We start from the raw sequence: 51,117 nt of genomic DNA, 5'->3' as shown, positions 1-51,117 counted from the left end.
CCGCGCTGGACGGCGGTGATGGCATGCATCTCAATGACAGAGGCGCCCAGGCCATGGCCGATTCCGTGGACCTCGAAACCCTCGCGCTCTAGAGCTCTGATCGTCAGCCCGCCGCAGCCCCCTGGGCCGCGGCGGGCCGGGCTTGAGCCTGGGCCGGCCGGTAGCAGCCGGTCGCGAACGGCAGCGGCCGGCTGCTACCGGCCGGACAAGCCCGGGCTTCTGGCCGGTCGGCGGCGGTCAGAGGGGAAACGACCGGGGAGGCAGGGGCGGCACGGGGAGCCGGGGGCGGGCGGCGGGGTTGGGCGTGTGGGGCGGGTGCGTGAGCAGGCGCTCCAGGGCGACCTCGATCGCCTTGTCGAGCTGGGTGTCGACGCCCCTGGCATAGTCCTCAGGGGTGATGTCAACTTCGATGTCCGGGTCGGTGCCGTAGTTCTCCACCCGCCAGCCCACGTCGTCGAAGGCGAAGGAGAACTCCGGCTGGGTGGTGACCGTGCCGTCGGCCAGCTGGTGCCGGGGCCAGATGCCGATCACGCCGCCCCAGGTGCGCTTGCCGATCAGCGGGCCCAGGCCGAGCACCTTGAAGGTGTGGCTGAAGATGTCGCCGTCCGAGCCCGCCCACTCGTTAGTGATCGCGACCATCGGGCCGCGCGGCGACTCGTCGGGGTAGGGCTCGGGCACGCCCCAGCGAGGGAAGTCGTAGCCGAGGCGTCGCCGGGAGAGCTTCTCCAGCAGCAGGGCGGACACGTGGCCGCCGCCGTTGAAGCGAACGTCGACCACCAGGCCCTCACGGTCATACTCGGTGAGGAAGCCGCGGTGGAACTCGGCGTAGCCCTCCGGGCCCATGTCGGGGATGTGCAGGTAGCCGATCCGGCCGCCGCTGAGCTCGTGGCAGCGGGCCCGGTTGGCCTCCACCCAGTCGCGGTAGCGGCCCGGCTGCTCGTCGCCGATGGCCCTCACGGTGACGGTCCGCTTGTCCTGCCCGCGCCTGATCGTGAGCTGGACCTCCTGGTCGGCCTGGTTGACCAGCCGCTCGTCGGGGCCGGTGTCCGGGCCGACGGGCTGGCCGTTGATGGCCAGCACCACGTCGCCCGGCCGTACGTCCACCCCGAGACGGTTGAGCGGTGAGGTCGCCTCGGGATCCCAGCGGTCGCCGTTGACGATCCCGGCGATCCGGTAGAGGCCGTCCTCGAAGGACCAGTCGACGCCGAGCTTGCCCTGCCGGTAGTGCGGCCGGGATCGGTAGGCGCCGCCGCTTTCGTAGGCATGGGAGGTGCCGAGCTCGCCGAGGAGCTCCCAGAGCAGATCGGAGAACTCCCCGCGGGTGGTGACCCGATCCACCAGCGGCAGATAGCGCCGGTAGACGCCCTCCCAGTCGATCCCGGCCATGTCCTCGCTCCAGAAGTTCTCCCGCTGCAGCCGCCAGGCCTCACGGAACATCTGCCGCCACTCGGCCTCTGGGCGGATGGACACCTTGACCCGGTGCATGTCGATCCATCCGCTCGTACGGCCAGGCGAGTCGTCCTCCTCGGGCGTCTCACCCGCCTTGATCATCCGCAGACGCTTGCCCGCCTGGTAGAGCAGGGTGGCGCCGTCGCGGCCGAGCTGGAACTCCGACACGTCCCCGACCAGGGTCTCCTGCTTCTGCTTGGCGAAGTCGTAGACGTGCAGCGTGCCGTCGGAGGAGTCGGCGTAGTCGTCGCCGAGGCTGCCCTCGACGGGGAAGGCGAGGTAGACGGCCTTGCCCTTGATCCCGGCGATGCGGTCGTAGCGGCCCTCGGAGACGGGGAAGGCGACGATCCGGTTCTCGATGCCCTCCAGGTCGATGACGATCTCGGTCTCCTCGTCGCCGTCGTCATCGCCGTCGTCGTCATCGTCGTCGTCCTTGAGCGGCCGGGGTTCGGGGACGAAGGGGGAGCCGACGTCGGCGCGGAGCGCGATGGCGTAGGGGCGGGAACCGAGGGGGAAGCCCAGATCGAACTGGAGCTCGTCGTAGACCGGGTTGAAGACGCGCTGGCCGATGAAATAAAGGTAGTCGCCGCCGGGGTCGAAGACGGGGTGGGCGTCCCACAGCACCGGGCGGGTGGCGAAGAACGTCTCGCCGGTCTCGACCCGGCACAGTTTGATGGCCGTGGTCTGCGCGGTGTCACGGCAGGTGTAGGCGAGCCAGCGGCCGTCGGGGGACCAGGCGAGATCCTCGATGGCGCCGAACCTGCTGGAGTCGATCACCGTGCTCCTGCTGCGATCGGCGTCCTGCGTGGGGCCGGCGTTCTCTGCGGGGTCGGTGTCCCGCGCGGGACCGGCATCCTGGGCGGAATCGGCGTTTCGCATGGGGCCGGTGTCCTGAGCGGGGTCGGCGTTCTGTGTGAGGCCGGCGTTCTGAGCGGGGTCGGCGTTCTGAGCGGGGTCGGCGTTCTGAGCGGGGCCGATGTGCTGTACGGAGCCGTTGCTCTGCGTGGGGCCGGTGCCGTTCGCGGGGGCGGTGTCTCGCGGGGGATCGACGCTCTTCGTGGAGGCGTCCTCGGTGAGGCCGCCTTCCCCTGTGAGGTCGACCATGATCAACTCATTGCGGTGGTTGGCGATCGCGACCCTGTCGGCCTTGGGGGAGACCTCCAGCGCGGTGACGCGCCCGGTGTTGAGGTGGCCGAGCCGGACGGGCTCGGCGCTGCCGTCGGCGGTGAGCACGACCAGCACCTCGCGATCGCCGTCGTCGCTGGCCGCCGCGATGAGTCGTTCGCCGTCGTTCAGCCAGTTCAGCAGGCGGTAGCGGACGCCGTACAGCGCGCCGTGCTGGCGCACCGGACCCTCCCAGGCGGCGAAGGAGAACGCCTTGCCCCGGGTGGTGATGGCCAGGCCGCTGCCGTCGGGGTTGAGCGTGGCGCTGTCGAGGAAGTCCTCGGCCGGGGCGAAGCGGCGGTTACGCTGGGTGCGCGAGCTGCGCAGCCGCACCTCGATCGGGCGGGACTCGCCGTCCTCCACCAGATGGAGCTCGGCTCCGGCGTGGTAGACCAGCCTGTTGCCGTCGCCGGACAGGTTGCGGGCGTAGTAGTCGGCGTGATCGGAGTGCCTGCGCAGATCGCGGCCGTCAGCGGTGCAGGAGTAGATGTTGCCGACGCCCTCGTGGTCGGAGACGAAGTAGACGCGATCCCCGCACCAGCAGGGCGAGGCGAGATTTCCGGGCAGGGTGATCAGCCGCTGGAACCGTTCGGTGCCGTCGAGCTGGATCCACAGATCGCCCACGGTGCCACCCCGGTAGCGCTTCCAGCGTGCGGGATCGGCGGTGTTGCGGCCGAGCACGATCTGCGGGCCGTAGGAGATGGTGTTGGCCGGGCCGTACGGCAGGCGCTCGGGGAAGCCGTCCGGCTGGACTCGGTGCAACCATTTCTGCCCGTCGATGGGCTGGCACTCGTCGCTGGCGTACACGATGGCGCCGTCGGGGTCCCAGCCCGTGACGGTGGAGCGCGCCCCGTGGTAGGTGACCCGCCGGGCCGCGCCACCGTCGGCGGGCATCACATAGACCTCTTCCGGTCCCTCCTCGCGGCCGACGAAGGCGAGTTGGTCACCGCGTGGGGAAAACCGGGGGTATCCCGCCTCGGCCACCCCGGCGGTCAGCCTGAAGGCCCTTCCACCGGTGGTGGGCACCATCCATAGATCGTCTTCGGCGGCGAAGACGACCGCATCGCCGAAGATGGTGGGAAATCGAAGGTAGGCGGGCATCGTGTCGCTCCATGATCGGGCGGCCGGGATTCACTCCGGTCACCCGATCATGATTTCACGCCCGTGATGACCGGAAGCACCCGTCCTCCGAGGTAGCCCCGGCGGCGGACCTACCGCCGCAGGCCGGTCCTCGTGACGGGCCAGATCTCGGTCCGCCGACCGGCTCACCCCCTGCCGCCTACGGCGGGGGAGGGGCGGCGGCGCCGCACGGTCGCGGGTCGCGGGAGGGAGGAAACTTCCCATCCCCAAAAACCAACATTCCAGGTAGATAAAGTGGGTTTAATGGTTATCATGGGCCCATGGGAGCATTGCTCGACCTCGTGCAACTGCGAACTTTCGTCGCCATCGCCGAATGCGGGGGCTTCGGCCGGGCCGCGTCCGCGCTGCGGACCAGCCAGCCGACGGTGAGCCAGCACGTCCGGTCCCTGGAACGCGTCATCGGCCGCCCCCTGGTCGAGCGGACCGGCCGGGCGACCCGTTTCACGGCGGCGGGAGAGGTGCTGCTGGTGGAGGCTCGCCGGCTGCTGGCCGCGCACGACGAGGCGATGGGCCGGCTCGGAGCCGAGCGGGTCTCCTCGCTGACCGTCGGGGCCATCGAGCACGCCGCCGCGCACGCGCTGCCCGACCTGCTCACCGCGCTGCTGTCGGCGCTGCCGGGATACGACGTGGTGTTCCGCCTGGACCGCAGCACGATCCTGGCCGAGGAGACGCGCCGTGGGACGCTGGACCTGGCGCTGATCCTCGGCGCCGTGGCCAACGCGGGGGGAAGGGAGGTCGGTTCCCTTCCCCTGCGCTGGCTGGCCGCACCCGGCTGGTGCCCCCCGCCGAGGGGCAGGCCACTGCCACTGGTCGCCTTCCAGGAGCCGTGCGGTCTGCGCGGGCAGGCCGTCCGCACGCTGGAGGGGCTCGGCTGGAACGTGCGGATCGCGACCGAGGCCACCAACCTCGACGGCATCCTCACCGCGGCCCGCGCCCGGCTCGGGATCGCCCTGCTGCCCACCGCGTACGGCGTCCCGCCCGGCCTGGAGGAGCTGTACCAGTTTCCCCAGCAGGGGACGGTGGGGCTGCGGCTGCTCGGCAGGCAGGGCCTCAACCCCGCGATCGAGGCGAGCGCGGCGGAGACGCTGCGCAAGTTCTTCGCCTCGGTGACCCGTTCCCCCACCCGTGTCGCCGAACTTCCGGTCGCCGACGTCTGCCGTCACGACCACCTTCCGATCGGCCATTCGAATTGACATCCATTAACAAATCAAATTGCCCGGGAAATGCTCCGGAAAAGGCATTGTAAAAGCCTTTCTGTTATTGACCGCGACAGCCGTACATGATGCAATCTCATTGCGGTTTCGAATGTTCTCCAAAGCCGTGACATCGAAGCGACGAAAGCGGTAGCGCGTTCCCGCGGTCCGGCTCCCGGTCTCGCGCGGGCACCCCGCCGTGCGGGCACGCGCCCGCCCCGGCGAGCCCCGCCCGTCCCGTCCTCGCCATGCCCTGTCCTCGCCATGCCCATGCCCTGCCCATCCGCCCCGCCTCGCAACAGAGAAGGTCCCGCCGATGCCACCGAGCGATGACTCCGTCACCCGCGTCGAGGAGAGACCGGACACACCCGTCCGCAAACGCCGCCTGAGGTCGCGGCGCCCGGCGATCCTGCTGTCCCTGGCCGCGGTGATCGCCGTCGCCGTCGTCGCCGCGGTCGTCCTGACCGGCGGGGACGACGACGCCGCGCCCGTCGCGAAGGCCGCCGCCGGCGTGCCGGTGGCCGGGGGGACGCTCACCTACGCCGTCGCCGGCACCCAGGTCTCGCTCGACCCGGCGGTGGCGGCCACCGCCGTCACGGGCCTGATCGACCGCAACGTCTTCGACTCCCTGGTGGTGCAGACCGACGCCGACAGCTTCGGCCCCTGGCTGGCCAAGGAGTGGAAGATCTCCGGCGACGGCAGGACCTACACCTTCACCCTCCGCGAGGGCGTCACCTTCCACGACGGCACCCCGCTGAACGCGCAGGCGGTCAAGGCCACCCTCGACCACGTGGTGGACCCGGCGACCAAGTCGGCCTACGCCGCGTCGCTGATCGCCCCCTACAAGAGCGCGCGGGCCGTGAGCGACCTGGTCGTCGAGATCACCCTCTCCCGGCCGTTCACCCCCTTCCTGCAGGCCCTGTCGGTCCCCTACCTGGGCATCCAGAGCCCCGCCGCGCTGGCCAAGCCGGTCGCCGACTACAAGCCCGTCGGGACGGGCCCCTTCTCCTACGTCTCCTGGGAGAAGGACAAGAGGGTCACCCTCAAGGGCAACCCCGCCTACGCCTCGCCCCCCGGCAACGCCACCCACGCCGGCGCCCCCCGCCTGGAGGGCCTGGTCTTCGAGTTCGTCTCCGAGGACGCCACCCGGTACGGCGCGCTGACCAGCGGCCAGGTGCAGGCGATAGCGGGCGTCCCGCCCGTCAACGCCGAGCAGCTCAAGAAAACCCCCGGTTTCACACTGAACGCCAGGGAAACGCCGGGACTGAACTACAACCTTTATCTGAACCAGACGCGCGGCCCGCTCCGCGACGTCCGGGTGCGCCGCGCGCTGTCCTCCGCCGTCAATGTCGGCGAACTCATCAAGAATGTCTATTTCGGCCATTACAAGGCCGTCAGGAATCCGCTCAGCGCGATCACCGCCGCCTACGACGCCGCCGCCGAGGCCTCCCTGGCCGGCTACGACCCGGCCGAGGCCGGAAGGCTGCTGGACGAGGCCGGCTGGAAGAAGGGCGGCCCGGACGGCTACCGCGTCAAGGACGGCAAGGCGCTCACCCTCATCTGGCCCTTCTGGGCCGAGGGCAACAAGGAGCAGCGCGACGTTCTGGCCGAGGGAATCCAGGCCCAGGCCAAACTCGCCGGAATCAAGATCGACCGCCCCACCGTCGACACCGGCGCCTACGTCAGCGACTACCTCATCGGCGGTGGCTACGACCTGATCGACGTCAGCTTCGCCCGGCCCACCCCCGACGTGCTGCGCTTCGCCTTCGCCTCGGGCAACACCTACGCGAAGGCGGGCGGCAACGTCGCGCTCGTCGACTCACCCGAGATCGACAGGTGGGTGCAGGAGGCCGCCGAGACGGCCGACCCCGCGACGGCCGTCCGCGACTACGCCTCCGTGCAGGCGAAGGTCCTCAAGGAGGCCTACGTGCTGCCCCTCTACACGCCGGTCCAGCTCGTCGGGCTGTCGGACAAGGTGCGCGACGTCACCTTCGACGCGCAGACCTACCCCGTCTTCTACGGCGCCTGGCTGGGGGCCTGACCCGATGCCGCCGCTGGCGCGCTGGCTGGCGCGCAGGCTCACGCTGACCCTGTTCGTGCTGTGGGGGGCCGCGACGCTCGCCTTCGCCGCCATGCGGCTGGTGCCCGGAGACCCCGCCCGCATCATCGCGGGCGGGGTCCAGGCCAACGCCACCCCCGAGGTGCTGGAGGCGATCCGCACGCAGTACGGCCTGGCCGAGCCGGTCCCCGTCCAGTACGTGATCTTCCTCGGCCGGCTCGTCCGCGCCGACCTGGGCGACTCCTACCAGCTCGGCCGGGCCGTGAGCGGCGTGATCCTGGAACAGCTCGGCGCCACCGTGGCGCTCGCGGCGGGCGCGGCCGTCCTCGGCTTCACCCTGGCCCTCACCCTGGCTCTGCTCACCGCCGGACGGCCCAGGGCGCGGGCGCTGTCGCGCGCCCTGGAGTTCTGCGCCCTGTCCACCCCCGGCTTCTGGATCGGCATCCTGCTGCTCACCGCCTTCTCCTTCCGGCTCCACTGGTTCCCCGTGCTCGGCAACGACGGCGTCCGCGCCCTCGTGCTGCCCTGGATCACCCTGGCGCTGTCCATCGCGGGCGTGCTGGCGCAGGTCACCAGGGAGGGCCTGGAACGCGCCCTCGAACAGCCCTTCGCCCTCACCGCCCGATCCCGGGGCGCCACCGAGAACCGCATCCGGCTGCGCCACGCCCTGCGCCACGCCGCGCTGCCGGTGCTCACCCTGTCCGGCTGGGCGCTCGGCGAGCTGCTGGCCGGGGTCGTGGTCGTCGAGACGGTCTTCGCCCGCCAGGGCCTCGGGCAGGTCATCGTCTCGGCGGTCAATGGCAGGGACTTCCCCGTGGTGACGGGGGTGGTCGTGCTGGCCGCCCTCACCTTCTCCCTGATCAACACCGGTCTGGACCTGCTCTACCGGGCCGTCGACCCGCGGATGCGGCAGGTGGCGCTGTGACGACCCCGGTGACCGCGCCCGTCACGGCCCCGGCGACCGTGCCCGCCGCGCCGCCGCCCGGCCCGCCCCGGCCGCGACGGCGCGTCCCCCGGGCGGGACTCGTCCTGGCCGTCGCGTTCTTCGCCCTGGTCTGCGCGGCGGCGGCCTTCCCCGGCCTGTTCGCCGGCCCGCCGAACCTCGTGGACCCGGTCGTGGCGCTGCGCGGCCCCGGGGGCGGCCACCCGTTCGGCACCGACCAGCTCGGACGCGACGTGTTCGCCCGGGTCGTCCACGGCGCCCGCGCCTCCCTGCTCGTCGGGCTCGGCTCGACCCTGCTGGCCGGTGTGGCCGGATCGGCGTGGGGGCTGCTGGCCGCGCTGGGCGGCCGGGCCGTCCGGGAGGCGGCCATGCGGCTGGCCGACATCTTCCTGTCCTTCCCCAGCGTCCTGATGGCCCTGCTGGTGATCGCCGTGCTCGGTCCCGGCACCGGCAACGCGGTCGTGGCGATCACCATCTCCCTGGCGCCGGGCTTCGCCCGCGTCGTCCGGGTGCGGGCCCTCGTCGTGCGGGACTCGCCCTACGTCAGGGCCGCCGTCAACCTGGGGCTTCGGCCGGGGCGGATCCTGCGCCGCCACATCGTGCCGAACGTCCTGGCGCCCCTGCTGATCCTGGCGACGCTGAACGTCGGGACCGCCGTCATCGCCGGGGCCTCGCTCAGCTTCCTGGGGCTCGGCCCGCAGCCCCCCGACCCGGAATGGGGATCGATGCTCGCCCAGTCCCGCAACTACCTCGACGCGGGCTGGACCCTCGCGATCTTCCCGGGCGGCGCCATCACCCTCACCGTGATGTCGGTGACGATCATCGGCCGTGAGCTGCAGGCCCGCTACGAGGGACGGGAGTCCCGGTGACCGCCGCGCGCGCCGAACCGGACACCGGGCCGGGCGGCGAACCACACACCGGGCCGGGCGGCGGACCCGGCGCCGAACCGGCCGGGCACCTGGTCACCGTCGAAGGGCTGTCGGTCGACCTGCCCACCCGGCAGGGGGTCGTGCACGCCGTACGGGACGTCAGCCTGTCACTGCGCGCCGGGGAGTGTCTGGCGGTCGTGGGGGAGTCGGGGTCGGGCAAGAGTGTGACGGCGCGGGCGCTGCTCGGCCTCGCCGGGGACGGCGCCGACGTGCGCGCCCGGACCCTGACCTTCGCCGGGCGCGACCTGCGCCGCCTGACCCCCCGGCAGTGGCGGCTGCTGCGCGGCCGCCACATCGGCTACGTCCTGCAGGACGCGCTGACCTCGCTGGACCCGCTGCGCAGGGTCGGTGACGAGGTCGCGGAGCCACTGGAGGTGCACGGGCTGGCCTCCCGCGACGACCTCGACGAGCTGGTGGCCGGGCTGCTGGCGGAGGTCGGTGTCCCCGACCCCGGCGAGCGGCTGATGCAGTATCCGCACGAGCTGTCGGGCGGCCTGCGGCAGCGGGCGCTCATCGCCTCGGCCATCGCCGCCCGCCCGTCCCTGCTGATCGCCGACGAGCCGACCACCGCTCTCGACGTCACCGTCCAGGCGCAGGTCCTCGCCCTGCTGGAGGCCAGGAGGGAGGCCGGCACGGCGGTGCTGCTGATCAGCCACGACCTCGCCGTGGTCGCCCGGCTGGCCGACCACATCGCGATCCTCTACGCCGGGACGGTGGTCGAGCGGGGGCCGGCCGCCGACCTGCTGGCCGCCCCCGCGCACCCCTACACGGCCGAGCTGCTGGCCGCCGTCCCCACCGTGGACGGCCCGCGCCGCGAGGTCCCGGCGCCCCGGTCGGCGCCCCCCGCCGAGACCGGCTGCCCCTACGCCCCCCGCTGCCCGCTGGCCGACGACCGCTGCGCCGCGCAGGCGCCGCCCCCCGTGGCGCACGGGCCGGGCCGCGAGGTCCGCTGCTGGCACCCCGGGACCGTACGGCCCGGTCCGCCCGACCCCGATGTCCCACCGCTCCCGCTGGACCGACCCGCCGCTCCCGCCGGGGGCGCGCACGCCGTACGGCCCGCCTCCCCGAACGGCCGCGCCGCCGCTCCCGCCGCAGGTCCCGCGCCGGGCCGGGCGGTCGTCACGGTCCGGGGGATCACCAAGCGGTTCCGCTCGCCCGGCGGGTCGTGGCGCACCGCCGTCGACGACGTGTCGTTCGACCTCGTGGCGGGGGAGGCGCTCGGCATCGTCGGGGAGTCCGGCTCGGGCAAGAGCACCATCGCCCGGATCGTGCTCACCGAGTTCGACGCCGACGCCGGATCGGTGCTGCTGGACGGCCAGGCCTGGAGCGGCCTGCGCGAACGGGACCGCCGCGCCCGCCGCTCCCGTATCCAGCTTGTCGACCAGGACCCCCTCAGCTCCTTCGATCCCCGCTTCACCGTCGAGGACGTCGTCGCCGAGGCGCTGCCCCGTGCCCGCCACGGCGGCCGGGACCGCGTCGTCGCCCTCCTCGGCCAGGTGGGTCTCCAGCCCGGCCTGCTGAGGCGCCGGCCCGGCCAGCTGTCCGGCGGGCAGCGGCAGCGCGTCGCCATCGCGCGGGCCCTCGCCCCGGCCCCCGACGTGATCGTCTGCGACGAGCCGGTGTCCGCCCTCGACGTCACCGTCCAGGCGCAGATCCTCGCGCTGCTCACCCGGCTGCGGCGCGACGCCGGGGTGTCCCTGCTGTTCATCTCGCACGACCTGGGGGTCATCCGCCAGGTCTGCGACCGGGTGGCCGTCATGAAGGACGGCGCGATCGTCGAGATCGGCGACGTCGACACCGTCTTCCGTTCCCCGCGGGCCGTCTACACCACCGCACTGCTCGCCGCCGTCCCGCGCATCGACGCGGGCCCGCACGCGAGAAAACCCGTATCCGCCACGGACCTGAAGGGCCCGCCATGACCTCCACCACCCCTGATCCCGGCACCCGCCCCGGCGGGGCCGGAACACCGTCGGCCGTCATCGTGACGGGCGCCGCCTCGGGAATCGGCCGGGCCACCGCCGAGCTGTACGCGGAAAGGGGGGTCGGCGTCGTCGCGGTCGACCACGACGAACGCACCCTCAAGCAGCTCGCCTCCCTCGACGGGGTCGTGACGCTGGCCGGGGACGTGTCGGACGAGGACGACAACCGCGCCGCGGTGGCGCTGGCCCTGCGGGAGTTCGGCCGCCTCGACGCCGTCGTGCTCAACGCCGGCATCGGCGGCACACGTCCCTTCGAGGCACCCGGCGCCGTCGAGGCCGCCGACCGGATCTTCGCCGTCAACCTGCGCGGGCCCATCCTGGGCATCCGGGCGTCGGTGCCCGCCCTGCGGGCCTCGGGCGGCGGGTCCGTCGTCGTCACCGCGTCCGTCGCGGGGCTGCGCGGCGACCCGGGCAACTGGGCCTACAACGCCTCCAAGGGCGCCCTGATCAACCTGGTGCGGGCCGCCGCCATCGACTACGCCGTGCAGGGCATCCGCGTCAACGCCCTCGCCCCCGGCCTCACCCGGACCCGGATCAACGCCGGGGTGCGGCAGGACCCGATCCTGGCGGAGGAGATCGAGCGGCGTATCCCGCTGCAGCGCATCGCCGAGCCGCGCGAACAGGCCGAGGCCATCTGGTTCCTCACCTCACCCGCCGCCTCCTACATCACCGGGACGACGCTCGTCGTCGACGGAGGCCTCGACGCCAGCCTGGGGATCCTTCCCCTGCCCGGCACCCCCCGGTGAACCCGCCCCTGCCGAACACCCGACGAAGGAGTCGCCCATGAGCACGACCGAGACCAACCGCGCGGTGGCCAAGCGCTTCTACGAGGAGGTCGTCTCCCAGGGACACCTGGACGTCCTCGACGAGATCATCGCCGAGGACGGCCGGGACACCGCCGGACCGGCCGGGGGCGCCGCCGGGACCTCCGGGTTCGTTCAGCACGTCACCTGGCTGCGCTCGGCCGTCGAGGGCGTGACGGCCACCGTCACCGACACCGTCGCCGAGGGCGACCGGGTCGTCGTCTACTGGACGATCGAGGGGGTGCAGCGCGGCGAGGTGTTCGGCGCCCCGCCCAGCGGGCGGCGCTTCGTCGGCCAGAGCATCAGCACCATCACCTTCCGCGACGGCCGGATCGTCGAGTACGGCGTCCTGCCCGACCGCCTGGGCATCCTGCAGCAGCTCACGGGCTGACCCTGGCTGGTCCTCTGCCCGATCCGGGCTGACCCTTGCTGGTCCGGGCCTCACGGGCTCAGATCTCCGCTGACGATCAACCACGTGCGGAAAACGGGGCTGGGGCCTGTCGCGAAAGTCTCAAGCGGCGCCATAGTTGCGCGGGAGCCTTTCGCGATGTCCCCTATTGCGGTCGCATCAGGTCGAGGTCCTTGCCCCATGCGTCCAGCACCGCGCTGTGCCCGGCGCGCCGGGCCGCTGTCTCGACATGGGCGAAGAGATGCCGTTGTAGGGGCACGTCGCCCGTTCCTGAGATGCGGTCCGCGGCCTCCAGCAGCATGCCGGTGTCCCAGCCTGGCAGCGGGTATCGGGCGAGTTCCCATTTTAGGTACTTGTTGTAGGGGCGGGGGCGACGGTCGAGGGCGAAGAGCAACTCCAGCAGAAACCGGATGCTGTCGGCGGCGTCGAGGCGGGCGGCGAGCGGATGTCCGTCACGGTCGTTCTTGACGGAGCGGTAGAGGGAATTGGCATAGGCGTCGAGCCATTCACCGGAGTCCCGGAATGCTTCATCGGCGTCGAGCCGTGCCTTGGCGGACAGGATCTGGGCGATGCCTCCGTCGAGCCGGTCGAGCACGACCCGGGCGCGGGCGAGGGCGTAGCGCTCGAAGCCGGGCATTCCGGCCGCGCGGAACTCGGCGAGGGGAGCGATGACGAGGTCGAGTTCGGGAGTGCGGTGGCCGGTGAACCGGGTGAGGTCCGTTGTCGCGTTGTCGGTGAGGACGACGTACAGGTCGTGGTCGGAGTACTCGGTGGTCATGTCGTCGTGGGCGCGGGAGCCCTTGAGGACGAGGCCGACGACGGCGGGGTCGGTGGCGGCGAGTTCGACGAACGCGTGGTAGGTGAGGGGCTGCTGCGTGGGCATCGTGTGATCTCCGATGGGATGGTGGCGGGTATGCCTGTTGGGGCGGTCCTACCTGCCGGAGTCGCCCGCACCGTCCGCGGCGGCACTTGGCCGCCGCTCGGAAGATCAACGCACGTGCGGACTCTATGGCCCAGGCCGTCCAAGGGGTACCGCATTCGGGGCGGCCTCAAGCACCGCTAGTTTCGCAAGGCAGCGTTAAGCCCCGCGAAAGCCTTGGTCACAGCCGCTCATTCATGATCGCGATCTGAACGGTGGCCTCGTAGCGCACGGCGAGCTTGTCATATCTCGTGGCAACGGCGCGATTACGCTTGAGTCGATTGATGCCGCATTCGACCGCGTGACGCTTGCGGTAGTCGGTTTTGTCGAACTTCGGTGGCCGGCCGCCGCGGGAGCCGAGCTTGCGGCGGTTGCGGGCGCGGTCAGCAGGAACCGGGATCGTCGCCTTGATCCCGCGTCTGCGCAGGTAGACGCGGTTCTTATGGGAGTCGTACGCCTTGTCGGCTCGCACTCGGTCCGGTCGCCATCGCGTGGGTCGCCTCCCGTGGCGACGACATCGTTCCGCTGGTCGGTGCCCGCCGGCGCGAGCGGCTGGCCGAGTCCCTCGGCGCGGTCGAGGTCACGTTGGACGCGGACGACCTCGTCCGGATCGAGAAGGCGATCCCGGCCTGAGCCGCCTCCGGCGGCCGCTACGCCGATTTCCTGCTCCAGGGCATGGACAGCGAGAGGTAGTCCCCATGACGGCCTCGCCCTGGTCCAGACGGGCGCTTGCCGTGAGGCCGGCTGGTCAGCGGCCGGCCTGGGAGAGGAGCCACGGTCGCAGGATCGGCAGCACGTGGGTGGGCTGCATGGCCTGCGTGTGGTCGAGCCCGTCGAGGACGTGGACGTCCCAGCCGAGGGCCTCCAGTTCGGTGCGATGGTTGATGATCGGACCTGCCAGGCTGATGTGGACGTCGCCCCAGCGCTCGCCGTAGGAGATCTCGTCCGTCGAGCCGACGAAACAGAGGCGAGGGCAGGTGATCTGTGGTTGGGCGGTTCGGTCGTCGAAGTCCTGCAGCGACTGGTAGAGGGTGGCGAACTGGCGGGTCTGCGGTTCGGTCAGCGTCACCTCGACGGTCGACCAGTCGAAGTCGCCGGCCGCCTGGTCGCCCCACGCCTGGTCATCGGACGCCTGACCGCCCCACATCTGGTCGCTGGGCGCCTGCTGGGCCTTCGGGGTGCTCGCGGCCGCGGCCGCTGCCTCGTGGGTGGCCATGGTGACCTTCAGCATCCCCGCGTACGGTCCGTCCATGGGCGGAAAACCGCCCATGACCAGCGCCGACAGGCGGTCGGTGCGGAGGGCGAGCTGGAGCCCGCTGAGGGCCAGCCAGGAGTATCCGTAGTAGGCGAACCGGTCGGCGCCGACGGCGTCGGCGACCGCCAGCAGGTCGGCGGTGATGGTGGCGGGCGTCAGGGTTTCGGCTCTGGGCATGGCCATGAGGTGGCCCTCGTAGTCGAACGCGACGACCTGGAACGCGTCGCTGAGACCCTCGATGAGGGAACGGCCCAGTGCGGGGTCCATGCCCCACTTGCGCATCCCGTCGGCCTGCGCTCCTTCGGCCGGTCGCGGGTTGACCGGGAGCAGCACGGTGGGGCCGGTGCCGTGCACCTCGACTTCGATCGAACTTCCGTCGTGCAGTTTCGCTTCGAGCATCGGATCTCCGGTCTGGGTCGTCAGGAGTTCGGTAACTCCATATGCCATAAACTGATGTGAGAAAAGGATAACACCTTATGGCATAAGGAGTTCTATTTTGAGTGTCTTCGCAGGTCAGGGTGATGCGGCGCGGTCGATGGCCCTGTTGTGGAGTGGGCCGGACGCGCCGGGGCATCAGGCTGAGGGCCTGCGGAGGTCTCCGGGGCCCAAGCGCGCCCTGAGTGTCGACGTGATCGTGGAGGCGGCGATCGCGGCGGCCGACGCGGACCCCATGACCGGGGTCTCGCTGCGGGCGGTGGCCGAGCGGCTCGGCTGCACCTCCATGGCGCTGTACACCTACGTGCCCGGCAAGGGGGAACTCCTGGACCTGATGTACGACCGGGCGCACGCCGAACTATCCACCGGGCACGATCCGAGCCGGGGATGGCGGGCGGCGGCGACCTCGTGGGCCGGGGAGCTCAGGTCGTTCTACCTGCGGCATCCGTGGGTGCTGCAGGTGTCCTATGCCCGTCCCGTGCTGGGCCCCCACGAACAGGCCGTCATGGAGACGCTGGCGGGCATCGTCTTCCGTACGGGGCTGCCCGCGGCGACCCTGCGCGGCATCGTGTCCGCACTGTTCCACTTCGTACGCGGCAACGCCCAGACGGCCGCCGAGTCACGGCTCGCCGCGACCGCGACCGGCATGTCCGACCAGGAGTGGTGGACCAGCCGGTCTTCCCTGCTGGAGCGCCTCGCCCCCGACTTCGCCGAGCGTTTCCCCATGTCGATCCGGCTCTCGACACCGGAGCCGGTCCCCGCCCGCCGCGACGAGTCCACGCCTCATGGGGAACACCAGGCCGACGAGGCCACGCCGTATATGGAACACCAGACCGACGAGGCCTTCGCCGTCGGGCTGTCCGTCCTCCTCGAAGGAGTCGACGCCACCAGGAACAACCTGTCCCTCCCGCCCTCCGCGGCGGCCGACGCGTCCTGAACCCCGCCGCTGGGCGAATGGCGGATCAAGCGCCTCGGCCCGCGTCCGGCGGTCGCCGGTGTGCAGGCCGTCCATGGCGAGGCGGAGGACCCGGGCACCGTGGCGGCCATCGCCTTGGCCCTGATCACCGGTTCGCGGTCGAGCGTGCTGGCCGGGCAGCGTGACGGCCGCTCAGCCGTGGCCCTGCTCACCGCCCACCTCGACGGCCTGTTCTCCGGGCGTGCGGCCTGATGAGAGCTGCCGGGTCGGCTTCGAGCCTCGGGCAGGCTCGGTGACGGCAGCTGCCGGCAGATGAGTCGAGTCACGCCGCTCGCCGCATCACTCGCCCGCCGTCCCCGGCCATCGACCCCGGGCCTCCAGCCCCTCGATCCCTGTATTCCCAGTGGGGAAAGTCTTGATTTGCGATATAGATCACTCTTACAGTCGGAATACTGTCCTATTCACTGCGGTTTACTGGCCCTGTGAGGTTTTCCGTCCTGTATGTGTGGCTTGTTGAGCGGTTGCACATTGATCTCTGCCGCCTGACCGGCTCCCTCTGTAGCTGATCGCGCTCTGACGAGCGCTCGATCCCCTCGGCCCTCACCCACCCCCTTTTGCATGCCCTTTGAGGCATGCCGTCTTTCGGACCCGCCCCCCTTTCGCATGCCCCCTTAGGCATGCCGTCTTTCGGAGCCTTCCCCATCGTGAAGAGATTCTCTTTCTCCCTGCAACTGCTGTTGGGCCTGGTCGTGGGTGTGGCCCTCGGCTTCGCCGCCCGCATCTGGGACCTTGCCTGGCTGGCCACCACCCTCACCGAAGTCGGAAAGATCTTCGTCCAGCTGCTCAAGCTGGCAGTGCCGCCGCTGGTGTTCACCGCCATGGTGATCAGCGTCGCCAACCTCCGCAACGTCAACGGCGCGGCCAGGCTGGCGGGCAAGACGCTGTTCTGGTTCCTGTCCACCGCGCTGATCGCCGTCATCGTCGGCATCGGCCTCGGTCTGATCATCAACCCCGGCCAGGGCGTCACCCTGAGCACGGCGGGCGCGAAGGCGCCCGAGAACGTCGGCACCTGGGTCGACTTCCTCACCGGCATCATCCCGACGAACATCGTCACGGCGTTCACCGAGCTCAACGTCCTCCAGATCGTCTTCCTGGGGATCGTCCTCGGCGCGGCGGCCATCGCGCTCGGCGAGAAGGCCGAGCCGTTCCTCAACTTCAGCCGCTCGATCCTCGAACTGGTCCAGAAGGCGCTCTGGTGGGTCATCCGCCTGGCCCCCATCGGAACCGCCGGCCTGATCGGCAAGTCGGTCGCCACGTACGGATGGGACCTGCTCGCGCCGCTGGCCAAGTTCACCCTCGGCGTCTACGTCGGCTGCTTCATCGTCCTGCTGGCCGTCTACCCGGCGCTGCTCGCGCTGGTCGGCAAGGTCAACCCGATCACGTTCTTCCGCAACGCGTGGCCCGCGATCGAGCTGGCCTTCGTCTCCCGCTCCTCGGTCGGCACGCTGCCGCTGACGCAGAAGGTCACGATCGAGCGTCTGGGCGTCGACCGCGACTACGCCTCCTTCGCCGTGCCGTTCGGCGCGACCACCAAGATGGACGGCTGCGCCTCGATCTACCCGGCGCTGGCGGCGATCTTCGTGGCGCAGGTGTTCAACATCCCGCTGGGGGTCGGCGAGTACCTGCTGATCGCGTTCGTCTCCGTGGTCGGCTCGGCCGCGACGGCCGGCCTGACCGGCGCGACCGTCATGCTCACGCTGACGCTGAGCACGCTGGGTCTGCCGCTCGAGGGCGTCGGCCTGCTGCTGGCCATCGACCCGATCCTCGACATGATCCGCACCGCGACCAACGTCGCGGGACAGATCGTGGTGCCGGTCCTTGTCGCCCGCAGCGAGGGTCGTCTCGACGAGGCGGTGCTCAACGCTCCCCCGCAGCCGCTCGACGAGGCTCCGGTGAGCACGCCGCGCCCCTTGGGCGAACCGGTGCTCGCATAACGTTCTCACCCGAACGAGAAGAACGAGAAGACGGGGCGGCCTCCGCGCGGAGGCCGCCCCGTCTTCTCGTGTTCCAGGGGTAGGCCGCCCAGGCCGAACCGTCTGAGTTCCGGGAACCCCAGGCCTGCCGTGGGCGTGGTCGAGACGGCGGCGACCTTCCGCCCGTGTGCGGGTGGCCCCCGGTCGATATGGTCATTTACCCTATTAATTAGGTAGGTTTTATGTGGTAGAAAGATCCAATGGGATCTTCCTTGAGCGCGGCCGCGGAGGCCGGGCCCGCGAGTGTGGTTCTGCGGGGGGTCGGCCGGACGTTCGACGCCCGGGCGGGCGCCGCCGGCCACGTCGTTCTCCGTGATCTCGAACTCGAGATCGTCCCCGGTGAGATCGTGGCGATCCTCGGGCCCTCCGGGTGCGGCAAGTCGACCTTGCTCCGGCTCGTCGCGGGTCTCGACGAACCCACCCGCGGCGACGTGGTCGTCGACGGCAGGAAGGTACGCGGCATCGAGGAACGGTGCGCCGTCGTCTTCCAGGAGCCGAGACTGCTTCCCTGGCTGGATCTGGTGGGCAACGTCGCCCTCGGGCTGCCGAGGGGCACGCCCCGCGCGAGTGGCCGCGAAGCCGTACGCCGCTGGCTGGAGGTCGTGGGCCTCGACCGTTTCCATCGGCACCGGCCACGGCAGATCTCCGGAGGCATGGCCCAGCGAACCGCGCTGGCCCGTGCCCTCGCCCGGCGTCCGGGCGTGCTGCTGCTCGACGAGCCGTTCGCCGCGCTCGACGCCCTCACCCGGCTGCGGATGCAGGACCTCCTGGTCGACGTCCAGCGGCGCTCGAACACCACGGTCCTGCTCGTCACCCACGACGTCGACGAGGCGCTGCACCTCGCCGATCGTGTGCTCCTCCTCGGTGGGGAGGAGCCTCGCGAGGGCGCGACGGTCCTGACCGTGCTCGACGTCCCCTACCCCCGTCCCCGAGACCGCGGTCACCCCGAACTCGCCGCCCTGCGCGCCGACCTCCTGGACCGCCTCGGCGTTCCTCGTCCCACCCCCTTCAAGGAGACCCCGCGATGATTCGCCGCCGAGCCCTTCTCGTCTCCGTCCTGCTCACGACCCTGGCGACGGGATGTGCGTCCGGAGAGGGCGACAGCTCCCCGGCCGCCGCCGGGGCGCTGCGGCTCGACTACGCCTACTACAACCCGCTCAGCCTTGTCGTCCGCAAGCAGGGCTGGCTGGAACAGGAGCTTGCCGCCAAGGGGACCAAGGTCACCTGGGTTCTGTCGGCGGGGAGCAACAAGGCCAACGAGAACCTGCGCGCCGAGACGATCGACGTCGGCTCCACGGCCGGAGCGGCGGCACTCCAGGCCCGGGCCAACGGCACCGCCATCAAGGCGATCGAGGTGTACAGCCAGCCCGAGTGGGCGGCGCTCGTGGTGGCCAAGACGTCCTCCATCACCGGCATCGCCGGGATCAAGGGCAAGAAGGTGGCGGCCACCAAGGGGACCGACCCGTACTTCTTCCTGCTCCAGTCACTGCACGAGGCGAAGCTGACCGGGGCCGACGTCGAGGTCGTCAACCTGCAGCACGCGGACGGGAAGACCGCACTGGAACGGGGCGACGTGGATGCCTGGGCCGGGCTCGACCCGCTCATGGCGCAGAGCCAGATCGACGCCGGATCGAAGCTGATCTACCGGAATCCGGCGTTCACGTCGTACGGCTTCCTCAACGCCCGCGAGGCCTTCATCAAGGACCACCCGGATCTCGTGCAGTCCGTCGTCAACGCCTACGAGAAGGCCCGCGCGTGGATCGGCGCGCATCCGGACGAGACCGTGACGCTGCTGGCGGAGGAGGCCAAGCTGTCACCCGAGATCGCCAAGCTCGTGCTGACGGAGCGCACCAAGACGGAGATCAGCCCGGTGCCGGGACCCGAGCAGCGTGCGGTGCTCGAGCGCGTCCTGCCGATCCTGGTGGAGGAGAACCAGGTGCGCTCGGCCGACGAGGCCCGGGCCGCGCTCGACTCGCTGTTCGACCCCGCCTTCGCGGAGAAGGCACACGCGTCATGACCGCCGGCACCGAGCGGAAGCCGGTGATCGCGACACCGGAGCGGGTGCGTGGGAAGCCGGGGTTCCCCCGTCTCGGCGGCGTGGCCCTCGGGGTGCTCGTGCCCTTGGCGGTGCTCGCCGCGTGGCAGCTCGCCACGGCCGCGGAGATTTTCACGCCGAGCCAGCTGCCGCAGCCGCTGAGCGTGCTGTCGGCGCTGGGCGAGCTGGTACGGCGGGGAGAGCTGTGGCAGCACATCGCGATCAGCGTTCAGCGGGTGCTCATCGGATTCGGCGCCGGGGCGGTGGCCGGGCTGGCCGGTGGCGTGCTCGTCGGCCTGTACCGGCCGGTCCGAGGCCTGCTGGCGCCCAGCATCGCCGCGCTGCGCGCCGTCCCCTCCCTGGCCTGGGTCCCGCTGCTGGTGCTCTGGCTGGGCATCGGGGAGGGGCCGAAGATCGTCTTGGTGGCGATCGGCGCGTTCTTTCCCGTCTACACCACCGTGTCCTCCGCGCTCGCCCACGTCGACCCCCACCTGGTGGAGGCCGGGCGAGCCTACGGTCTGCGCGGCCTGGAGCTGCTCACCCGGATCCAACTGCCCAGCGCCGCGCCCGCGGTCTTCGCCGGGCTCCGGCTCGGCCTCGCGCAGGGCTGGTTGTTCCTGGTCGCCGCCGAGCTCATCGCGTCGTCGAAGGGACTCGGCTTCCTGCTGATCGACAGTCAGAACACGGGGCGTACCGACATCCTCCTGCTCGCCATCCTGCTGCTCGCGCTCTTCGGCAAGACCGCCGACGCCGTGCTGGGTCTGGTCGAGCGCCGGGCCGTGCGAAACAGGTTCTGAGGAAGATCCGCGGTCTGGAATGTCTAGATCGTCGAGAACGCTGGGAACCGCCCAACACCTCCTTTGCCGCCTCTCCGGCCCTACGGCTGGGGCATGATCCCCTGCTCGTATTGCGTGGGGGAAAAGAAGAAGTAAATCAAGGCCCTCGGAACGGATAATGATCTTCATGATTGGGCAGAACGTCGGCACACGCCTTGCTTTCCCGGGAGGTGCGGCATGGCCTGGTCGCAAGACGAGGAGCGGATGCTGCTGCAGATCGAGCGTCACCTGATAGATGAGGACCCGCGGCTGGTCGCGCGGCTGGAGTCGTTCAACGAACGCGTCCAGCGCAAAGAGGGCGGCCGCCGTAAGCGCGATGCCAAAAACAAGGGGGAGCGGCGGTCCGTCAGACGCCCCCGCCGATCGACGATCATCATCATGTTCAGCTGGCTGCTGATCGCGACACTGATCGCCATGCTCCTCGTCATGGCCCTGCGCCACGAGGCGGCAGCCCTCCCGCTGTGACGAGGCGGCCGTCCCCCTGACCCCCGGCCGCCGATTCTCCTCAGCCCAGGGCGCGCAGGAAGTCGGCGGCCACCGGAGCGGCGACCGTTCCGCCGCCCTCTCCCTCCTCGACGATCACCGCGAAGGCCAGGTCACCCCGGAAGCCCATGAACCAGGCGTGGGTCTTCAGATCGTCCTGCGGGCCGTACTCCGCGGTGCCGGTCTTGCCCCGGGTGCCGGACGGCAGGCCCGCGTCCTTGGCGGTGCCCATGGTGACCACCGCGGACATCATCTGGCCGATCTTGGACTTGACCCCCTCGGGGAGCTCCTGCGGCTCGGTCTTCTGCTTGATGGAGGAGACCAGGGTCGGCGGGCGCCAGGTGCCGTCGGCCATCGCGGCGGCGGCCGAGGCCATCAGCAACGGGCTGGCGGTGATGCGGCCCTGCCCGAAGGACGCCGCGGCCAGCTCGGCGTCGCTCTGCGGCTTGGGGAAGCTGCCCTTCGTCGCCGGCACGCCGATGTTGAGCGGTTTGTTGAAGCCGAACAGCTCCGCGGTTTCCGTCAGCTTGTCGGCGTTCAGCTTCTCCTGGGCCAGGGGGGCGAAGGTGGTGTTGCAGGAGTAGGCGAAGGCGTCGGAGAGGGACACCGAGCCATACTCGCCGTGGTGGGAGTTGCGGATCGGCAGGCCGCCCACCTTGACGTCCTTGGGGCAGGTGACCCGCTCGCCCGGGGACATCCCCCCGGCCAGCAGCCCGATGGCGGTGATCGCCTTGAAGGTCGAGCCGGGCGGGTAGTTGCCGTCCAGGGCCCGGTTGAAGCCGCCCTGATTGTTCACCACCGCGAGGATCTCGCCGGAGGAGGGCCTGATCGCGACCATCGAGGCGGTCTGCTTCAGGTCGCGGACCGCGCCGGCGGCCGCCTGCTGGACCCGCATGTCCAGCGTGGTCTCCAGGGCCTCGCCTTCCTCCCCTTCGATCTTGTCGAGGGTTTTCACGGTCTTCTTGTCCGCGCCGACGAGGTCGATCTCGGTGGCGGGCGTGCCGGCCAGACGCTGCTGGAAGGTCTGCTGCAACCCGCCCCTGCCGATCGCGTCACCCGTCTTGTAGGAGGAGCCCAGGCTCTTGACGTCCTTGGCCGTGGCCTTGTCCAGGTAGCCGACGAGTTGCTGCACCGAGCCGCCCACGTCGCCGCCGTCGATGCGGTCGCCACCGGCATCGGTGATCTTCGCGCGCTCCGGCCACTTGGTCTTCAGCGCGAAGGCGGTGGCGTCGGTCAGGTCGGGGTGTACGGCAGAGGGGGACCACTTGACCCGCCAGTTGCGGTCGACGACCGCCAGGTCGATGGTGCCGGAGTAGCTCCACTCGCCGATGTCCTTCAGCTTCAGCGTGGTGGTGTAGCCGGCCTGCCCCGTGCCGTCACCGGTCTCACGGACCGCGTCGAGCTTGACGACGGTGCCCTCGACCCCCAGGGCCTTGCGCATGTTCTCGTACGTCTTGTCGAACGCGGGGGAGGCCGCGCCGAGCTCGGCGCGCATGGCGGCCAGATCACCCTTCTGCCACGCCTGGGTGAACCGCTGAGCGGTCTCCTGGGGGGTGCCCCTGGTGTGCAAATACCACCACGCGCCTCCGCCGGCGGCCCCCGCCACCAGCACAACGGTTATCGACGCGATCGCTATTGTCTTACCACGTGGCATTTGAACTACCCCCAGTTCTCCAAACCCGAAGTGCCGAAGCCTAGCGTGGTCAATGCGACATATGATGACAAATGATCATTTGTCCTTGTTTCGGCTTGGTGTATAGGAGGCCACGTACTCCTGCCCGGACAGTTCCGCGATCGCCGCCATGATCTCGTCGGTCACGCTGCGCCGGTCGCGTGCGCTCTTCTCGGAGCCGGTGAACGTCATGGGTTTGCCGATCCGCACGTTCACCCTGCCGAGCTTGGGCACCGAGGCGCCGATCGGCAGCACCTTGTCGGTGCCGGTCATCGCCACCGGGATCACCGGCGCGCCGGTGGCGAGGGCCAGCCAGGAGACCCCGACCTTGCCGCGGTAGAGGCGGCCGTCGGGGGAGCGGGTGCCCTCGGGGTAGATGCCGAACAGCTCGCCGTCCCTGAGCACCTGCGCGGCCGTGTCCAGCATGTCCTGGGCGGCGGTCGGACTCTGCCGGTCGATGCTGATCTGGCCGGTGGCCCGCATCCACATCGCGGTGGCGGGGTTGCCGGTGAAGTACTCGGACTTGGCGACAAAACGCACCTGGCGCGAGAGCACCAGCGGCAGGAAGGTCGAGTCGAGGATCGACAGGTGGTTGGAGGCCAGGATGGCCGGGCCGGACCTCGGCACGTGCTCTTCCCCGGTGACCGTGGTCGGCCACAACAGGTGCAGGACGGGGCCGCCGAAAATCTTGGTCAGGCGATAGAGCACAGGCTCTCCTCATGAGACGGGGTCACAACACTGGGTGGTGTCCCGGTAGCCGGTAGGTGTACGCACCCGCGCAAGCGAGGACTCTACCTTTTTAGCCCTTCTCCCAAGCCGTGGGCCTCTTCCAGGGCGAACCTAGAGATTTTTCAAGGCGAACCCAGAAAAACGAGACGCCCCGTGAGCGAAGACGCTCACGGGGCGGGACGTTTTGGTGCCGATGTGGCGGTCGCCTCCTCGGCGAGAGGCACAACACGGCTCCAGCCGAACGGTATTCCGTGAAGGCGGTAATTTGCGGCCCGGGGGACACAAACCACATCGGCACGATCACTGTAACGGACATCCACGGGTGGTTATTCCGTTTCACGGTCAACGGCGTGTCCAGTGGGGCTGGGCGACACCCGCCACCCGCAGGTCACGACCCTTGAGAGCCACCTCGGCAAATTGCCACAAGATGGCCCCGGTGGGCGCGTGGATCACGATCGAGGGGCCGAGCGGCATCTGCAGCAGGCTCCGCCCCTCCTCGTCGATCCGCCAGCGCGGCACCCCCGGCGCCAGGAACCGCTCCAGCGGCACCCGGTGGATGGAGGCCACCTCGTACGGGTCCCTGCGGGGCCTCTGCCGCCCGCCGAACGCCACCACCGGGGTGATCACGAATCCGGAGTCGGTGACGAAGTCGTCCAGCAGCCCGGCCACCTCCACGCCCCGGACCGAGGCCTCCTCGTCCAGCTCCCGCAGCGCCGCCGCCAGAGCGTCCTCGCCCTCGTCCAGCCGCCCCCCGGGTAGCGCCCACTGCCCGGCGTTGCGGCCGTGCGCGGCCCGCCTGATCACGATCGTGTACGGCCGGCCCTCCTCGTCCTCCAGCACGCACACGGTGACCGCGGCATGCCGCAGCCCGTCGGCCAGCGGGAGGGCGCCCTGCCGCGGGAAGGCGGCCAGGTTCGCGACGATGCGTGGGCGGAGCTCGTCGAACGGGGGCAACGAGGGCAACGGGGATGACGGAGCCATGCCGGCCACGATCGCACACGCTTCCACAGCTCCACAGCCCCGGAAACGGGACCGCACCGCGGCCGAGGCGGGTCAGTCGCCGAAGTCGGTGCCGCGGCCGACCCGCTCCCAGGCCAGCGTCTGTGCGCGAGCGGCGTCGAGGTGGGCGAGGACCGCGTCGACGGCGTCGTTGCCCAGGGGCAGCCGCAGAGGGGTCTTCTCGGCCTCCAGCGCGGCGAGGATGGCCTCGGCGGCCCTGGCGGGGTCGCCGGGCTGCTTGCCGTCGGTGCTCGGGAGCGCGGTGCGGACGGAGCCGACCGTCTCCTCATAGGCGGGAATGGCCGCGGACTGCCGCAGGGCGCCGTCACCGGCGAAGCCGGTCCGGAACGCGCCGGGTTCGACGATCAGCACCTTGATGCCGAACGGGGCTACCTCGGCCGCGAGCGCCTCGGACAGGCCTTCCAGGGCGAACTTGGTCGCCGAGTAGGCGCCGACACCCGCGAAGGAGAACCGTCCGCCCATGCTGCTCATCTGCACGACCGCCCCGGAGCCCTGGCGGCGCATGTGCGGCAGCACCGCGCGGGTGAGCGCGGCGGGGCCGAAGAAGTGCAACTCCATCAGGTCGCGCAGTTCGCGGTCGACGGTCTCCTCGACCGCGCCGACCAGACCGAGGCCGGCGTTGTTGACCAGGACGTCGATCCGCCCGTACCAGAGGATCACCTCGGCGACGACCGCGGCGATCCGCGCGCCGTCGGTCACGTCCAGCCGCGCCGTGACCGCCCGGTCCGGGTGTGCCGCGACCAGATCGTCAAGGGCCTCCGGCCTGCGCGCGGTGGCCACCACGGTGTCGCCGGCGGCCAGGGCCGCCTCGGCGATCGACCGGCCGAAGCCCGAGGACGCACCGGTGATCAGCCAGACCCTGCCGGTCGCCTCGCGGGTGGGGATGTGCTCGGTGCTCATTGTCAAATCTCCTCATCGGGGTGACGCCTCATCGGGTGATGCCTTCAGTTATGCCGGTAGCCGAGCCGTACCGTCCAAGACAGAAGGTCACCGACTCCATAAAGAGGACTTATGATCCCTGGATGGAGCTGCGCCAGCTGCGCTATCTCGTCGCGATCGCCGACGAGGGAAACCTCGGACGGGCCGCGGAACTGCTGTACGTGAGCCAGCCCGCCCTCTCGTACGCCCTCAAGAACCTGGAGTCCGAGTTCGGCGTGCGACTGTTCGACCGGCATGCCGGGGGCGTCACCGAGACGGCGGCCGGGCGCGACGTCGTGGCCGAGGCCCGCCGCACGCTGAGCCAGGCCGGCCGGGTGACGGCCGCCGCGGAACGGCACCGGCGTGGCGAGACCGGGGTGCTGCGCGTGGGCTTCGAGGCCAGCGGCGCCGGCGAGCTCACCACCCGGGCGCGGGCCGAGTTCGCCCGCCGCCATCCCGGCGTACGGGTCGAGCCGAAGCGGTTCGACTGGGGGCAGGAGGTGAGCGCGCTGCGCGACGGCCGGGTGGACGTCGCCTTCGTCTGGCTGCCCGCCGACGTCACGGGCCTGCACGCCGAGATCGTGCACACCGAACCCCGGATCGTCGGCCTGCCGTCCGGCCACCCGCTCGCCGGTCGCGATGGCATCTCCGTGCTCGAGGTCAACGACGAGCCCCTGATGTGGACCGAACGGGCGCCACGGATCTGGGTGGACTGGTGGGCGGTCAATCCCAGACCGGACGGATCGAGCCCCCGGTGGGGACCGACCAACGACAACGTCGAGGAGATGCTCGAGCAGGTGGCCGAAGGCACCGCCATCTGCTTCGCGCCCACCAGCATGGCCCAGTACTACGCCCGCCCCGACCTGTCCTGGGTCCCCCTCACGGACGTCGAACCGCTCCGGGTCGCCCTCGCCTGGGTCGACGGCGCGGACAACCCCCTCGTGCGGGGGTTCGCCCACGTCGTGCGCGAGCTCGCCTCCGGTGAACCGACCCCCGCGGTCCCGACCCACTGGGTTCCTCGCCGAACACTGTGAGAGAGCCGTCGGGGCCGGTGCCACCACGCGATAGCTCGTCGACGGTCGACCCGGCCGGGGGCGCCTTGCCCATCGAATGGACAGGTACGACGCGCACCGCGTCGGGTGCCCAGCCGAGTACGGGCCGCACGCGCCGCACGCGTCGAAGGTCAGGATCGCACGGTCGCCGACGCTCAACCGGTCCGCGCTCGGTTCGATCTGCTCGACGATGCGGCCCCTCATGTTCGAGGACACCCGGCGATGGGCGATGGGAAAGGGGGCCCGGCCCTGCGCGGCGATCACGTCCGCATGGCAGATGCCGACCGTCTCGACCCGGACCGGGACCTCGTCCCTACGGGGCTCGTCGAACTCGACGTCAACGAGCTGGAATGGCTCGTTCGCGCCGGGAACGGGGGCATTCCCGACCGCCGAGACCGCGGCGGTTCACGGTGAGCACCTGCCCGCAGGGATGCGAGAAACGTCCATCACCATGTACCGGTTGCCGGAAGCCCGCCAGAAAAGGAGGGGGCCGCCGGGTGCGGAGCCGCCGAGGCGGATGGGATCCGGCATGTCAACGGCGGCCGGTTGCTTCCGAGGCGGGTCGATGAGAGCCGACCGCTCCGTGCAACGGTCATGCAGCACGGTCGCGGATCCGAGAGTTCCCACTGATCTGCCCGTGGATATGACCAGGGACTCTCCTCCACGGACGAAGGGCGGGTCGAAAAACCCGAACCTGTCGTGCAGCAGGGCCTCCGCCATGTGCGTGCCGGGGATGAGCGTCCTGCCGGAACCGTCCACCCGCTGCATGACGACATTCGTCAGCTCGTACATCCTTGGATCGAGCTCGCTGACGCACCACTCGGGTCCACAGCGTCTGGAGAGTCCGTCCATGTCCGCCACGTTGCGTTGTTCGCCGGTGGCGAGGTTGAGCAAGCTGTCCCGTCCATCGTGTGCCCATGGCCATGAGGACATGTAGTTGTGTCCCTTGCCGGGAATCGGCTCTACCGATCCCCCGGAGAGGGGAACGCGATGCACGGTTTCGAAGGAGTGTGTCCACCAGACGACATAGCCGTCCGCGATCTCGAATCCGCCGAGAGCTTTCGTGGAGTAGCCCTTGCCGGAGAACTCGGCGAGAAGTCTGCGAGGTCCGCCAGAAGCGGGCATGGCCCAGATCTGCATGCGGGGTGGACCGCCATCGCCTCCTACCCGTGCCATCCACGCGACATGGCCGGCCCCGGAAGCCGCTTTCGTGATCCAATGCCCGGCGGGTCCATCCGGAATCCTGGCCAGCACGCGATGCCGTCCGGTCCACCGGTCGTAACTCACAAGAACGGGATGCCTGCCGTTGGGATTGGCGAGAAGAACCTCGTGCGAGCTGAGCATGGCCATCGGCTGGACGGCGCGCACATCCTTGATCCACCCCGGCGTCTCGAAGAACGCGTCCGGCCAGACCTCTTCGGCCGGCGGGAAAGCCGGCACTTCTGGCAGGGCGGCGGGTCGAACCGGTGGCTCGTACGCGGTCGAGCACGCGGAGGCCGTACCGGCCGCGAGCATGAATGCCAAAGTCGACGCGAACAACTGCAAACGCCTCGTTCGCCTCATGGATGATCTGACGCATGGCCGCTCTGGAGAGTTCCCTCCGGCCTGAATCGCCATGGGCGCCCTCCGCCCGCAAGGAGAACGCGGGGGAATTTCCGAGCCGGCCGCCGAGGTGTCAACCTTTGATGTGATCCACCGTGACGTGGGCGCCCTGTTCGAGGCGTTCTCGACCCCGGCCTTCGGGCGGCTCGGGCCGTCCGTCCAGGTAGAGCGACAAGGGATTCATCCCCGCGCGATGCCTGCTTCCCTCAGCCGATCTGCGACCTCTTCACGACGAATTAGAGAACGATCATTTAGAACCGTCCACCGCTGTCTCGCATCGTGAAGCGTGAGCGGGAGAGGCCTGACGAGTCGTTTGTGATCGTCATGAGGCGGGGAAAGCCCTATTCATGCACGTCAGAGGCAACATCGACGCCAGGGGAGCGTGGCAGGCCTCCTTCGTGGACGCCGCGGTGAAGCCTGTCCGGACTCTCGCCCGGCCCTCTGTCCGGACCGCAACCTGGACCGCTGTCCGGCCCTCTGTCCGGCCCGCTGCCCGGTGCCGTGCCGTACTCACCGAAACGTTCACGCCGTGACGGTGCTCGTCGCGCTGGCCGGTCCGGCGAGCCCGGCGGACCTGGCGGCGGCGCGCCTGCAGATGGCGCTGTCGCTGGGCTGGCACATCGTGCTGGCGTGTCTGGGCGTCGGGATGCCGGCCCTGCTGCTGTTCACCGAGTGGCGGGCGATCCGCACGGGTGACGGCGACTACCTGCGGCTGGCGCGGCGGTGGGCCAAGGCGGTGGGCGTGCTGTTCGCGGTCGGGGCGGTCTCCGGGACGATCCTCAGCTTCGAGATGGGCCTGCTGTGGCCGGGGCTCATGGGCACCTACGGACAGGTGATCGGGCTCCCCTTCGCGATGGAGGGGATCGCCTTTTTTGTCGAGGCCATCTTTCTCGGTATCTACCTCTACGCCTGGGACAGGCTGTCGCCCCGGGCCCACCTGCTGAGCGGGGTGCCCATACTGATCGCGGGGGTGGCCTCGGCGTTTTTCGTGGTGAGCGCCAACGCGTGGATGAACCAGCCGGTCGGCTTCGACCTGGAGAACGGGCGGGTGACCGGCGTGGACCCGTGGAGGGCGATGTTCAATCCCGCCACGCCGCCGCAGACGCTGCACATGATCGTGGCGGCGTTCATGGTCGCCGGGTTCGCCACCGCGAGTGTGTACGCGGTGGCGATGCTGCGCGGACGCCGGGACCGCTACCACCGGCTGGGGTTCGTCGTGCCCTTCACAATGGCGGCGGTGCTCGCGCCGGTCCAGATCCTGGTGGGTGACTACGCGGCCAGATTCCTGGCCGAACGCCAGCCGACCAAGCTCGCCGCGATGGAGGGGATCTTCCACACCCGCGCGAACGCGCCGCTGAGCCTGGGCGGGTTCGCGGCCGGCGGCGAGATGCGCTACGCGATCGAGATCCCCAGCGGGCTGTCCCTGCTGGTGGGCTTCAGTCCCGACACCGTCGTCCAGGGACTGGAGAGGGTGCCGCCGGCGGATCGTCCGCCGGTCACCCCCGTGCACCTGGCCTTCGACACGATGGTGGGACTGGGTTCCTTCCTGCTCCTGCTGTCGGCCTGGTTCGCCGTGACGTGGTGGCGGCGGCGTGAGCTGCCCCGCTCCCGGTGGTTCCTACGGCTCGCGGCGGTCTCCGGGGTGGCCGCCGTCGTCGCCGTGGAGTGCGGCTGGGTCGTGACGGAGGTGGGCAGGCAACCGTGGGTGGTGTACGGCAAGCTGCGCACGATCGACGCGGTCAATCCGGCGCCCGGCCTGTGGGCGGGGTTTGTCATCGTCTCGCTGGTCTACCTGGTGCTCACCGTCGCCATCGTCTACGTCCTGCGGCGGATGACGCGCGCCCCCCAGGAACCGGAGTGATCTGATGGACCAGGCGCAGGCCCTGCTGATCGTGATGTGGGTGGGCGTGACGCTCTACGCCCTGCTGGCCGGCGCCGACTTCGGCGGGGGCATCCTGGACCTGCTGGCCGGGCGCAGCCGGAAGGGAATGCCGCAGCGCCGCCTCATCGAGCACTCCATCGGCCCGGTGTGGGAGGCCAACCACGTCTGGCTGATCTTTGTCATCGTCGTGCTGTGGACGGGCTTCTCCCCGGTGTTCGCCGCGGTGATGTCCACGCTCTACATCCCGCTGACCCTGGTGGCGCTCGGCATCATCGTCAGGGGAGCCGCCTTCGCCTTCCGCAAGGCCAGCACCGAGCTGTGGCAGCAGCGCCTGTTCGGCGCCGCCTTCGCCGTCTCCTCCGTCCTGACGCCCTTCTTCCTGGGTACGGTCGCCGGAGCCGTCGCCTCCGGGAGAGTGCCTCCCGGTCTCGCGGCCGGGGATCTCGTGAACAGCTGGCTCGCCCCGACCTCGCTGCTGGGCGGGGTCCTCGCGGTCGGCGTCTGCGCCTACCTCGCCGCGGTATATCTGTGCGACGACGCCGTACGGGCCGGACTGCCCGAGCTGGCCGGGGGATTCCGCCGTAGAGCCCTGATCATCGGTCTGGGCGTGGGCGTCGTCGCGCTCGGCGGCGTCGCCGTGCTGCGCGGAGACGCCCCCCGGCTCTTCGAGGGACTCACCCACCGGGCGCTGCCCCTGCTGGTCGCCAGTGCCGTGCTCGGCCTGATCTCCCTCGCCCTGCTGTGGAGGCGGCGCTTCCTGCTCGTCCGGATCACCGCCGCGCTGGCGGTCACTGCGGTCGTGTGGGGCTGGCCGCTCGCGCAGTATCCCGTCATGCTCCCGCCCGGCCTGACCGTCGAGGAGGCCGCCGCCCATCCGTCCGTGCTGACCGCCACGCTGATCGTGCTCGGCGTCGGGGCACTGGTGATACTGCCCTCCATGGTCTGGCTGTTCCTCGTGCAGCGGCGCCTGCCGTACCGTCACGACGCCCCCGGCTGAGGGCCGGCGCCGGTCAGGTGACCGCGACGATCCTGGCGTCGAGGAGGCGGCCGTTCTCGATCCGCAGCAGGCCCAGGGTGCCGTGGGGCTGACGGCGGCGGTCGGTGGGGGAGCCCGGGTTGAAGATGCGCAGGCCGTTCTCGCTGTGGTCGAGCGGGATGTGGGAGTGTCCGAAGACCACCAGGTCGGCCGTGGGGAACCGGCGCCGCATCCGGGCGGTCCGCCCCTGCGCCGCACCGCTGTCGTGGATCATCGCCACGCGCAGCCCGCCGAGATCCAGCTCCAGGGTCTCGGGTGCGACCACGTCGGGCCCGTCGTTGTTGCCCTTGACCACGTGGACCGGCGCGTAGGCGGCGAGCTCGTCCAGCACCCCGGCGACGCAGACGTCACCCGCGTGCAGGATCACGTCGGCGTTCCGGAGATGCTCGGCCACACGCGGCGGACAGGACTTCCACCGCCGAGGGGCGTGGGTGTCGGCCAGCGCCACAACCTTCATGTCCACAGCGTCGCATGCCCGCCCGGGTTCGGGCGTTCAGGATCGCCTTGGCCGGCTCGCCGGTTCCGGGCGTCGCACTCCGCTCTCCGCCGGTCGTCGGTTCCGTCGCCTGCCGACGGCGACGGAACTGGACGATTCTTCACAAAATTCGCAAACGGGGAGACTGGCGTCGGCCTTCCGGCCGGGAGACAGGCCGGGCGCAGGACGGATAACAAAACATTCCGGACTTCTCCGAAGTTTCTGTTATCCACTCGCGACCCAGGGGTCTCCTATGTAGTGGCGCTCGCACGCGCCGCCAGACGTCCCCTGCACGACTTCCCAACAGGACAAGGACTTCATTCACTATGAGCACAACCGCCTCGCGCGGCATCAGAGCCGGACGCGCGTCCTTCGTACGCCAGGTCCGTGGCCTGTCGCTGGCCGGTGTTCTCGTCGGCCTCCTGAGCGCATCCGTGGTGAGCGTCGCCTCCCCGGCCGCCGCGGCCGAGGTGCCCCTCTCGCAGGGCCGTAACGCCACCGTCTCCTCGGCGGAGCGCGGTGACCTGTCGGCCGCGGCCGCCGTCGACGGCAAGACCGGCACCCGCTGGTCCAGCAAGTTCAGCGACCCGCAGTGGCTCTCGGTCGACCTCGGCAAGTCCACCGCCATCAAGAAGGTCGTCATCAACTGGGAGAACGCCCACGCCACGGCGTTCCAGATCCAGACCGCCGCCGGCGGCAGTGGCCCCTGGAAGACGGTGTACAGCACCACGGCGGGCAAGGGCGGCGTCCAGACCATCAACGTGTCGGCCACCGGCCGGTTCGTGCGGCTGTACGCGACCAAGCGGTCCGGCCAGTACGGCGTCTCGCTGTGGGAGTTCCAGGTCTTCGGCACCGGCTCGACCGATCCCGAGCCGAGCACGACCCCCAAGCCCACGCCCAGCGCCACCCCGACCAAGCCCGGGGCGAGCCCGACCCCGACCAAGCCCGTCCCCAGCGCCACCCCGACCACTACCGCGCCTGCCGCCGGCTGGGTGCCGGTGAACCAGGCCGCATGGAAGAAGGCCCTGGACGCATACAACAAGGTCGCACCCGAAGCGGTTCCCGCGGGAATCGTGCGAGTCCCTGAGTTCCACACCAACTGCACGGTGGCCAACGAGGCCAAGGACGACCCGATCGTGCTGCCCGGCCTGTCCGGCGCCTCCCACATGCACACCTTCTTCGGCCCGAAGGTGACGGCGACCACCACGCCGGAAGACCTGCTCGCGAGTCAGACGACCTGCGACGCGCTCGGGGACCACAGCGCCTACTGGGCGCCGACCCTGCTGCGTAACGGCAAAGTGGTCCCGATGAAGAACTTCCGCGTGTACTACGGCTCCCGGCTCAAGGACCCGTCGGATGTCGTGCCGTTCCCGCCGGGTCTGGTCGTGGTGCAGGGCGACGCGAAGCGGCAGGTGGCGACGCCGAAGGGTGCCTCCGGCCAGTTCTGGTGCGCCGGCAGCGCGGAGACCGGACGCAGCGCCGACGGCAACTGGCCCGTCTGCGCACCGGGCGGCAACCTGATCTACCAGCTGACGTTCCAGGACTGCTGGGACGGCAAGAACATCGACTCGCCCGACCACAAGTCGCACATGGGACCGGCCAAGGACGGTAAGTGCTCCGGCGCCTATCCGGTCGCGGTCCCCAACCTCTCGTTCATGCTCGGCTACGACTCCCTCGGCGGTGACGGCCTGGCGCTGTCTTCGGGCCTGGCGTCCTCGATTCACGGGGACTTCATGAACGCCTGGAAGCCGGAGAACCTCGGCGCGCTCGTGAAGGTCTGCATCAACGCGAAGGCCAAGTGCGGCACCACGCCGGGCTGGAAGAAGTGACCGATCCCGGTCGCTAGTTTCACATGATGTGCCGTGCCGGTGATCCCGCGTTTCGCGGGGCCACCGGCACGGCTCGTGTAAGGACACCTCGGATCGACCTGGGCGAAACCTGCGGGCGGAAGAACCGGTCCTACACGGCGCGGGCGAGGGCGATACGGGTGGATCCGCACTGGCCGGCCTCGTAGAACATGTACTCCACGCCACCGTCGGTGCCGAAGGAGGGCGCGGCGCTGCGGCCGTTGTCGGGAGCGCCGGCCATGGCCCGGTGGAAGACTCCGAGATGGATCTCCCGGTCGAAGGCGTTGCCCACCTCGGTGATGAACATGTTTCCGCTGCCGCCGTGATAGACGACGTAGGCGGTGCCGTAGCGCTTGAGCAGGGCGGGCGCGGCGATGCCGGTCTGCTGGTCGGGGCCCGGCGACACCAGCGGGGTCGGATCGAACTGCCACCTCTTGCCGTCGGACGACCGTCCCCAAAAGATCTTGCGGCTGCCCGAGGTGACCCCCATGAAGGTCATGACGTATTTGTTGCCCAGTCCCGGGACCGCGTGCTCGAAGACCCGCGCGTAGGAGGTCTCCGTCGACCCCGGGGATCACTACCGTGTCCGGAGACGTCCTCGTGCCGGCGGCCGGTCAGGGGACGACGGTGGGCACCAGGCCGCCGTCGACCCGTAGCGCGGCGCCGGTGGTGGCCGAGGCGGCGTCCGAGCCGACGTAGTGAACCAGACTGGCGATCTCCTCGGGCCGGATCAACCGCCGCAGGAGCGAGCCGGGGCGCTCCTCGGCCATGAAACGCCGCTCGGCCTCCTCGAACGGGACGTCCGCCCCGACGCGATCGGCGATGAACGTCGCGACGCCCGGGGTGAGCGTGGGCCCCGCGAGTATGGCGTTGACGGTGACGCCGGTGCCGGCGACCTCCTGCGCCAGGCCGCGCGACACCGAGAGCTGCGCGGTCTTGGTGACCCCGTAGTGCACCATCTCGCTGGGGGTCATCAGCGAGGATTCGCTGCTGATGAAGATCACGCGGCCCCAGCCGCTCTTCACCATCGGCGGGGTGTAGTGACGGGCGAGGCGCACTCCGCTGAGGACGTTCACCTCGAAGTAGCGTCGCCACTCCTCGTCGGTGATCTCGAAGAGCGGGACGGCGCCGAAGATGCCGAGGTTGTTCACCAGCACGTCCACGTGCGGCACGGCGTCGAACATGATCTGTGTGCCTTCCGCGGTTCCCAGATCGGCCGCCACGGGGATCAGTCCGTCGTGACCGGTGGCGGAGCGGATCCGTTCGGCCGCGGCCTCGGTCCGCTCCCGGTCCCGGCCGTTGATCACGACCGTCGCGCCGTCGCGGGCGAAGGCGGTGGCGATGGCCTCGCCGATACCGGAGGTCGAGCCGCTGACCAGCACGTTTCGCTTGTCTGTCTTCGTCATGAACCGTTGCCTTCCCCGGCCTGCCGTGCTCGACACCACACGCTTGGCCTCCGCCCCTCACCGTGGGCATCGGTCTCGGCACCGGCCGTGCTCACCCGTGAAGGCCAGGTGATCGAGCGGGCCATCCGCGTATGAGGCGGTCAGATGCGAGGGTCGACGTGGATCTTGGGTCCCGGGCCGGAACCGGCGGGGCGCGACCCCGCGAGAACCTCGCCCACCTCGTCGAGCCCGACGGTGGCCGCCACGAGCGGTCGCGGGTCCACCGATCCGGAGGCGTAGTGCTCGATCGTGCCGGCGAGCCCGGGGGAGGCGCTCAGGACCCCGACGGCCGTGACGTCCTTGAGCACCATCGTGCGGGTGTCGACGGTGCTGGGGCCGCCCGCGAGGCCGATGTAGACCACCCGTTTTCCCGGTTCGACCAGGTCAAGGGCCAGCGCCGGTAGCCCGGGGGCGTTGGAGGCGTCGATGACGGCGTCGAAGGGCAGCGGGGGAAGCCGGTCCGCGGTCCAGGCGCCGTGCACCCCGAGCGTGCGGGCGAAGTCCAGAGATCGCTGGGACAGGCCCATGATGTGAACCTCCGCGCCATGGGCGAGGGCGAACCGGGCAGCGAGCAGGCCGATCGTGCCCGGTCCGAGCACCAGCACCCTGGCTCCCGCCTCCAGCGCCGCCCCCCGTACGGCCCGCAGGGCGTTGCCGCCCGGCTCGACCAGGGCCCCGGCCGTCGCGTCGACCGTGTCCGGCAGCGCGTGCAGCGCCGTGACCGGGACCGCCATCCGCTCGGCCAGGGCGCCGGGCCACCCGCCGCGGATGCCGATCTCGAAGCGGTCCTCGCACACGTGCTGCAGCCCGTTCAGGCAGCGGCGGCACCGGCCGCAGCCGAGCATGGTGTCGCCGGTGGCGCGCCGGCCGATCCAGGCCTCGTCGACGCCGTCGCCGACGGCGGAGACGGTCCCGCACCACTCGTGCCCGAGGCGCATCGGGTATTCGGCGTGTCCCTGGTGGAGGTAGGCCATCTCGCCGGTGAAGAATTCGACGTCGGTGCCGCACACCCCGGCCCGCTCGACGTCGACCACGACCTGTCCCGCCGCCGCGACCGGGGGTTCGACGTCCTCCACCGCGAACCGGCGGGGCCCGGTGACGACGAAAGCTCTCACGCGTGGGGCCTTCCGGTCTGAAATCCGGACGTTAGACTACCGTTCCGGAAGCGGTCTTATACGTCTAAAGGGGATCAAAGCTCTATATAGGGCAAATATCTGGTGGTGGGGGCGAATGGTGGGGGCGAAGATCTGATGGCGGAGCAGCGCAGCTCTCAGTGGTACGCGGGAACCGACCGAAACGCCTACATCCACCGGGCCTGGATGCGGCGGGGGCTACCGGAGCACGCCTTCGACGGCCGGCCGCACATCGCGATCGCCAACACCGCCTCCGATCTGACCCCCTGCAACTCCCACCTCAACGAGGTCGCCGAGAGCGTCAAACAGGGAATCTGGGAGGCCGGGGGCGTCCCGATGAACCTTCCGGTCGTCTCCCTGGGAGAGACCCTGGTCAGGCCGACCGCGATGCTGTGGCGCAACATGGCCGCGATGGCGACCGAGGAGATGCTGCGGGCCAACCCCGTCGACGGCGTGGTCCTGCTGGGCGGCTGCGACAAGACCATTCCGTCCCTGCTGATGGCCGCGGCCTCCGTCGACCTGCCCGCCGTGGTGATGCCCGGCGGCCCCATGCTGACCGGAACCTTCCGGGGGGTGGCACTGGGCTGCGGCACGGACGTGTGGAGGCTCAGCGAGGAGGTTCGCGCGGGCACGCTGTCGGAGAAGGCGTTCATGCGGTCGGAATCATCGATGATCCGCAGCCGGGGGCACTGCAACACCATGGGCACGGCCTCGACCATGGCCTGCGTCGCCGAGGCGCTCGGCATCATCGTCCCCGGCGTCGCCGGCACCCCGGCCCCCGACAGCCGTCTGCTCCAGAGCGCCCATGAGACCGGCCGGCTGGCCGTCGAGCTCATCGAGCGGGGGTGCCGCCCGAGCAACCTGCTGAGCAGGGGCTCGTTCCTCAACGCGATCGTGGCGCTGGCGGCGATCGGCGGCTCGACCAACGCGGTGGTGCACCTGCTGGCCATCGCGGGGCGGCTCGGCATCGAGCTCTCGCTCGACGACTTCGACCGCACCGGCGCCGCGGTGCCGCTCCTGGTCGATCTGCAGCCCGCGGGCCGGCACCTGATGGAGGACTTCCACCGCGCGGGCGGGCTGCAGGCCGTACTGCGCGAGGTCCGTGACCTGCTGGACCCCGACGCGCTGACCGTGACCGGCAGGTCGCTGGTCGAATACCTGGACGAGGCGCAGATCTGGGACAGGACCGTCATCCGCCCGCGCGACGAGCCGTTGCAGATCGCCGCGGGCATCGCCGTGCTCTACGGCAACCTCGCGCCGGGCGGCGCGGTCATCAAGCCCGCCGCGGCCTCGCCCGAGCTGATGAGCCACCGCGGCAGGGCCCTCGTTTTCGACAGCGTCGAGGACATGCACGCCCGGATCGACGACCCCGGCCTCGACGTGGACGCCTCCTCGGTGCTCGTGCTGCGCGGCTGCGGCCCCAAGGGCTACCCGGGGATGCCGGAGGTGGCGAACATGCCGTTGCCGGCCAAGCTCCTGGAGCGGGGGGTGCGGGACATGGTGCGCATCTGCGACGGCCGCATGAGCGGCACCGCGTACGGGACGGTGGTCCTGCACGTGGCGCCCGAGGCGGCGGCGGGCGGCCCGCTGGGGCTGGTCGAGACCGGCGACCCCGTCATCCTGGACGTCGAGGCCAGGCGCCTGGAGCTCGACATCCCGCAGCGGGACCTGGAACAGCGCAAGCCCTCGGCCGCGATGCGGGCGGGTTTCGCCGCGCCCGCCCGGGGATGGGAGCGCCTCTACGTCGATCACGTGATGCAGGCCGACCAGGGCGCCGACCTCGACTTCCTCGTCGGCTCCAGCGGGCACCAGGTCTCCCGCGAATCCCACTGACGGCTCTCGTCGACGGCGGTGCGGCCCGACGACTCCCTACGATTCCCTGAGATGAGAGCCCTCGCCGACGACGGCGCGTTCGTGCGATGAGGGCTCTCGGCGATGATGGCGCGTTCCCGCGACCACCCCGTCCGCGCGCGTGCTCACCGTGGGCGCGGCCTTGCTCCAGAATCTGCTGATACCGGTCAGCTGCCGGAATCGGGAGTAGGCGATCTCGTACGGCTCGCGACCGTCGTCGGGGACGAACAGCCGGGGCCGGAACGAACGGCGGGCGACCTCGCGCAACTCGGTGAGGGAGCCGATGCGGCCGTCGGCCATGACCTGGATCAGCAGGTTGCCGATCCCGACCGCCTCTACCGGCCCCGCGAGCACGGGACGCCCGCCGAAGTCGGCCGTGAGCCGGCAGAGCGTGTCGCTGGAGGCCCCGCCTCCCACGAGGTGTACGGCCTCCACCCGGCGGTCGCTGAGGAACTCCGCCTGCTCCAGGGCCCATCAGTGGGAGCACGCCAGGCTCTCCAGGACGCAGCGCACCGTCTGGGCGCGGTTCGCGGGCGGGGACTGGCCGGTCGAGAGGCAGAAGGCCGCGATCCTGGCCGGCATGTCCCCGGGCTGGAGGAACCCCGGATGGTCGGGATCGATCAGGGGCCCGAAGGGGGGCGCGGCGGCGGCCTCGGAGACCAGATCCGCGTACGAGATCCGTGCGCCCCAGACCCGGCGGCACTCCTGGAGCAGCCAGAGGCCGTTGAGGTTGCGCATGAACCGCACGGTCCCCGTGACGCCGCCCTCGTTGGTGAAGCCCGCGAGCCTGGCGTCCCTGGTCGTGATCGGCCTGTCGATCTCCAGCCCGGCCAGCGACCACGTACCGCACGAGATGTAGCCGACCGAGCCGGAGGAGACGGGAAGCGCCGCCACCGCCGAGGCGGTGTCGTGACCCGCCACGGCGACGACGGTGATGCCGTCGGGGCCGCCGGCCCCGCCGGGGCCCTCACCGCGCAGCGGTCCGGCGACCGTGCCCGGCTCGACGATCGGATGGGCGAAGAGGCGGCGGGGGAGGCCGAGGCGGGCGATGAGGCCGCTCGACCACCGGCCGGTCCTGGCGTCCAGCAGCTGGCTCGTGCTCGCGATCGTCCGTTCGGTGAGCGTCTCGCCGCTCAGCCAGAGCGTGAACAGATCGGGCAGCATCGCCAGGTGGTCGGCCGCCTCCAGCAGTGGGGACCCGGCGTGTGCCAGCAGCTGGCAGGCCGTGTTGGTCGGCATGGGCTGGACGCCGGTCACCTCGTAGTGCTCCTGGGAGGAGACGAGACCCATCAGGCCCGAGGCGTAGGGGTCACGGTGGTGGCGGGGGTTGGCCAGAAGCCGTCTGCCGCGGTCGAGGAGTGCGAAGTCGTTGCCCCAGGCGTTCACGCCGACGCTCGTGACCCGGCTCCGGGAGGCGGCCAGCGCGATTCCCCTGCGGGTCTCCGCCAGGAGGCTGAGGACGTCCCAGTGCAGATCGTCGAGAATGCGGACCGGACGGTTGGCGAAACGGTGCACTTCCCTGACCGAGAGTCGTTCACCATCGAATTCGCCGGTCAGCACCCGGCCGCTTTCAGCTCCGAGATCCACGGCCACATAGGCGGGCACGGTCCAAGCCTAGCCTGAAACCCCACTCCGAAATGGGTTATATATCGAAGATTCTGATGGTTCTTGCCGCGCTGTCGGTTCGAACGGCTCGGCTCGGTGAATACCATGCATCAGATGAAATGGCGAATATCAAATTGTGATGGATCGAATTGATATATGGCGCGCGAGATGCCGCGTATGGTCTTCGCCTTACAGGCGCGCCGGACATGACGCGGCCCCGGCGCCTGTAAGGAGCCGGGGCCGCGAAGGAAATGAGAATCAGGATCTGGTGATCGTCACATTGTCGACCCCGGCCTCAATGAGGCTGGCCGTCGAGGTGTCGGCGGTCTCGATCAGGATCCGGACGGTCTGACCCGCGTAGCTCGACAGGTTGACCGTCGCGGTCTGCCAGGCTCCGACGCGGTTGGAGGCCGCGCCCAGCTGCTGGAAGACCTGGGTGCTGGTGGTGCCGGACAGCACGCGAACCCGGAAGTAGTCGGCGCTGGAGGCGTTGTTGAGGTGGGCGAGGTACCAGGACAGGCTGAGCGTCAGCGTCCCGGTGGGCAGTGCGATCTCGGGTGACCTGATGCTGGTCAGCCCGCCGTCGACGTCGTAGTCACCCGCGGCGGTGCCGGCCAGGCGGCCGGTCACCAGATCGTTGCTCCCGCTGACGGTGGTGCCGATCTGGAGGGCCGTTCCCGCGGAGGTGGTCGCCGCGGGGTCGCCGCGCTCCCACACGCCGGAGGTGGCGGTGTCGGTGCCGCTCGCGTTCGTGGTCCAGCCGAGGCTGGTCTCGAACGTGTCGCTGAAGACGACGTTGCCCGCCGCACCGACGGTGAGCGTGAACGTGGCCGTTCTGTCGACGCTGGCCCCGTCACCGGTGACGGTCACGGTGTAGGAGCCGGAGGCGGCGCCCGACGGGACCGAGATCGTCAGGGTGGAGGAGCCGCCCGAGGTCACTGACGCCGGGCTGAAGGAGGCGGTCGCGCCCGAGGGCAGGCCGGTCGCCGAGAACGACACGCTCTGCGCGCTTCCCGCGGTGGTCTGCGTGCCGACCGTCGCGGTGGCCTGCTGGCCGGGCTGCACGTTCGCCGAGGTCGGGTTGAGCGTCAGGGCGAAGTCGTTGACCGTCGTCCCACAGGAGGCGGGCTCGCCCGAGGCGGCGGGAACGCTCACCGCGGTCCAGGCCGCCTTGGTCGCGTTGAACTCGGTGCAGGAGCCGGGGAACAGCTGGAGCGCGGCCTCCAGTGAGGCCCTGCGGACGAGCTGGTGGGTCCAGGTCGTGGTCTTGCGCTGCAGCGCGCCCAGGAAGATCTGGCCGGCCTTCTGGATGCCGACCCCGGTGACGCTGGAGCCGTTGCAGGTGGGGCTGACCGGCTGGCCGTTGGTCGGGTTGGTGCCCTGGGAGAGCAGGTAGAACCAGTGGTTCTGCACGCCCGCGCCCGCGTGCACCTCAAGGTTCGGCACCGAGGAGGAGTAGCAGTCGGGGTGACCGGAGATCTGCGAAGGCCTGTGCATGTAGCGGATCGGTCCGTTGCCGGACAGGTTGACCTCCTCGCCCACGCTCAGGTCCGGCGGGTCGTACTGCGCCGGCTCGTTGGCGTAGAACTCCGTCAGCGCGCCGAAGATGTCGCCGGTCGACTCGTTGAGCCCGCCCTTCTCGTTGCTGCCGCCCGAGCCGCCGGGGGTGGTCTGGAAGATGGCATGGCCGAACTCGTGGGCCACCACGTCGAGCGGGGTCGCCTGGCGCTGGTTGTCGGCTGAGTGGCCGAAGCTGGTGTAACTGCCGTTCCAGAAGGCGTTGGCGTCGTTGAGCCCGACCCTGATGGGGAAGCCGCCGCCGGTGCCGTTGATGCCGTTACGGCCGAGCCACGCGCTCAGCATGTCCCATTCCTTGCCCACCGCGTAGAGCGCGTCCACGCAGGCGGTCTCCAGGTTGGTGCCCGTGGCGTTGCCCCAGCTGTCGTCGGGCCCGGTGTAGGTGGTACCGGTCTGGCCGCCGCAGCGGACGCCCGAGCGGGCGGGGTCGGCCATGGAGTAGGTCGAGCCGGACAGGGTGGTGCCGATGGTGACCGGGCCGTTGTAGTAGCTGGCGCCCTGGCCGTCCTTGACCTCGTCCCACTTCTCGGCGACCTCACCGGTCTGGGCGTCGACGAAGACGTGGAGCTTGCTCTCGCGGCCCTGGGCCGTGCCGTTCACGACGACTTCGTAGGCGAGCCGTCCCGAGCCCTGGGCCATCACCGACAGCTTCGGAGCGGAGGCCGCGGTGACCTCGGTGCTCTCGGCCTTGGCGATCTCCGCGGCCCTGTCCGCCGACACCGTCGGGGTGACGCCGACGTTCAGCGTCTCGTTCTGGGCGATCGACGTGCTCAGCACCCCGCCGCTGGGATTGGTGACGACGACGAAGTCACCGCCGTAGACCGGCAGACCGGAGTAGGTGCGGCTGTAGGAGACGTAGTTGAGCCCTCCCTTGCCCGGGATGGAGCCCTGGCGGAGGAACTGGTCCCTGGCCGATGCCCTGAGGATGGCCGGATGGGCTTCGACCAGGCGGTCGGCGGACTGGGCGGGGGTGTCGGGGGGAGCTAGGGCGGTCAGCCCGGCTGCTCCAGCCGATGCGGTGGACAGTGCCACGACCACACTGGTCGTCGCGGCCACTAGCGCAAACGCAACAGAGCGTTTCACGCGGTACTCCTTCTGCCGGGCGACGGGACCACGAACTCTTTTGGAGGACAGTCGTGGTCCGTCGAACCTTCTGGACGCGAGACCTCGCCGTGAAATCCGTGAACGCCGCGCGCTGGCGTTAGCGGAAATTGGGGCGGAGAGGCTCGCCGGTACTGGTGGGACTGATCCGCATTTGACTCCATCTCTCCCTGCACGTCAATATTTTGGTAAACAATATTAAATTCACTGTTTGGCAATTAGTTGAGTGATTTACCTGATGTGCCTGATCAGTGCCCTTATGGCCGCTTTAGGACAAGAGGTGCATCATCGGCTCGGGGGACTGGGCAGGCACCGGCCCGAGGCGTTCGCGCCGACCGTCCCCGGGTGCCGAGCCGCCGTCGCCGCAGACCCTCGCGGAGGACGCGCCGCCGACGTCGTCCTGTCCCGCCCGCTCCACGCCGCTCGTCGCCCCCGCCGCTCAGCGACTGGAGACGGCCGGGAAGATCCGCCCCGTCGCGCCGGGGATCACGCTCATCTCCTTCGACGGCTCCGACGGCGCCGGCCGGCTGCGCGCCGACGCGACCTCCGCAGTGATGAGTTGTCGCGCCCGCACCCGTCATACCTACGACGGGACACGACGAGGCGGAAGGATGACGTGATGAGTGCGGACACGCGGCTGGAGGGGCTGGGCATGAGCGAGCTGGGCGGGAGCGGTCTGGGCGGGGCCGGTCTGGGTGAGGTCGACGAGCCGGCGTTCTCGGGGCTGGCGGAGCGGCACCGGCGGGAGCTGCACGTGCACTGCTACCGGATGCTCGGGTCGTTCGAGGACGCCGAGGACACCGTGCAGGAGACGTTCCTCCGTGCCTGGCGGCGGCGGGAGACCTTCGAGGGGCGGTCGACGTTCCGGGCCTGGCTGTACCGGATCGCCACCAACGCCTGCCTGGACCTGCTCGCCAAGTGCCGCCCGGAGCCCGCGACCGGCGGCGAGGTGCTGTGGCTGCAGCCCTACCCGGACCGGCTGCTCGACGAGCTGCCCGCGGGCGACGCGGACGAGCCGGAGACCGTCGCCGTCGCGCGGGAGACGATCGAGCTGGCATACCTGGTCGCAGTCCAGCACCTCGCGCCGCGCCCGCGGGCCGTGCTGATCCTGCGGGACGTGCTCGGCTGGCCGGCGAAGGACGTCGCGGAGCTCCTCGGGGACTCCGTCAACTCCGTGAACAGCGCGCTGCAGCGGGCCCGCGCCGGCATGCGGGAACACCTGCCCGCCGAGCGGCAGGACTGGACCGGCGGCGAGGAGGACGCCGGGACGCGCGAGCTGGTGCGCCGCTTCACCGACGCCAGCGTGGCCACGGACATCGACGGGCTCGCCGCACTGCTGCGGGACGACGTCCGCTGCTCGATGCCGCCCACGCCGGGCCTGTACGTCGGTCGCGACGCGGTGGTGAACAACTGGGTCGAGGACGGGTTCGAGGGCCTGGGGGACCTGCGCACCGTTCTGACCTCGGTGAACCGGCAGCCCGCCGTCGCCTTCTACCTGTGGCAGGAGCGCGAGGGCGCGTACCTGCCGCTGACGATCGACGTCCTGCGCGTCACCGGCGGGGCGATCACCGAGATCGTCATCTTCCACGACGACCAGTTCCCGCGGCTCGGGCTGCCGGAGCGCCTGCCGGCGGACGGCACGGAGTAGTCCCGGTGTGGACGCTCGCGCTGCGAGGTGGCGCGCGTGTCGCGGTGGTCGCGGCCGAGTGGTGCGACGCGTTACCGCCACCACCACCGCCCTCCTCGGGCTGCACCTCGTCCCTGCGACGGTGATGATCCCCACCCTGGCGCGGAGCCTCCGCACCCGGGCGGAAATGGCAGCGCGTACTCAGCTCGCCGAATAGCGGCATGTCGCGGTGCTCGATCCGGCCACGGGAACGCTCACGGCGCTGCGTACGGAACAGATCCTCGTCGCGGTCACCGTGAACGGCGTCACCCGGCGGTCGACGGTCGTGCTGCCGGCGCGGGCGGCCTGACCTGACGGCCCGTCGGGCGGATCACCGGCGGGGATTCTTCGCGATACGGCGGGGCCGTACCGCAAAGGATCGTCACGGCCCCGCTTGGGCGATGCGACGACCGCGCCTGAGCAGGACGACGGCCAGCCCGGTCGCGGTCAGGATCAGGCCCGCCGTGATCGCCACCGGAAGGAGATCCGCCTCCGTCGGCACCGCCGCCGCCAGGCCGACGGAGGACGGGAAGCGGATGGTTGCCTGGGCGACGCGTTTCACCAGCCCGCTCTGCAGGCGGATCCGCGCCTTCCACGGTCCGTCGGGCACCTGGTCGCTGAGAGGCACGGTGGCGGTGCCGGTGCCGCCGGGAGGGAGGGTCGTGCCGAGCTCGACGTCGAACGGCCCCGCGCTCATGCCCCCCGGACCCTCGGAGAGCCGCAGGTCACCGGTCAGGTCGAGGGCGCGGCCCCCCGTGTTGTGCACCTGGGCGAGGACCATCGGCTTGCCGTCGGCCGTCCGCTGGGTCGTCAGCGTGTCGATGGTGAAGTCCGTCGGCGGCGCGCCACCGGGGCCGACCGAGAGATAGAGCCGGACGCCGACACGGTTCACCTCGTTGACGCCGCCGGAGGGTGCGATCGTGGTCACCTCGGCCCACACCACGGCGTAACGCTCTGCGGCGGAGGCCCTGTCCGGAACGGTGACGGTCACGGTGGGCATGGAGCTGCTGTGCGGCGCCAGGGTCAGCCCACGAGGGGCTACCGAGGTCCAGGTGGACAGCTCGTTGGCGGTGTGGCCTTCGGCGAACGCGAACTTCCCGTTGCTGATCGACGCCGCGGCTGAATACAGCTCCACCCGCAGGGGAGCGTCGGATGAGTTGGTCACCTCGATCCGCCGGTCGATGGTCATGCCCGGCCTGAGGTGGTCGACGATGTAGCGCCGGGCCCGCTGGTCGGCCCGGGCCGCGATCGGCACGTCGACCAGCCGGATCCCGATGCCGTCCGGTGAGGGTCGGCCGGCTGCCTGGGCGGACGCCTGCGACATGCCGGTGGCCGGGGCGAGCACGGCCACCAGCAGCGCCAGAGAGGCGAGACGGTGAAACACGGTCGTCGCTGATCCCGGCTAGGCCACCGAGTGGGTGATCGTGCCGGTATAGACGCCGGCGACGGCCGCCGGAGGCAGGGCTATGGTGATCAACGGGTTCCAGGTGGCGGAGTTGTTGCCCACGATCGCGGTGGCGGTCATGGCGACGAGAGGCACGGCCAGGTCATCGGTCTCACCGGGGTCCAAGGTCACCGTGCCGGTCGAGGCGGTGACTGTGCGGGGATCGTAGGTGACCGCCGAGGCCGGGATGGTCTCGGCCGCCGTCCCGCCGCCGGTGGTGAAGGACGTGGAGCTGACGGTGACGACCCACCCGGCGTCCAGGGCGCCGCGGGTGTCGGTCACCGTGACGGGGCCGAGCGCGCCCGAGACGCTGGTGGCGCCTGCGGCCACGTCGCCCAGGTCCGCGGTCGCCGGTACGACGATGTCGAGCGTCCCGGCCGTGATCTCGAATGTGACGATGGTGTCGCCGGTTGGGGCGGCGGCGGCGGGTAGGGCGAAGGCCATGGCGAAAGCGGCGGCCGAGGCGAGGACGAACAGTGGACTGCGCATAGTGGATCCCAAACCGTAGTGATGCGGAAGAGCGTTTGAAAGCGAGCCTCTCCGCTCGAAGTGGATCAAGCCTTCAGAAACTAACACGCTCCGTTTTCGACCATTTACTCTCCGTGGTCGTATTGAGATCAAAAGTCTCGTCAACTTCGCCCGAGACGTTCCCGGCTCCGGGCTCGGCCGGGGTGGTTAAAACGTAATAAGCGAAAAGCTCGCTCGCGCGGCTCGCCGTGCGCGGGCGAGCCGGCCTGGAGGGATGCCGCGGTGAGAGCGGCGGAGGCCGTGTAACGCTAAGGAAACGGCATGTTCATGCTCCATTGACACCCGTCGGAGCTTGGTTCTACTGTCCACCACAACCCGTTAAATCGTTTTTGGCAGGAGCTGCTGGTGGGAGAAACCGGGCCAGAGCAGCCCACTCTGGCGCTATCACATGTCAGCAAGGCCTTCGGCGCGGTGCGGGCCCTACGAGACGTCTCGCTGGAGCTCTTCGCCGGTGAGGCCCACGCTCTCGCCGGAGAGAACGGCGCCGGAAAGTCGACGCTGGTCAAGACGCTGGCCGGGGTGCACCGTCCCGACAGCGGCCAGGTGCTGCTGGACGGCGAGCCCGTGGTCTTCCACGGACCGGCCGATGCCCAGCAGGCCGGCGTCGCCGTCATCTACCAGGAACCGACGCTCTTCCCCGACCTGTCGGTCGCCGAGAACATCTTCATGGGCAGGCAGCCCCGGGGCGGTCTGGGCCGCATTGATCGCAGGACCATGAACGCCGAGGCCGACAAGCTGTTCGAGCGGCTCGGCGTCGGGCTCGACCCGCAGCGGCCCGCCCGCGGCCTGTCCATCGCCGACCAGCAGCTCGTCGAGATCGCCAAGGCCCTGTCCAGGAACGCGCGAGTGCTCATCATGGACGAGCCCACCGCGGCCCTGTCGGGCAACGAGGTGGCACGGCTGTTCAACGTGGTCAAGGCACTGCGGGAGCAGGGCTGCGCGGTCCTGTTCATCTCCCACCGGCTGGATGAGATCTTCGAGCTCTGCCAGCGGGTCACGACTCTCCGCGACGGCGCCTGGATCGCCGCCGAGCCGGTTGAGGGCCTGACGCACGAGGACCTGATCCGGCGCATGGTCGGCCGTGACCTGGATGCGCTCTACCCCAAGCAGGAGACCGTGGCGGGCGAGGTCGCCCTGAAGGTGGACCGGCTGACCAGGGAGGGCGTCTTCGCCGACGTCTCCTTCGAGGTACGGCGGGGCGAGATCGTGGCACTGGCCGGTCTGGTCGGCGCCGGGCGCAGCGAGGTCGCACGGGCGATCTTCGGGATCGACCGGTTCGACGCCGGATCGGTGACGGTCGGCGGCACCCGGCTGCCCGCCGCCTCCCCGACCGCCGCCATGGCGGCGGGACTGGCCCTGGTGCCGGAGGACCGGCGCCAGCAGGGGCTGGTCATGGAGCTTTCGATCGAGCGCAACATCGGGCTGGCGGGCCTGCGGGATCTCAGGAAGGGACCCCTGATCTCGCGTGCCGCCGAGCGCGACCGGGCCAGGGACTGGGCCGTACGGCTGCAGCTGAAGTTCGGCCGGCTGACCGACGGGGTGGGAGTGCTGTCGGGCGGCAACCAGCAGAAGGTCGTGCTGGCCAAGTGGCTGGCGACCGGCCCCTCGGTGCTGATCGTCGACGAGCCCACCCGGGGCATCGACGTCGGCACCAAGGCCGAGGTGCACCGGTTGCTCTCCGAGCTCGCCGCCCAGGGGATCGCCGTACTGATGATCTCCTCCGACCTGCCCGAGGTGCTGGGCATGGCCGACCGGGTGCTCGTCATGCACGAGGGGCGGATCGCCGCCGAGATCCCCCGCGCCGATGCCACCGAGGAGAGCGTCATGTCCGCAGCGACCGGGAGGGCCGCATGAGCACGGTGACAACCACGCCGCCGGCCCCGGCGGCGGGACGCAGCGCCCGCAACCTGGTCGACATGGTCTTCCGGGCGCGGGAGCTGAGCCTGGTCGCGGCCCTGGTGGTTCTGGTCGGCGTGACCGCGGTGGCCAACTCCAACTTCCTGTCCGGCCAGGGCGTCAAGGACATCCTGCTCAACACCTCGATCCTCGCGCTGCTGGCCGTGGGCCAGTCGGCGGTGGTCATGACGCGGAACATCGACCTGTCCGTCGGCTCGGTCGTCGGCCTGGTCGCCTTCACCACCGGCGACTTCCTCTCCGCCGACCACAGCAGGGGCATCGTCTCCGTGGTGATCCTGGGCATCGCGATCGGCGCCGCCTGCGGGCTGATCAACGGTCTGCTGGTCAGCTTCTGCCGGGTGCCCGCCCTCGTGGTGACCCTCGGCACGCTCTACGTCATCCAGGGCGTCGACTACTACCTCGCGCACGGGCGGCAGATCAACGCGGTCGACCTGCCGCCCGGCCTGCTCGACCTGGGCAACGGCAGCGTGCTCGGCGTGCCGTACCTGCCGTTGATCACCGTCCTCATCATGCTGGCTATGGGCTTCTACCTGCGGTCCTATCCGTCGGGCCGGGAGTTCTACGCCATCGGTTCCAGCCCCGAGGCCGCGCTTCTCGCGGGGATCCCGGTACGGCGGCGCGTTTTGGCCGCCTACCTGCTCAGCGGAGCGCTCGCCGGTCTCGGCGGCGTGCTCTGGCTGGCCAGGTTCGGCACGGTCGTCGCCGACTCGGCGAACGGCTGGGAGCTTCTGGTCGTGAGCGCCGTCGTCGTCGGCGGGGTGGCCATCACCGGCGGCGTGGGAAGCGTCTACGGCGCGACACTCGGCGCCCTGCTCCTCACGACGATCGGCAGCGCCCTGGTGGTGCTGCGCGTCAACCCGTTCTGGCAGCAGGCCGTCACCGGCGCGTTACTGCTCCTGGCGATCAGCGTCGACCGGGTGCTGGCGTTGCGCGTCGCTCGGCTGCTGCGAAGGAGGAACGTCCGCCGTGTCTGAAACAACGTCCGAGGCCGCGCCGGCCCAGAAGGCGTCTCCCGGGCCGGACGCCCCCGGCCCAGGAACCTCCAGGCGAGGCGTCGGCCACCTTCTCCGCTGGGACGTGCTCGTCACCGCCCTGCTGCTGGTCGTCTTCCTCGGGGGCTCGCTCACCTCCCCGAGCTTCGCGAGCGCGGGCAACCTGTCGTTCGCGCTCGGAGACCTCGGCGAGATCGCGCTGATCGCCCTGGCGATGACGATGCTCGTCGTCGCCGCCGAGGTGGACCTGTCGGTCGCCTCGGTGCTGGGCCTGTCCAGCGCGCTGGTGGGCTCGCTGTGGGACGCCGGCTGGTCGATCGAGACGATCATCCCGCTGGTGATCGTGGTCGGGGCGGTGTGCGGCCTGGTCAACGGACTCCTGGTGACCAGGCTGGGACTGCCCTCCCTCGCGGTCACCATCGGGACGATGGCTCTCTACCGGGGGCTCGCCTACGTCGTGCTCGGAGACAGGGCCATCGCCGAGTTCCCCCAGCAGTACGCCTCCCTCGCGGTGGACGACGTGCCCGGCACCCCGATCCCGTACCCGGTGGCGCTGTTCGTCGTGCTGGCCGTGGTGACCGCGATCGTCCTGCACTCCACCGGTTTCGGCCGGTCCCTGTTCGCCATCGGCTCGCAGGAGGAGGCCGCCTTCTTCGCCGGGATCCGGGTCAAGCGGATCAAGCTCGTGCTGTTCGTGCTCTCCGGCACGATCGCCGCCTTCGCCGGCGTCATCTTCACCCTCCGGTACGGCAGTGCCCGCGCCGACAACGGCGTCGGCATCGAACTGGCGGTCATCGCCGCGGTGCTGATCGGCGGTGTCGACTTCGACGGAGGCAAGGGCACCCTCGGCGGTGTGATCGCCGGAGTGCTGCTCATCGGCCTCCTGCGCAACCTGCTCATGCTCAACGACGTGACGACCGAGATCCAGTCGGTCGTCACCGGTCTGCTTCTCATCGTCTCGGTGCTCACTCCGCGCCTCGCGGCCGTCATACGGCAGCGGCGCCGATTGCCGGCCCCGTGAAACCCGTCAGCCACAACTCATCGAGCAAGATCGGTAAGAGAGGAATAATGGTGACAAAAGCCCCCCGGCGGATGGCCTCCGCCGTCGTCGCCGCGAGCCTGCTCGTCCTGGGCCTGGCGGCCTGCGGCGGGACCACCAAGGACTCGGCGGCCTCCGCGCCTCCCGCGGCGGCCCCCGCGTCCTCGGCTCCCGCCAAGGCCGACCCGAACGCGCCGATCAAGGAGGGCCTGAAGATCGCCTTCCTGCCCAAGCAGATCAACAACCCGTACGAGACGATCGTCGACAAGGCGGGCATCGAGGCGGCCGCGGAGTACAAGGGTGAGGCCAAGGAGGTCGGCCCGTCCGACGCCTCCGCCTCCTCACAAGTCTCCTACATCAACACGCTGACCCAGCAGGGCCACGACGCCATCCTGATCGCGGCCAACGACGCCAACGCGGTGTGCGGCCCGCTCCAGCAGGCCAGGGCCAAGGGCATCAAGATCGTGGCCTACGACTCGGACGCCTCCAAGGACTGCCGGGACCTCTTCATCAACCAGGCCAACTCCGAGGAGATCGGCCGCAGCCAGGTCAAGCTGCTCGCCGACATGATCGATCACAAGGGCGAGATCGCGATCCTCTCCGCGACGGCCAACGCGACGAACCAGAACACCTGGATCGAGTTCATGAAGGACGAGCTCACCAAGCCCGAGTACAAGGACATGAAGCTGGTCAAGGTCGCCTATGGCGACGACGACGACCAGAAGTCCTTCCAGGAGACCCAGGGACTGCTCCAGGCCTACCCGGACCTGAAGGGCATCATCTCGCCGACCACCGTCGGCATCTCCGCCGGAGCCCGCTACATCTCCGGCTCCAAGTACAAGGGCAAGGTCGTCCTGACGGGCCTCGGCACTCCCAACCAGATGCGCCAGTTCGTCAAGGACAAGACCGTCCAGAAGTTCGCGCTGTGGAACCCGAAGGACCTCGGCTACCTCGCCTCCTACGCCGCCGCCGCGCTGGCCTCCGGCCAGATCACCGGCGCCGAGGGAGAGGTGCTCAAGGCGGGCAAGCTCGGCGAGCGGACCATCGGCAAGGACGGTGAGATCATCCTCGGCCCGCCGTTCACCTTCGACGCGGCCAACATCGACCAGTTCGACTTCTGAGAATTCTCAAGAAGCACCCCCTGCGGCTCGCGCCCACCGGCACGGGCAGGCGCGAGCCGCAGGGTGGGGGAAGGCGTTTCATGCAGCGTGTCTGCTTCCTGCTGAAGGTGCGGCCCGACCGCCTGGACGAATATCGCGAGCGTCACCGGACGGTGTGGCCCGAGATGCAGGACGCCCTGCGGGCCACCGGCTGGCATAACTACTCGCTGTTCCTGCGCGAGGACGGGCTCCTCGTCGGCTACCTGGAGACCGAGGACTTCGACGCGGCCCGTGACGGCATGGCGGCGACCGAGGTCAACGCGCGATGGCAGGCCGAGATGGCGCCGTTCTTCGAAGAACTCGACGGCAGGCCGGACGAGGGGTTCGTGACCCTCGTCGAGGCCTTCCATCTGGATTAGGGATTTTTATGATCAAGGACTTGCTGCGGCGGCAGCACATCGAGACCCCGTCATGGGCGTTCGGCAACTCCGGCACCCGATTCAAG

General features: G+C 70.2%; 43 protein-coding genes and 2 pseudogenes. 27 read left to right on the top strand and 18 right to left on the bottom strand.

The window, feature by feature from the left end; translation table 11 throughout:
- Nucleotides 1-237: 237 nt before the first annotated feature.
- Nucleotides 238-3,714, bottom strand: a complete 3,477-nt coding sequence (locus CHC08_RS52055; RefSeq protein WP_245878867.1) for a S41 family peptidase — start codon at nt 3,712-3,714, stop codon at nt 238-240.
- Nucleotides 3,715-4,013: 299 nt separating this feature from the next.
- Here CHC08_RS52055 and CHC08_RS40170 point away from each other — a divergent pair, with 299 nt between their 5' ends.
- The 7 genes from CHC08_RS40170 (at nt 4,014) to CHC08_RS40140 (ending at nt 12,050) form a co-directional block, all read left to right on the top strand.
- Nucleotides 4,014-4,946, top strand: a complete 933-nt coding sequence (locus CHC08_RS40170; RefSeq protein ID WP_089212632.1) for a LysR family transcriptional regulator — start codon at nt 4,014-4,016, stop codon at nt 4,944-4,946.
- Nucleotides 4,947-5,262: 316 nt separating this feature from the next.
- On the top strand, nt 5,263-6,987 hold the full coding sequence (locus CHC08_RS40165; RefSeq protein ID WP_089212631.1) for an ABC transporter substrate-binding protein: 1,725 nt from the start codon (nt 5,263-5,265) through the stop codon (nt 6,985-6,987).
- A 4-nt stretch (nt 6,988-6,991) separates the two neighbouring features.
- Nucleotides 6,992-7,930 (top strand): ABC transporter permease, encoded by a 939-nt coding sequence (locus CHC08_RS40160; RefSeq protein WP_089212630.1) that lies wholly within the window; start codon nt 6,992-6,994, stop codon nt 7,928-7,930.
- Nucleotides 7,927-8,817 (top strand): ABC transporter permease, encoded by an 891-nt coding sequence (locus tag CHC08_RS40155; RefSeq protein WP_245878866.1) that lies wholly within the window; start codon nt 7,927-7,929, stop codon nt 8,815-8,817. The genes CHC08_RS40160 and CHC08_RS40155 overlap by 4 nt, the downstream gene beginning before the upstream one ends.
- A complete protein-coding gene (locus tag CHC08_RS40150) occupies nt 8,814-10,796 on the top strand; it encodes a dipeptide ABC transporter ATP-binding protein (protein ID WP_218825717.1) in 1,983 nt (660 codons plus the stop codon). The genes CHC08_RS40155 and CHC08_RS40150 overlap by 4 nt, the downstream gene beginning before the upstream one ends.
- Nucleotides 10,793-11,602 carry an SDR family NAD(P)-dependent oxidoreductase gene (locus tag CHC08_RS40145; protein ID WP_089212629.1) on the top strand — a complete coding sequence of 270 codons (810 nt, stop codon included), beginning with the start codon at nt 10,793-10,795 and terminating at the stop codon, nt 11,600-11,602. The genes CHC08_RS40150 and CHC08_RS40145 overlap by 4 nt, the downstream gene beginning before the upstream one ends.
- A gap of 37 nt (nt 11,603-11,639) precedes the next feature.
- Nucleotides 11,640-12,050, top strand: coding sequence for an ester cyclase (locus CHC08_RS40140; RefSeq protein WP_089212628.1), 411 nt, complete (start codon nt 11,640-11,642; stop codon nt 12,048-12,050).
- A gap of 163 nt (nt 12,051-12,213) precedes the next feature.
- On the opposite strand, the gene CHC08_RS40135 is transcribed toward CHC08_RS40140, so the two are convergent.
- Nucleotides 12,214-12,951 carry a hypothetical protein gene (locus tag CHC08_RS40135; protein WP_089212627.1) on the bottom strand — a complete coding sequence of 246 codons (738 nt, stop codon included), beginning with the start codon at nt 12,949-12,951 and terminating at the stop codon, nt 12,214-12,216.
- Between the two features lie 217 nt (nt 12,952-13,168).
- A complete protein-coding gene (locus CHC08_RS40130; protein ID WP_218825716.1) occupies nt 13,169-13,459 on the bottom strand; it encodes a transposase in 291 nt (96 codons plus the stop codon).
- A 14-nt stretch (nt 13,460-13,473) separates the two neighbouring features.
- Here CHC08_RS40130 and CHC08_RS48885 point away from each other — a divergent pair, with 14 nt between their 5' ends.
- A complete protein-coding gene (locus CHC08_RS48885; RefSeq protein ID WP_143653549.1) occupies nt 13,474-13,620 on the top strand; it encodes an aldo/keto reductase in 147 nt (48 codons plus the stop codon).
- A gap of 115 nt (nt 13,621-13,735) precedes the next feature.
- Here the strand turns inward: CHC08_RS48885 and CHC08_RS40125 are convergent, their stop codons facing one another.
- Nucleotides 13,736-14,689, bottom strand: a complete 954-nt coding sequence (locus CHC08_RS40125; protein ID WP_245878865.1) for an alpha/beta fold hydrolase — start codon at nt 14,687-14,689, stop codon at nt 13,736-13,738.
- 49 nt (nt 14,690-14,738) lie between these two features.
- Between CHC08_RS40125 and CHC08_RS40120 the strand changes: the two genes are divergently transcribed.
- The 8 genes from CHC08_RS40120 (at nt 14,739) to CHC08_RS40095 (ending at nt 20,962) form a co-directional block, all read left to right on the top strand.
- Nucleotides 14,739-15,614 carry a TetR/AcrR family transcriptional regulator C-terminal domain-containing protein gene (locus tag CHC08_RS40120; RefSeq protein WP_089212625.1) on the top strand — a complete coding sequence of 292 codons (876 nt, stop codon included), beginning with the start codon at nt 14,739-14,741 and terminating at the stop codon, nt 15,612-15,614.
- A 60-nt stretch (nt 15,615-15,674) separates the two neighbouring features.
- Nucleotides 15,675-15,845, top strand: coding sequence for a hypothetical protein (locus CHC08_RS50120; protein ID WP_179282493.1), 171 nt, complete (start codon nt 15,675-15,677; stop codon nt 15,843-15,845).
- A gap of 230 nt (nt 15,846-16,075) precedes the next feature.
- On the top strand, nt 16,076-16,159 hold the full coding sequence (locus CHC08_RS53100) for a putative leader peptide (protein ID WP_371786772.1): 84 nt from the start codon (nt 16,076-16,078) through the stop codon (nt 16,157-16,159).
- 138 nt (nt 16,160-16,297) lie between these two features.
- Nucleotides 16,298-17,587, top strand: coding sequence for a dicarboxylate/amino acid:cation symporter (locus tag CHC08_RS40115; RefSeq protein ID WP_245878864.1), 1,290 nt, complete (start codon nt 16,298-16,300; stop codon nt 17,585-17,587).
- Between the two features lie 239 nt (nt 17,588-17,826).
- Complete coding sequence (locus tag CHC08_RS40110) at nt 17,827-18,654, top strand: ABC transporter ATP-binding protein (RefSeq protein ID WP_089212623.1); 828 nt, start codon at nt 17,827-17,829, stop codon at nt 18,652-18,654.
- On the top strand, nt 18,651-19,643 hold the full coding sequence (locus CHC08_RS40105) for an aliphatic sulfonate ABC transporter substrate-binding protein (RefSeq protein ID WP_089212622.1): 993 nt from the start codon (nt 18,651-18,653) through the stop codon (nt 19,641-19,643). The genes CHC08_RS40110 and CHC08_RS40105 overlap by 4 nt, the downstream gene beginning before the upstream one ends.
- Complete coding sequence (locus CHC08_RS40100; RefSeq protein WP_089212621.1) at nt 19,640-20,458, top strand: ABC transporter permease; 819 nt, start codon at nt 19,640-19,642, stop codon at nt 20,456-20,458. Before CHC08_RS40105 ends, CHC08_RS40100 begins: the two co-directional genes overlap by 4 nt.
- Before the next feature lie 216 nt (nt 20,459-20,674).
- Nucleotides 20,675-20,962 (top strand): DUF3040 domain-containing protein, encoded by a 288-nt coding sequence (locus CHC08_RS40095; RefSeq protein ID WP_089212620.1) that lies wholly within the window; start codon nt 20,675-20,677, stop codon nt 20,960-20,962.
- A 40-nt stretch (nt 20,963-21,002) separates the two neighbouring features.
- On the opposite strand, the gene CHC08_RS40090 is transcribed toward CHC08_RS40095, so the two are convergent.
- The 4 genes from CHC08_RS40090 to CHC08_RS40075 all read right to left on the bottom strand — a co-directional run bounded on the left by CHC08_RS40090 (nt 21,003) and on the right by CHC08_RS40075 (nt 25,301).
- Nucleotides 21,003-22,634, bottom strand: coding sequence for a penicillin-binding transpeptidase domain-containing protein (locus tag CHC08_RS40090; RefSeq protein ID WP_089212619.1), 1,632 nt, complete (start codon nt 22,632-22,634; stop codon nt 21,003-21,005).
- 75 nt (nt 22,635-22,709) lie between these two features.
- Nucleotides 22,710-23,360 carry a lysophospholipid acyltransferase family protein gene (locus CHC08_RS40085; protein WP_089212618.1) on the bottom strand — a complete coding sequence of 217 codons (651 nt, stop codon included), beginning with the start codon at nt 23,358-23,360 and terminating at the stop codon, nt 22,710-22,712.
- A gap of 363 nt (nt 23,361-23,723) precedes the next feature.
- A complete protein-coding gene (locus tag CHC08_RS40080; RefSeq protein ID WP_179282492.1) occupies nt 23,724-24,362 on the bottom strand; it encodes an NUDIX hydrolase in 639 nt (212 codons plus the stop codon).
- 72 nt (nt 24,363-24,434) lie between these two features.
- Nucleotides 24,435-25,301 carry an oxidoreductase gene (locus CHC08_RS40075; protein ID WP_089212617.1) on the bottom strand — a complete coding sequence of 289 codons (867 nt, stop codon included), beginning with the start codon at nt 25,299-25,301 and terminating at the stop codon, nt 24,435-24,437.
- Between the two features lie 122 nt (nt 25,302-25,423).
- Between CHC08_RS40075 and CHC08_RS40070 the strand changes: the two genes are divergently transcribed.
- Nucleotides 25,424-26,353 (top strand): LysR family transcriptional regulator, encoded by a 930-nt coding sequence (locus CHC08_RS40070; RefSeq protein ID WP_089212616.1) that lies wholly within the window; start codon nt 25,424-25,426, stop codon nt 26,351-26,353.
- Between the two features lie 93 nt (nt 26,354-26,446).
- Here CHC08_RS40070 and CHC08_RS53095 read toward each other — a convergent pair.
- Nucleotides 26,447-26,674: pseudogene (locus tag CHC08_RS53095) on the bottom strand (alcohol dehydrogenase catalytic domain-containing protein); the annotation flags it as partial.
- Between the two features lie 102 nt (nt 26,675-26,776).
- Nucleotides 26,777-27,811, bottom strand: coding sequence for a hypothetical protein (locus CHC08_RS40055; protein WP_089212614.1), 1,035 nt, complete (start codon nt 27,809-27,811; stop codon nt 26,777-26,779).
- A gap of 691 nt (nt 27,812-28,502) precedes the next feature.
- Between CHC08_RS40055 and CHC08_RS40050 the strand changes: the two genes are divergently transcribed.
- A complete protein-coding gene (locus tag CHC08_RS40050) occupies nt 28,503-29,834 on the top strand; it encodes a cytochrome ubiquinol oxidase subunit I (RefSeq protein WP_245878863.1) in 1,332 nt (443 codons plus the stop codon).
- Between the two features lie 4 nt (nt 29,835-29,838).
- Nucleotides 29,839-30,852, top strand: a complete 1,014-nt coding sequence (locus CHC08_RS40045; RefSeq protein ID WP_089212613.1) for a cytochrome d ubiquinol oxidase subunit II — start codon at nt 29,839-29,841, stop codon at nt 30,850-30,852.
- A gap of 13 nt (nt 30,853-30,865) precedes the next feature.
- Here CHC08_RS40045 and CHC08_RS40040 read toward each other — a convergent pair whose 3' ends face one another.
- A complete protein-coding gene (locus CHC08_RS40040) occupies nt 30,866-31,348 on the bottom strand; it encodes a metallophosphoesterase family protein (RefSeq protein ID WP_089212633.1) in 483 nt (160 codons plus the stop codon).
- 344 nt (nt 31,349-31,692) lie between these two features.
- Here CHC08_RS40040 and CHC08_RS40035 point away from each other — a divergent pair, with 344 nt between their 5' ends.
- Entirely contained in the window at nt 31,693-33,195 is a 1,503-nt protein-coding gene (locus CHC08_RS40035) for a DUF1996 domain-containing protein (RefSeq protein WP_089212612.1), read from the top strand.
- Between the two features lie 130 nt (nt 33,196-33,325).
- Here CHC08_RS40035 and CHC08_RS52050 read toward each other — a convergent pair whose 3' ends face one another.
- From CHC08_RS52050 to CHC08_RS40020, 3 genes are all read right to left on the bottom strand, one after another.
- Nucleotides 33,326-33,712: a hypothetical protein gene (locus tag CHC08_RS52050; RefSeq protein ID WP_179282491.1), complete on the bottom strand. Its 387-nt coding sequence runs from the start codon at nt 33,710-33,712 to the stop codon at nt 33,326-33,328.
- Nucleotides 33,713-33,827: 115 nt separating this feature from the next.
- Nucleotides 33,828-34,619 carry an SDR family NAD(P)-dependent oxidoreductase gene (locus CHC08_RS40025; protein WP_089212611.1) on the bottom strand — a complete coding sequence of 264 codons (792 nt, stop codon included), beginning with the start codon at nt 34,617-34,619 and terminating at the stop codon, nt 33,828-33,830.
- 140 nt (nt 34,620-34,759) lie between these two features.
- Nucleotides 34,760-35,773 (bottom strand): zinc-dependent alcohol dehydrogenase, encoded by a 1,014-nt coding sequence (locus CHC08_RS40020; protein WP_089212610.1) that lies wholly within the window; start codon nt 35,771-35,773, stop codon nt 34,760-34,762.
- A 135-nt stretch (nt 35,774-35,908) separates the two neighbouring features.
- On the opposite strand from CHC08_RS40020, the gene CHC08_RS40015 reads away from it, so the two are divergent.
- Nucleotides 35,909-37,624, top strand: a complete 1,716-nt coding sequence (locus CHC08_RS40015) for an IlvD/Edd family dehydratase (RefSeq protein ID WP_089212609.1) — start codon at nt 35,909-35,911, stop codon at nt 37,622-37,624.
- Between the two features lie 36 nt (nt 37,625-37,660).
- Here the strand turns inward: CHC08_RS40015 and CHC08_RS40010 are convergent.
- Together CHC08_RS40010 and CHC08_RS40005 are read right to left on the bottom strand one after the other, a co-directional pair.
- A pseudogene (locus tag CHC08_RS40010) lies at nt 37,661-39,229 on the bottom strand (rhamnulokinase).
- A 276-nt stretch (nt 39,230-39,505) separates the two neighbouring features.
- The gene (locus CHC08_RS40005; RefSeq protein ID WP_089212608.1) at nt 39,506-41,908 is read right to left on the bottom strand and encodes a M4 family metallopeptidase; all 2,403 of its coding nucleotides are present in this window, start codon (nt 41,906-41,908) and stop codon (nt 39,506-39,508) included.
- 637 nt (nt 41,909-42,545) lie between these two features.
- On the opposite strand from CHC08_RS40005, the gene CHC08_RS40000 reads away from it, so the two are divergent.
- Nucleotides 42,546-43,574, top strand: coding sequence for an RNA polymerase subunit sigma-70 (locus CHC08_RS40000; protein WP_089212607.1), 1,029 nt, complete (start codon nt 42,546-42,548; stop codon nt 43,572-43,574).
- Between the two features lie 400 nt (nt 43,575-43,974).
- Here CHC08_RS40000 and CHC08_RS39995 read toward each other — a convergent pair whose 3' ends face one another.
- Both CHC08_RS39995 and CHC08_RS39990 read right to left on the bottom strand, forming a co-directional pair.
- Nucleotides 43,975-44,976 (bottom strand): COG1361 family protein, encoded by a 1,002-nt coding sequence (locus tag CHC08_RS39995; protein ID WP_089212606.1) that lies wholly within the window; start codon nt 44,974-44,976, stop codon nt 43,975-43,977.
- 18 nt (nt 44,977-44,994) lie between these two features.
- Nucleotides 44,995-45,525: a hypothetical protein gene (locus CHC08_RS39990; RefSeq protein WP_089212605.1), complete on the bottom strand. Its 531-nt coding sequence runs from the start codon at nt 45,523-45,525 to the stop codon at nt 44,995-44,997.
- A gap of 384 nt (nt 45,526-45,909) precedes the next feature.
- Between CHC08_RS39990 and CHC08_RS39985 the strand changes: the two genes are divergently transcribed.
- The 5 genes from CHC08_RS39985 to CHC08_RS39965 all read left to right on the top strand — a co-directional run bounded on the left by CHC08_RS39985 (nt 45,910) and on the right by CHC08_RS39965 (nt 51,031).
- Entirely contained in the window at nt 45,910-47,418 is a 1,509-nt protein-coding gene (locus CHC08_RS39985) for a sugar ABC transporter ATP-binding protein (protein WP_089212604.1), read from the top strand.
- On the top strand, nt 47,415-48,455 hold the full coding sequence (locus CHC08_RS39980; RefSeq protein ID WP_089212603.1) for an ABC transporter permease: 1,041 nt from the start codon (nt 47,415-47,417) through the stop codon (nt 48,453-48,455). The genes CHC08_RS39985 and CHC08_RS39980 overlap by 4 nt, the downstream gene beginning before the upstream one ends.
- On the top strand, nt 48,448-49,494 hold the full coding sequence (locus CHC08_RS39975; RefSeq protein ID WP_089212602.1) for an ABC transporter permease: 1,047 nt from the start codon (nt 48,448-48,450) through the stop codon (nt 49,492-49,494). Before CHC08_RS39980 ends, CHC08_RS39975 begins: the two co-directional genes overlap by 8 nt.
- 47 nt (nt 49,495-49,541) lie before the next feature.
- Nucleotides 49,542-50,633: a rhamnose ABC transporter substrate-binding protein gene (rhaS, locus tag CHC08_RS39970; protein WP_089212601.1), complete on the top strand. Its 1,092-nt coding sequence runs from the start codon at nt 49,542-49,544 to the stop codon at nt 50,631-50,633.
- An 80-nt stretch (nt 50,634-50,713) separates the two neighbouring features.
- Complete coding sequence (locus CHC08_RS39965) at nt 50,714-51,031, top strand: L-rhamnose mutarotase (RefSeq protein WP_089212600.1); 318 nt, start codon at nt 50,714-50,716, stop codon at nt 51,029-51,031.
- Nucleotides 51,032-51,117: the final 86 nt, after the last annotated feature.

Source organism: Streptosporangium subroseum, from assembly GCF_900188345.1.
Lineage (GTDB): Bacteria > Actinomycetota > Actinomycetes > Streptosporangiales > Streptosporangiaceae > Streptosporangium > Streptosporangium subroseum.
Note: the sequence above shows the minus strand (reverse complement) of the source record. Positions and strands in the feature narration are given on the sequence as shown.

Bases quoted from the DNA above. Each gene is read 5' to 3' on its own strand.
- CHC08_RS52055 (WP_245878867.1), bottom strand. From the start codon at position 3,714: ATGCCCGCCTACCTTCGATTTCCCACCATCTTCGGCGATGCGGTCGTC.
- CHC08_RS40170 (WP_089212632.1), top strand. From the start codon at position 4,014: ATGGGAGCATTGCTCGACCTCGTGCAACTGCGAACTTTCGTCGCCATC.
- CHC08_RS40165 (WP_089212631.1), top strand. From the start codon at position 5,263: ATGCCACCGAGCGATGACTCCGTCACCCGCGTCGAGGAGAGACCGGAC.
- CHC08_RS40160 (WP_089212630.1), top strand. From the start codon at position 6,992: ATGCCGCCGCTGGCGCGCTGGCTGGCGCGCAGGCTCACGCTGACCCTG.
- CHC08_RS40145 (WP_089212629.1), top strand. From the start codon at position 10,793: ATGACCTCCACCACCCCTGATCCCGGCACCCGCCCCGGCGGGGCCGGA.
- CHC08_RS40140 (WP_089212628.1), top strand. From the start codon at position 11,640: ATGAGCACGACCGAGACCAACCGCGCGGTGGCCAAGCGCTTCTACGAG.
- CHC08_RS40135 (WP_089212627.1), bottom strand. From the start codon at position 12,951: ATGCCCACGCAGCAGCCCCTCACCTACCACGCGTTCGTCGAACTCGCC.
- CHC08_RS40125 (WP_245878865.1), bottom strand. From the start codon at position 14,689: ATGGCATATGGAGTTACCGAACTCCTGACGACCCAGACCGGAGATCCG.
- CHC08_RS40110 (WP_089212623.1), top strand. From the start codon at position 17,827: ATGGGATCTTCCTTGAGCGCGGCCGCGGAGGCCGGGCCCGCGAGTGTG.
- CHC08_RS40105 (WP_089212622.1), top strand. From the start codon at position 18,651: ATGATTCGCCGCCGAGCCCTTCTCGTCTCCGTCCTGCTCACGACCCTG.
- CHC08_RS40100 (WP_089212621.1), top strand. From the start codon at position 19,640: ATGACCGCCGGCACCGAGCGGAAGCCGGTGATCGCGACACCGGAGCGG.
- CHC08_RS40095 (WP_089212620.1), top strand. From the start codon at position 20,675: ATGGCCTGGTCGCAAGACGAGGAGCGGATGCTGCTGCAGATCGAGCGT.
- CHC08_RS40090 (WP_089212619.1), bottom strand. From the start codon at position 22,634: ATGCCACGTGGTAAGACAATAGCGATCGCGTCGATAACCGTTGTGCTG.
- CHC08_RS40080 (WP_179282492.1), bottom strand. From the start codon at position 24,362: ATGGCTCCGTCATCCCCGTTGCCCTCGTTGCCCCCGTTCGACGAGCTC.
- CHC08_RS40075 (WP_089212617.1), bottom strand. From the start codon at position 25,301: ATGAGCACCGAGCACATCCCCACCCGCGAGGCGACCGGCAGGGTCTGG.
- CHC08_RS40070 (WP_089212616.1), top strand. From the start codon at position 25,424: ATGGAGCTGCGCCAGCTGCGCTATCTCGTCGCGATCGCCGACGAGGGA.
- CHC08_RS40045 (WP_089212613.1), top strand. From the start codon at position 29,839: ATGGACCAGGCGCAGGCCCTGCTGATCGTGATGTGGGTGGGCGTGACG.
- CHC08_RS40040 (WP_089212633.1), bottom strand. From the start codon at position 31,348: ATGAAGGTTGTGGCGCTGGCCGACACCCACGCCCCTCGGCGGTGGAAG.
- CHC08_RS40035 (WP_089212612.1), top strand. From the start codon at position 31,693: ATGAGCACAACCGCCTCGCGCGGCATCAGAGCCGGACGCGCGTCCTTC.
- CHC08_RS52050 (WP_179282491.1), bottom strand. From the start codon at position 33,712: ATGACCTTCATGGGGGTCACCTCGGGCAGCCGCAAGATCTTTTGGGGA.
- CHC08_RS40025 (WP_089212611.1), bottom strand. From the start codon at position 34,619: ATGACGAAGACAGACAAGCGAAACGTGCTGGTCAGCGGCTCGACCTCC.
- CHC08_RS40015 (WP_089212609.1), top strand. From the start codon at position 35,909: ATGGCGGAGCAGCGCAGCTCTCAGTGGTACGCGGGAACCGACCGAAAC.
- CHC08_RS40000 (WP_089212607.1), top strand. From the start codon at position 42,546: ATGAGTGCGGACACGCGGCTGGAGGGGCTGGGCATGAGCGAGCTGGGC.
- CHC08_RS39990 (WP_089212605.1), bottom strand. From the start codon at position 45,525: ATGCGCAGTCCACTGTTCGTCCTCGCCTCGGCCGCCGCTTTCGCCATG.
- CHC08_RS39980 (WP_089212603.1), top strand. From the start codon at position 47,415: ATGAGCACGGTGACAACCACGCCGCCGGCCCCGGCGGCGGGACGCAGC.
- rhaS (WP_089212601.1), top strand. From the start codon at position 49,542: ATGGTGACAAAAGCCCCCCGGCGGATGGCCTCCGCCGTCGTCGCCGCG.
- CHC08_RS39965 (WP_089212600.1), top strand. From the start codon at position 50,714: ATGCAGCGTGTCTGCTTCCTGCTGAAGGTGCGGCCCGACCGCCTGGAC.